The 57,671-nt window shown below is 61.7% G+C and carries 51 protein-coding genes (1 of these 51 running past the window's edge); 20 read left to right on the top strand and 31 right to left on the bottom strand.

Annotated features, from left to right (window positions below):
• Positions 1–105 precede the first annotated feature (105 nt).
• Positions 106–1,539, top strand: a complete 1,434-nt coding sequence (locus tag ASD00_RS37980) for an FAD-binding oxidoreductase (RefSeq protein ID WP_025426132.1) — start codon at positions 106–108, stop codon at positions 1,537–1,539.
• Positions 1,540–1,548: 9 nt separating this feature from the next.
• Here ASD00_RS37980 and ASD00_RS37975 read toward each other — a convergent pair whose 3' ends face one another.
• The gene (locus ASD00_RS37975) at positions 1,549–3,999 is read right to left on the bottom strand and encodes a DUF1217 domain-containing protein (protein WP_025426131.1); all 2,451 of its coding nucleotides are present in this window, start codon (positions 3,997–3,999) and stop codon (positions 1,549–1,551) included.
• Positions 4,000–4,326: 327 nt separating this feature from the next.
• Here ASD00_RS37975 and ASD00_RS37970 point away from each other — a divergent pair, with 327 nt between their 5' ends.
• Positions 4,327–4,893, top strand: coding sequence for a DUF6101 family protein (locus ASD00_RS37970; protein WP_025426130.1), 567 nt, complete (start codon positions 4,327–4,329; stop codon positions 4,891–4,893).
• 433 nt (positions 4,894–5,326) lie between these two features.
• Here ASD00_RS37970 and ubiA read toward each other — a convergent pair whose 3' ends face one another.
• The 3 genes from ubiA to ASD00_RS37955 form a co-directional block, all read right to left on the bottom strand.
• Positions 5,327–6,286: a 4-hydroxybenzoate octaprenyltransferase gene (gene ubiA, locus ASD00_RS37965; protein ID WP_025426129.1), complete on the bottom strand. Its 960-nt coding sequence runs from the start codon at positions 6,284–6,286 to the stop codon at positions 5,327–5,329.
• Positions 6,287–6,362: 76 nt separating this feature from the next.
• Positions 6,363–7,130 carry a MipA/OmpV family protein gene (locus ASD00_RS37960; RefSeq protein ID WP_225906245.1) on the bottom strand — a complete coding sequence of 256 codons (768 nt, stop codon included), beginning with the start codon at positions 7,128–7,130 and terminating at the stop codon, positions 6,363–6,365.
• Between the two features lie 205 nt (positions 7,131–7,335).
• Complete coding sequence (locus ASD00_RS37955) at positions 7,336–8,151, bottom strand: helix-turn-helix transcriptional regulator (protein WP_057211586.1); 816 nt, start codon at positions 8,149–8,151, stop codon at positions 7,336–7,338.
• A gap of 108 nt (positions 8,152–8,259) precedes the next feature.
• Between ASD00_RS37955 and ASD00_RS37950 the strand changes: the two genes are divergently transcribed.
• The 5 genes from ASD00_RS37950 (at position 8,260) to ASD00_RS37930 (ending at position 15,187) form a co-directional block, all read left to right on the top strand.
• Complete coding sequence (locus tag ASD00_RS37950) at positions 8,260–9,459, top strand: MFS transporter (protein ID WP_057211584.1); 1,200 nt, start codon at positions 8,260–8,262, stop codon at positions 9,457–9,459.
• Between the two features lie 170 nt (positions 9,460–9,629).
• Positions 9,630–10,670, top strand: coding sequence for a spermidine/putrescine ABC transporter substrate-binding protein (locus ASD00_RS37945; protein ID WP_057211582.1), 1,041 nt, complete (start codon positions 9,630–9,632; stop codon positions 10,668–10,670).
• A complete protein-coding gene (locus ASD00_RS37940) occupies positions 10,667–13,030 on the top strand; it encodes a bifunctional diguanylate cyclase/phosphodiesterase (protein WP_025426124.1) in 2,364 nt (787 codons plus the stop codon). The genes ASD00_RS37945 and ASD00_RS37940 overlap by 4 nt, the downstream gene beginning before the upstream one ends.
• Before the next feature lie 148 nt (positions 13,031–13,178).
• A complete protein-coding gene (gene purD / locus ASD00_RS37935) occupies positions 13,179–14,450 on the top strand; it encodes a phosphoribosylamine--glycine ligase (protein ID WP_025426123.1) in 1,272 nt (423 codons plus the stop codon).
• 209 nt (positions 14,451–14,659) lie between these two features.
• Complete coding sequence (locus ASD00_RS37930) at positions 14,660–15,187, top strand: plant virulence effector HPE1-like domain-containing protein (protein ID WP_025426122.1); 528 nt, start codon at positions 14,660–14,662, stop codon at positions 15,185–15,187.
• Positions 15,188–15,320: 133 nt separating this feature from the next.
• On the opposite strand, the gene ASD00_RS37925 is transcribed toward ASD00_RS37930, so the two are convergent.
• The 5 genes from ASD00_RS37925 to ASD00_RS37905 all read right to left on the bottom strand — a co-directional run bounded on the left by ASD00_RS37925 (position 15,321) and on the right by ASD00_RS37905 (position 22,077).
• Positions 15,321–15,824: a DUF523 domain-containing protein gene (locus ASD00_RS37925; protein WP_025426121.1), complete on the bottom strand. Its 504-nt coding sequence runs from the start codon at positions 15,822–15,824 to the stop codon at positions 15,321–15,323.
• A 14-nt stretch (positions 15,825–15,838) separates the two neighbouring features.
• On the bottom strand, positions 15,839–18,004 hold the full coding sequence (glyS, locus tag ASD00_RS37920; RefSeq protein ID WP_025426120.1) for a glycine--tRNA ligase subunit beta: 2,166 nt from the start codon (positions 18,002–18,004) through the stop codon (positions 15,839–15,841).
• A gap of 113 nt (positions 18,005–18,117) precedes the next feature.
• Positions 18,118–20,058 (bottom strand): DUF2207 domain-containing protein, encoded by a 1,941-nt coding sequence (locus ASD00_RS37915; protein WP_025426119.1) that lies wholly within the window; start codon positions 20,056–20,058, stop codon positions 18,118–18,120.
• A 108-nt stretch (positions 20,059–20,166) separates the two neighbouring features.
• A complete protein-coding gene (gene aroA / locus ASD00_RS37910; RefSeq protein WP_025426118.1) occupies positions 20,167–21,435 on the bottom strand; it encodes a 3-phosphoshikimate 1-carboxyvinyltransferase in 1,269 nt (422 codons plus the stop codon).
• Positions 21,436–21,528: 93 nt separating this feature from the next.
• Positions 21,529–22,077, bottom strand: a complete 549-nt coding sequence (locus ASD00_RS37905; protein ID WP_025426117.1) for a LemA family protein — start codon at positions 22,075–22,077, stop codon at positions 21,529–21,531.
• Positions 22,078–22,325: 248 nt separating this feature from the next.
• Here ASD00_RS37905 and ASD00_RS37900 point away from each other — a divergent pair, with 248 nt between their 5' ends.
• Entirely contained in the window at positions 22,326–22,523 is a 198-nt protein-coding gene (locus ASD00_RS37900) for a hypothetical protein (protein ID WP_025426116.1), read from the top strand.
• Between the two features lie 87 nt (positions 22,524–22,610).
• Here ASD00_RS37900 and ASD00_RS37895 read toward each other — a convergent pair whose 3' ends face one another.
• From ASD00_RS37895 to ASD00_RS37870, 6 genes are all read right to left on the bottom strand, one after another.
• Positions 22,611–23,180, bottom strand: a complete 570-nt coding sequence (locus ASD00_RS37895; RefSeq protein WP_025426115.1) for an AAA family ATPase — start codon at positions 23,178–23,180, stop codon at positions 22,611–22,613.
• Positions 23,177–24,139 (bottom strand): glycine--tRNA ligase subunit alpha, encoded by a 963-nt coding sequence (locus ASD00_RS37890; RefSeq protein WP_025426114.1) that lies wholly within the window; start codon positions 24,137–24,139, stop codon positions 23,177–23,179. Before ASD00_RS37890 ends, ASD00_RS37895 begins: the two co-directional genes overlap by 4 nt.
• A gap of 110 nt (positions 24,140–24,249) precedes the next feature.
• Entirely contained in the window at positions 24,250–24,441 is a 192-nt protein-coding gene (locus ASD00_RS37885) for a membrane protein (RefSeq protein ID WP_025426113.1), read from the bottom strand.
• A 141-nt stretch (positions 24,442–24,582) separates the two neighbouring features.
• Positions 24,583–25,449, bottom strand: a complete 867-nt coding sequence (locus ASD00_RS37880; protein WP_025426112.1) for a S49 family peptidase — start codon at positions 25,447–25,449, stop codon at positions 24,583–24,585.
• 76 nt (positions 25,450–25,525) lie between these two features.
• Positions 25,526–26,302, bottom strand: a complete 777-nt coding sequence (locus ASD00_RS37875; protein ID WP_025426111.1) for a methyltransferase — start codon at positions 26,300–26,302, stop codon at positions 25,526–25,528.
• A gap of 52 nt (positions 26,303–26,354) precedes the next feature.
• Positions 26,355–26,576, bottom strand: a complete 222-nt coding sequence (locus ASD00_RS37870; RefSeq protein ID WP_025426110.1) for a DUF2007 domain-containing protein — start codon at positions 26,574–26,576, stop codon at positions 26,355–26,357.
• Positions 26,577–26,684: 108 nt separating this feature from the next.
• Here ASD00_RS37870 and ASD00_RS37865 point away from each other — a divergent pair, with 108 nt between their 5' ends.
• From ASD00_RS37865 to moaB, 4 genes are all read left to right on the top strand, one after another.
• Complete coding sequence (locus ASD00_RS37865) at positions 26,685–27,701, top strand: polyprenyl synthetase family protein (protein WP_025426109.1); 1,017 nt, start codon at positions 26,685–26,687, stop codon at positions 27,699–27,701.
• Between the two features lie 164 nt (positions 27,702–27,865).
• Complete coding sequence (locus tag ASD00_RS37860; RefSeq protein WP_057211580.1) at positions 27,866–29,698, top strand: tetratricopeptide repeat protein; 1,833 nt, start codon at positions 27,866–27,868, stop codon at positions 29,696–29,698.
• Positions 29,699–29,705: 7 nt separating this feature from the next.
• The gene (locus tag ASD00_RS37855; RefSeq protein WP_025426107.1) at positions 29,706–30,617 is read left to right on the top strand and encodes a 4-(cytidine 5'-diphospho)-2-C-methyl-D-erythritol kinase; all 912 of its coding nucleotides are present in this window, start codon (positions 29,706–29,708) and stop codon (positions 30,615–30,617) included.
• 1 nt (position 30,618) lies between these two features.
• Positions 30,619–31,161: a molybdenum cofactor biosynthesis protein B gene (moaB, locus tag ASD00_RS37850; RefSeq protein ID WP_025426106.1), complete on the top strand. Its 543-nt coding sequence runs from the start codon at positions 30,619–30,621 to the stop codon at positions 31,159–31,161.
• Positions 31,162–31,469: 308 nt separating this feature from the next.
• On the opposite strand, the gene ASD00_RS37845 is transcribed toward moaB, so the two are convergent.
• On the bottom strand, positions 31,470–31,997 hold the full coding sequence (locus tag ASD00_RS37845; protein ID WP_025426105.1) for a glycosyl transferase: 528 nt from the start codon (positions 31,995–31,997) through the stop codon (positions 31,470–31,472).
• Between the two features lie 199 nt (positions 31,998–32,196).
• Here ASD00_RS37845 and ASD00_RS37840 point away from each other — a divergent pair, with 199 nt between their 5' ends.
• Positions 32,197–33,354 carry a PA0069 family radical SAM protein gene (locus ASD00_RS37840; protein ID WP_025426104.1) on the top strand — a complete coding sequence of 386 codons (1,158 nt, stop codon included), beginning with the start codon at positions 32,197–32,199 and terminating at the stop codon, positions 33,352–33,354.
• Between the two features lie 450 nt (positions 33,355–33,804).
• The gene (locus ASD00_RS37835) at positions 33,805–34,455 is read left to right on the top strand and encodes a ribonuclease HII (RefSeq protein WP_025426103.1); all 651 of its coding nucleotides are present in this window, start codon (positions 33,805–33,807) and stop codon (positions 34,453–34,455) included.
• Positions 34,456–34,830: 375 nt separating this feature from the next.
• Here ASD00_RS37835 and ASD00_RS37830 read toward each other — a convergent pair whose 3' ends face one another.
• From ASD00_RS37830 to ASD00_RS37770, 12 genes are all read right to left on the bottom strand, one after another.
• Entirely contained in the window at positions 34,831–35,316 is a 486-nt protein-coding gene (locus tag ASD00_RS37830; protein ID WP_025426102.1) for a F0F1 ATP synthase subunit B, read from the bottom strand.
• A gap of 13 nt (positions 35,317–35,329) precedes the next feature.
• The gene (locus ASD00_RS37825) at positions 35,330–35,947 is read right to left on the bottom strand and encodes a F0F1 ATP synthase subunit B (RefSeq protein WP_025426101.1); all 618 of its coding nucleotides are present in this window, start codon (positions 35,945–35,947) and stop codon (positions 35,330–35,332) included.
• Between the two features lie 76 nt (positions 35,948–36,023).
• Positions 36,024–36,251, bottom strand: a complete 228-nt coding sequence (locus ASD00_RS37820; protein ID WP_025426100.1) for a F0F1 ATP synthase subunit C — start codon at positions 36,249–36,251, stop codon at positions 36,024–36,026.
• 81 nt (positions 36,252–36,332) lie between these two features.
• Positions 36,333–37,085: a F0F1 ATP synthase subunit A gene (locus ASD00_RS37815; protein WP_025426099.1), complete on the bottom strand. Its 753-nt coding sequence runs from the start codon at positions 37,083–37,085 to the stop codon at positions 36,333–36,335.
• Between the two features lie 60 nt (positions 37,086–37,145).
• Positions 37,146–37,505 carry an AtpZ/AtpI family protein gene (locus tag ASD00_RS37810; RefSeq protein WP_025426098.1) on the bottom strand — a complete coding sequence of 120 codons (360 nt, stop codon included), beginning with the start codon at positions 37,503–37,505 and terminating at the stop codon, positions 37,146–37,148.
• 297 nt (positions 37,506–37,802) lie between these two features.
• On the bottom strand, positions 37,803–38,978 hold the full coding sequence (locus ASD00_RS37805; protein ID WP_025426097.1) for a cell wall hydrolase: 1,176 nt from the start codon (positions 38,976–38,978) through the stop codon (positions 37,803–37,805).
• Between the two features lie 237 nt (positions 38,979–39,215).
• A complete protein-coding gene (locus tag ASD00_RS37800) occupies positions 39,216–41,117 on the bottom strand; it encodes a potassium transporter Kup (RefSeq protein WP_025426096.1) in 1,902 nt (633 codons plus the stop codon).
• 17 nt (positions 41,118–41,134) lie between these two features.
• Positions 41,135–42,112, bottom strand: a complete 978-nt coding sequence (locus ASD00_RS37795) for a magnesium transporter CorA family protein (protein WP_025426095.1) — start codon at positions 42,110–42,112, stop codon at positions 41,135–41,137.
• A gap of 423 nt (positions 42,113–42,535) precedes the next feature.
• On the bottom strand, positions 42,536–43,696 hold the full coding sequence (apbC, locus tag ASD00_RS37785; protein WP_025426093.1) for an iron-sulfur cluster carrier protein ApbC: 1,161 nt from the start codon (positions 43,694–43,696) through the stop codon (positions 42,536–42,538).
• A 449-nt stretch (positions 43,697–44,145) separates the two neighbouring features.
• Positions 44,146–44,901 carry a LuxR family transcriptional regulator gene (locus ASD00_RS37780; RefSeq protein WP_025426092.1) on the bottom strand — a complete coding sequence of 252 codons (756 nt, stop codon included), beginning with the start codon at positions 44,899–44,901 and terminating at the stop codon, positions 44,146–44,148.
• A 169-nt stretch (positions 44,902–45,070) separates the two neighbouring features.
• Positions 45,071–45,811: an autoinducer binding domain-containing protein gene (locus ASD00_RS37775; RefSeq protein WP_025426091.1), complete on the bottom strand. Its 741-nt coding sequence runs from the start codon at positions 45,809–45,811 to the stop codon at positions 45,071–45,073.
• A 193-nt stretch (positions 45,812–46,004) separates the two neighbouring features.
• The gene (locus ASD00_RS37770; protein ID WP_025426090.1) at positions 46,005–46,817 is read right to left on the bottom strand and encodes an IclR family transcriptional regulator; all 813 of its coding nucleotides are present in this window, start codon (positions 46,815–46,817) and stop codon (positions 46,005–46,007) included.
• 167 nt (positions 46,818–46,984) lie between these two features.
• On the opposite strand from ASD00_RS37770, the gene ASD00_RS37765 reads away from it, so the two are divergent.
• From ASD00_RS37765 to ASD00_RS37745, 5 genes are all read left to right on the top strand, one after another.
• The gene (locus ASD00_RS37765; RefSeq protein WP_057211578.1) at positions 46,985–47,755 is read left to right on the top strand and encodes an SDR family oxidoreductase; all 771 of its coding nucleotides are present in this window, start codon (positions 46,985–46,987) and stop codon (positions 47,753–47,755) included.
• The gene (locus ASD00_RS37760) at positions 47,752–48,672 is read left to right on the top strand and encodes a 2-dehydro-3-deoxygalactonokinase (protein WP_025426088.1); all 921 of its coding nucleotides are present in this window, start codon (positions 47,752–47,754) and stop codon (positions 48,670–48,672) included. Before ASD00_RS37765 ends, ASD00_RS37760 begins: the two co-directional genes overlap by 4 nt.
• Before the next feature lie 16 nt (positions 48,673–48,688).
• On the top strand, positions 48,689–49,324 hold the full coding sequence (locus tag ASD00_RS37755; RefSeq protein WP_025426087.1) for a 2-dehydro-3-deoxy-6-phosphogalactonate aldolase: 636 nt from the start codon (positions 48,689–48,691) through the stop codon (positions 49,322–49,324).
• Positions 49,324–50,208, top strand: coding sequence for an SMP-30/gluconolactonase/LRE family protein (locus ASD00_RS37750; RefSeq protein ID WP_025426086.1), 885 nt, complete (start codon positions 49,324–49,326; stop codon positions 50,206–50,208). The genes ASD00_RS37755 and ASD00_RS37750 overlap by 1 nt, the downstream gene beginning before the upstream one ends.
• 183 nt (positions 50,209–50,391) lie before the next feature.
• The gene (locus ASD00_RS37745; RefSeq protein WP_025426085.1) at positions 50,392–52,116 is read left to right on the top strand and encodes an IlvD/Edd family dehydratase; all 1,725 of its coding nucleotides are present in this window, start codon (positions 50,392–50,394) and stop codon (positions 52,114–52,116) included.
• Between the two features lie 61 nt (positions 52,117–52,177).
• Here ASD00_RS37745 and ASD00_RS37740 read toward each other — a convergent pair whose 3' ends face one another.
• Positions 52,178–53,275, bottom strand: coding sequence for a hypothetical protein (locus tag ASD00_RS37740; protein ID WP_057211576.1), 1,098 nt, complete (start codon positions 53,273–53,275; stop codon positions 52,178–52,180).
• A gap of 365 nt (positions 53,276–53,640) precedes the next feature.
• Between ASD00_RS37740 and ASD00_RS37735 the strand changes: the two genes are divergently transcribed.
• On the top strand, positions 53,641–54,282 hold the full coding sequence (locus ASD00_RS37735; protein ID WP_025426083.1) for a PRC-barrel domain-containing protein: 642 nt from the start codon (positions 53,641–53,643) through the stop codon (positions 54,280–54,282).
• 60 nt (positions 54,283–54,342) lie between these two features.
• On the opposite strand, the gene ASD00_RS37730 is transcribed toward ASD00_RS37735, so the two are convergent.
• Complete coding sequence (locus ASD00_RS37730) at positions 54,343–56,391, bottom strand: NADH:flavin oxidoreductase (RefSeq protein WP_025426082.1); 2,049 nt, start codon at positions 56,389–56,391, stop codon at positions 54,343–54,345.
• Positions 56,392–56,486: 95 nt separating this feature from the next.
• Positions 56,487–57,671, bottom strand: the 3' portion of a protein-coding gene (locus ASD00_RS37725) for a trimethylamine methyltransferase family protein (RefSeq protein ID WP_025426081.1). Its footprint extends 366 nt past the window's final position; the window shows 1,185 of its 1,551 coding nt (coding positions 367–1,551); its start codon lies off the right edge, out of view — the gene reads right to left on this strand; it ends in the stop codon at positions 56,487–56,489.

Here is a 57,671-nt window from a genome sequence, read left to right as displayed (position 1 = left end):
GACGCTGTAACGCTCTAAACCCGCTGCATAATTTTGTCCTTAATTCGATTCCGATTTAAGGAATTATGCAGTAGCGCCGTCGGGCGCATTTGCGAAGGCAGGGCCATGACGACGACGCTCCCCTCTCCCGAACTGATCGCCTCCTTCATCGACATCGTCGGCAGCGCCAATGCCTTGACGAACCCGGCGGACCTCGCGCCCTACCTCATCGAATCCCGCGGGCTCTACAAGGGCACCACCCCGATGGTGCTTCGCCCCGGTTCGGTCGAGGAGGTGTCGCGCATCATGAAGCTTGCAAGCGCGACCCGAACGGCAATCGTTCCGCAAGGCGGTAACACCGGCCATGTGGCGGGTCAGATCCCGCGCGAGGGCAAGGCCGATATCGTCCTGTCGCTGCAGAGGCTGAACCGGATTCGCGACATCGACCCCGTCGGCAATGTCATCGTTGCCGACGCCGGCTGCATCCTTGCCGATATCCAGAAGGCGGCCGATGATAACGATCGACTGTTTCCGCTGTCGCTCGGGTCGGAAGGCTCGGCCCGCATCGGCGGCAACCTCTCGACCAATGCCGGCGGCACCGCAGTGTTAGCCTATGGCAACATGCGCCAGCTTTGCCTCGGCCTCGAAGTGGTTCTGCCGACCGGCGAGATCTGGGACGGGCTGCGCCGGCTGAAGAAAGACAATACCGGCTACGACCTGCGCGACCTGTTCATCGGCGCCGAAGGTACGCTCGGCGTGATCACCGGCGCGGTGCTCAGGATGTTTCCGAAGCCCCTTGGCCATCAGGTGGCCTTTGCCGGCGTCGGCAGCGTCGAACATGCGCTGGCCCTCTTCGACAAGGCCTCGAGCCTCTGCGGCACTGCGCTCACCGGCTTCGAACTGATGCCGCGCCTCGGCGTCGAGTTCACGACAAAGCATATTCCAGGCGTGCGCGACCCGATGGAAACCGTTCACCCGTGGTATGTACTCATCGACATTTCCACCTCCGATTCCGCCGAGAGTGCCGAACGCATGGTGCACGAACTGCTGGAGCAGGGCATCGTCGCCGACCTGGTCGAGAACGCAGTGATTGCGACCAGCGAAGAACAGCGCAAGGCGCTGTGGCACATGCGCGAAAGCATGTCGCCAGCGCAGAAGCCCGAAGGCGGCTCGATCAAGCACGACGTTTCCGTCCCCGTATCGAGCATCCCCGCCTTCATGAAGGAGGCCGATACGGCCGTCATGCAGGCGATGCCGGGCGCACGCATCTGCTCATTCGGCCATATGGGCGATGGCAACATTCACTACAACATCTCGCAGCCCCTCGGCGCCGACAAACAGGCATTCCTCGACCGTTGGCGGGAAATGAACGCCATCGTTCATGGCATCGTGCTGAAGTACAACGGCTCGATCTCGGCCGAACACGGCATCGGGCAGTTGAAGCGCGACGAGCTCGCCGAGGTCCGCCCCGAGATCGAAATCGAGTTGATGCGCCGCATCAAGCACGCGTTCGACCCGGCGGGCATCATGAACCCTGACAAGGTGTTGCGGGCAGACTGACGACGCTTTTTACCGGCCGCCGGCTCTCAGCTGTGCAAGCGAGAACAATGCGTCGGCACTGATGCCGCCGCCGCTGCCGCCCGTCAGGATGGCAAGCCCCGGATTGACGTCGGTGTTGTTCTCGACGTCATAAAGCGCGGTAAAACGCTTCAGCAGCTTTTCGAGTTCCTCGGGATCCTGAAGGTCCTTGATATCCATGAGGCGCTCGATGTAAGCGGCCTGCATCTCGATCTTGGCGCTCGCGAGGCCCTCGGGCATGCTGTAGGCGGTCCGAACAACCTGCATCAGTGCGTTGTCGGCGAGCAGGTCGTAGGGTGTGGTGATTTCCGGCGCCTTGCGCTTGAAATAAAGCGCCAGCCGAACACCGGCATTGTCCTCGCCCTCGCTCTCCTCAAGCGTCTGGTTGAGGTAGAGGTCGAACGTCATAGTGAGCCCACGCCGCGTCTGTATCTGCCCGGCTTCGCCTGTAACTATCTTTCCGTCCTTGTCGAAATTGAAGGCGGAAACGATCTCGCGATACTTCAAGCCGTTCGGATCGGTGTTGATGAAGCTCTTGCGATCGTTGAGGTCGGAGGTGAACATCTGCTTGAGGTAGTCGGTTTTGACACCCTCCGGGTCAATGCCGGCGCCGATCAGCACGATATCGACGAGGCGCTTGTCCTTGAGGAAATCGTCAAGCGTCTCGATCTTCTGAATCTGCGTCGTGTAGTACTTGCTTTCCCCTTCCGCCTTCGCCTTGGCGGTCTTCTTTTCGTCCTCCGTGCCGAAGCGCGATTTCTCGACGATGTAGGCCTTGGCAGTATTGACGATGTCGGCCTCGTTCTGCGCCAGCTTGGGTGAGCCAAGCGTACCGTCCGCGTTGAAATTAAACGCTTTCACCAGCTTGATATAGCGTTCATCACGCAAGGAGTTGGCGTAGCTCGTCGGATTGTTGAGATCACTGGTCAGAATCTGCTTCAGCTTGCGCGGTGTCAGGTCTTCGTTTTCGAGGCCAAAGGCGCTGAGTACGAAGGACCGCAATTCGCTGTTGCCAACGAGACTATCGACGTTGCTCATGGTCTTGATCAGCAGCTTGTAGCGGCTGATCTTGCCCTCGTCCTCTGCATCGTCCGCGTCGTTGTAGTGGACCATATAGCCGCTGGTGGTGGTATTGGTCTGTTCGGCGGTCTGTGCCTTGGCGCCTGCCGGCAGCGTCCCGTCGGGCTGGAAATTGAACGCGGCATGCAGGGCCTTGTAGGCCTTGTTGTATTCACCGCCAAACTTGTTGACGTAGCTGTTCGGGTCGTTGATGTCGCTGGTGAGAATGTTCTCGATCGTCGCGCTCACGGTGGTGGTGGGCAAGCCGAAAGCCGTTCTGACGTAGTCCGCGATGCGCGGGTCGGCCACAAGCTCCGCAACGGTCGTGATCGAACCGATCTTCTGCTCGAAATAATCCCGGTTAAGGATGGCTCCCGATGGCGTCAGCCGAGGGCTGCTGAAGATATAGGCCTCATTCAGCATCTTCTTCTTTTCGTCGGTGATCGCCTTGCTGCCCGCGGCCACGCTACCATCGGCTTCGAAGTTGAAGGCGCCGTTCAATTGCCTGTAGGCATCGAGCATGCTGATCTGCCTATTCAGCATGTTCACTTCGGTCGAAAGTTGATTCATCAATGCGGTCGACTCGTTACCGACCGGCGGCAGCTTGGTGTTGAGATCGGCGACGATGGCGTTCTTGGCGTCGATCTGCGCCTGGATCCCAGGCTTGTCCGCCGCTGGCGCCTCTGCAAGCTGTGCCGTCAGCGTCGCGATGTCCTTCATCGCAGTTGCCCGCGTGTCAAAGTCAGTCAGCGTCTTCGTGGCTTCGGTAAGCCGGGTCTGCGCCGTGGTCTGGGAATTGGCAAGATCCGCCGGCTCGGCGGTCAACGCGTATCTGACCTGATCATAGGAGTAGTTGCGCGCATCGATGCCAAAGATGCCGAAGGCATAGGAACGCAAACGTTCATTTCCGAGGAACTGATCGACGTTGGTGACGAGATCCATAGCTGCGTTGAAATAGGCGTTGTCTCCTTTGAGAACAGTGTCGAGATTGGCGACCCGTTCATTATAGAGACCGATCAGTGCATCCTGTTGCGCCGTCGTCTGTGCCGCGGCTGACGATGTGCTGAAGCTGAACGCTTCGGCAAAGTTGCGATAGCGTTCGTCCGTGAGGCGGTTGGCAAAACTGTCCGTATCCTTCAGATCGCTTTCAAGCACCTTGCGCATGAAGGCCTTGGCATAGGTCATGTCTTCGAGACCGTGTGCCTTCATGGCGTAGGAATAGAGCCGGTAATCGTCGAGGAAATCGTCGACCGTTTTCACGTTGCCGATATTTTCCTTGTAGTACTGCGCTTCGCGCGCGACCAGCGGCCGGTCGGCAACACGATCGAGGCTGGTCCTCAAGTCGCTCGTGATCCGGCTGTAATTGAGATAGGTCGAAACCATGCCTGCTGCCCCGTCGCTTAACCCAGGGGCGGGTCACACCAATCCCCCGAAACAGAATTCTGACACGGCATGATTGCACGACAGGCTTGTGTGTGGCTTTTCGCCGGCCGCGACCAGGCCATTGCCAAGAATGCGAGCCACCGCGTTGACGAAACGGAAACCTTGGCTGCTCGGCTTTTGCTAACCATCGAAAAACGCAAAGTTTTCTTAACCGCGATTTTTAAGTCGGCCGGAAGGGGAGCCGCCTATTCTCCAGCCCATAGAGGACGAAAAGTCCCGAAGAGAAGACCGGAAATCGGCTCTCAAGGAAAAACAAGGGCGATTGAAATGCGCAATACACTCTCTCAACCCGCATGGGTCGAAAACACGCTCCGGCTCGATCCGAAGCGCTTTCCTCAGCAGGCAAGCTACGTCCTGCGTGGCCACACAGGCAATGTCACGATCAGCCTGGACGAGCGTGGCGCGGTTCTGCGCAAGGTGCTACCATCAAGCGGCCTGCCGCTTTCGATCGCACTGCCGGCGCGGGCATTCAAAGGGGTCGCGGCACGCGCGATCGACCACGGCGACGGAGACGTTACAGTGACGCTTGAACTTCATCATGACGATCCGGACCTTTGTGTTCCGCTGCTCGTTGCACATGATCTTTCCGACATTGCTGCCGATTGGCGCGCCTGGGCCGAAGCCTATCGCATTCCGATGCTGATGGTCGAAGCCGATGGCGTCGCTCGCGCCCTCGAAGAGCATCTCGGCGAGGTTCGCACCGCACCGCTCAAGCCGCGGCGCCGCCACTCCTTCTTTGCCGACCGCAGGCCGCGCTTCCTCGTGCGCCGCTCCACCGGCCGGCTTGGCGTCAACATGAAGATCGACGGGCGCGAAATCATCGCCCGCAGCTAGGGCTTAACCGAATACCTCCAGTGCAAAAGCCGGCCGTTCCCTGCGGCCGGTTTTTGTATGCAGCAAGTCTGAAGTGCTACAGCGTCCTTAGCGCGTCATACTTGACGCGCGGCGCTGTAACGCCAAAACGTTCACAGCCAAATCGCGGGTGTTCCTTCGGAAACAGCCGCCTCGCCTTCTTCGTGCCATATCCGACCCATAGCCAAGGTCACGAAAGAAGGAGATACCCGATGCGCAAGTCTCTTGCCGCCACCATTGACGCAATCGTTGCGATTTTCCGTGCGCGCACCGAGGCGAAGAAGCGCAAGGCTGCCAGCGCAATCAGCTGGGGCTGAGCGATCAGGCTCTCGCAGATCTCTCGGGAAAGTGCCGGCGGACGTGTATCAAACATTTCGGATAGACTGCAGGATCCTCCGCCAAAACGGGGGGTTTTTCATATCAGCCGAACGAAAAGGGCCGCGACCAGCCCGGCGAAAATGATCAATCCCACGACACCATTGAACTTGAACAATGCGAGGCATTGCGAAGGGTCGTGGATGTTCAGCACCAGGATCTGATAGATCAGCAACACGGCCGCGATCAGCAAACCGAGATAGGCAAACAGCCCGGCCCCTGCGGCGAGAAACGCCAGAAGCATCAGCGCGATGGCAAGTCCATAGAGCCCGATCAACCAAGGGCGTGGATTGTCGCCGAAGCGGCGAGCCGTCGACCGCACCCCGATAAGTTCGTCATCTTCCCTATCCTGGTAGGCGTAGATCGTGTCGTAGCCGATCGTCCAGGCGATCGCCGCGCCGTAGAGCAGCACGGGCGCAAACGAAAGCGTCCCGAACTCGGCCGACCAGCCCATGATCGCCCCCCAGGAAAACGCAAGGCCGAGGAAGAACTGCGGCCAGTCGGTAAACCGCTTGGCGAAGGGATAGATTGCGACAAGCCCCAGCGACAGGATACCGAGCCAAATGGTGACGGCATTGAATTGTAGCAGCACCACCAGCCCGACAAGTGCCTGCAGCACCATGAAGGCCTTTGCCTGAAAGCGGGAGACCCGGCCCGATGGCAAGGGGCGCGAGCGCGTTCGCGCCACTTCCATGTCGATGTCATGATCGACGATGTCGTTGAAGGTGCAGCCCGCGCCGCGCATGGCGATGGCGCCGGCGATGAAGAGGAAGCTATGAAAAACGAACCGGCCGAGCGAAAATTGCCCCGCTGCCGCCGCCGTGCCCGAGGCCAGAGCGACCGACCACAGACAGGGCCACATCAGCAATTGCCAGCCGATCGGGCGGTCCCAGCGAGCAAGTTGCGCATAGGGCCACAGCGCACGCGGCAGCACGCGGTAGACCCAGTTGTTCGACGGCGCGTCGTGGACGCGCCCGGAATCGGCGGAGGACGTGTTCATGCCTCCTGTTTGACGCTACGCGCCGGGGCGGTCAAGCGGTTCGATGCCGCACCGTCCCGCCGCTTGGCGCCACCGTTCAGGGAAGCGTGAAGTCGAAGCGATAGGTGGCCGACAGGCCAACGAGGAACTGGTTGCGGCTGCCGCGCTCGCGCACGAGGCTCGAGTCGGCCGCCGGGCCCATCAGGCGGCGATATTCGGCATAGGCACCGGTCTCAAGCTTTTCCGTTGCCTGCCAATTGATCGCCGCACCAACACCGACGGAATCAATGCCGCCATGCGGATTATAGGTGCTGAGGCCTGATGCTGCCGATTCGGCATCGTTCACGCCGTAATAGGCGCTGAAATAGTCGCTGGTGGCGGCCGTCATACGCGGACCGGCAGAAATGCGCACATTGCTGCTGATGTCGGTAAAGGCATCGGCGGTGACATCGGCGACGATACCGTGGTGGCTGCGAATGCCCTGTCGGACTTCCGCGCGCACGCGCAGCCAATCGGTCGGATAGACCTCGGCGAAGCCGCCGAGTTCTCCACCGAACTTGACGGGGGCGAGCCCCCTAAGGTCGCTGGAGGTATTCTCGTCGCGCTCGAAGATCAGCTTGCCGGCGACGCCGGCGCGGAACCCGCCCTGGTCCAGCAGCGCATAGGACATGTTGTCGTTGCGCGACGAGAAGCGAACGGTGCTGCCGGCCTTGCCGAGCGATATCAGCGGCGCGGCCTGGAACATGCGCTTGGAGGCGCCTTCGTATTTCGGGCCGAGAAAGCCGGTGGCGCCGACCTTCAAGTACCAGTCGCCCGACCAGAAATACTGGCCGTCAGCAGCCGAGGCGGTGCCTGCGGACAACAAAAGGGTTCCAGAAAGGAGAAGAAAAGAACGGATACGCAAGGAACAACTCCGGAAGAATCATTCGCCGGGGCGAAGTTTGAACGTGCCCTGCGCGCCGGCCATTGGCGCCATCTGAAAGGACACGGGGGCGACTTATTGCCCCTTGTTCCTACGATTCCGTTAACCAGGTCAATTCAACTCCCGTTTGCCATGCCGGCGACGATGCCTACCGGCCCTGGTACATTTTCAGGTAGTGACTGGGGGCGCTTCCAAGCATGCGGCGAAACATCGTGGTGAAGGCCGCAACGTTCTCGTAGCCGGCATCAAGCGCGACATTGGTGACGGATTCACCGTCCGCAAGGCGCGGCAACGATGCGAAGATGCAGGCCTGTTGGCGCCAGGTGACGAAACTGACCCCTGTCTCGTTGCGGAACATCCGCGTGAATGTCCGTCGGCTGAGACCCAGGCGATCGGCCCACTGGTCGATATGGGCGGTCGCCGACGGTGCCTCCAGGAACTGCCGGCAGAGAAGCGCCAGTTTCTGCTCACGCGGGAAAGGCAGGCCGAGCGGCCGCTCATGCAGAAGAGCGATCTCTTCGAGCAGGAGATCCATGATCAGCTGTTCCCGCCGTTCCGACATGGTCTCGCTCTCGACGCTGACAAGCGCATCGACCAGGCTGCCCGCAAGCGGGGTGATTTCCATTACCATCGGCCGTTCGGCGCGCAGCAGCGATGGGGTGAAATAGATCGAGTGCATGCGCACATCGCTGATCATCTCGGTCGAATGCTCGACCCCCGCGGGGATCAGTAAGGCGTGCCCCGGCGGGACGAGCCAACGTCCGTGGGCGGTACGCACAAGGACAACGCCTTGCCGCGCCCACCACAATTGCGTGCGGGTATGGCTGTGGAGTGGAACGGTCAGGCCCGCGCCATAATCGCGGCCGAGAGCGAGCACGGCGGAGTTTCCGGTCTCGATCCAGTCCAGGTTCCTGAAATGGTCGGCGTCGGGCAGTTCGGGCAAATTTATTCGATGGATCGGCATTGGCCCACTCGCGAAAGAACTCGACCACATCACAAAAGCAGGCCATGGGCAAGATCAGTAGAGATATCCGTCGCCGCACACAACCATCGAGACGGCAAGGAAACATCCATGGCAACGGTTACTTCAACGGGGAGCATAACCCCGGAAAAGACGGCATTCTCCGTCATCCTGGCAGTCAGCTTCTGCCACATGCTGAACGACATCATGCAGTCGCTGCTGACGGCGCTCTATCCCTTGCTCAAGGCGAACTATTCGCTCGATTTCGTGCAGATCGGGCTTCTGACCTTCACCTTCCAGTTGACAGCCTCGATGCTGCAGCCGGCCGTCGGCATCATCACCGACCGCTGGGCACTGCCCTATTCGCTGCCGGTAGCGATGCTTTCCACCTGCTCCGGCCTCATCCTGCTCGCCAACGCGCATGATTTCCCGATGCTGCTTCTGGCTGCAAGCATGATCGGCGTCGGCTCGGCGATCTTCCATCCGGAATCTTCGCGGATCGCTCGCCTCGCTTCGGGCGGGCGGCATGGCCTGGCGCAATCGCTGTTCCAGGTCGGCGGCAATGCCGGTAGCGCCATGGGGCCGCTGCTCGCAGCCTTCATCGTCATCCCCTTCGGCCAGGGCAGCCTCAGCTGGTTCTCGATCGTCGCGGTCATCGGATTCTTCGTGCTCACCTGGGTCAGCACCTGGTATGTGCGCCACCGTCGCTCGTCGATGAGCAAGCCGGCGCCGAGCCGCGCCTTGCCGCTGCCGAAGAACCGCGTGATCTGGGCCGTCGCCGTGCTGGTGCTGCTGACCGCCACCAAGAACGTCTACATGGCCAGCATCTCCAGCTATTTCACCTTCTTCGTCATCGAGAAGTTCAGCGTTACCGTTCAGCAAGCACAGCTGATGCTGTTCCTGTTCCTGGGCGCTGCCGCCGCCGGCACTTTCCTCGGCGGTCCGATCGGCGACCGTTACGGCGCGCGCTTCGTCATCTGGTTCTCGATCCTCGGCGTCATCCCCTTCGCGCTGATGCTGCCCTATGCGAACCTCTTCTGGACGGGCGTGCTGTCGATCATCATCGGCTTCATCTTCTCCTCGGCGTTTTCGGCGATCGTCGTTTTCGCGCAGGAACTAGTGCCGGGACGCGTGGGGCTGATTGCCGGTGTCTTCTTTGGTTTCGCCTTCGGCTTCGGCGGCATGGGTGCGGCTCTTCTCGGCATTTTTGCTGACCGGCAGGGCATCGAGTTCGTCTACACGGTCTGCTCGTATCTGCCGCTGCTCGGCATTCTGACGATCCTTCTGCCGAGGATGCCCGCGCGGCATTAGGCAGACATCCAGCAGCAGACTTTTCAACGGGCGCCGCCATGCGGCGCCCGTTCTGTTTTTCCGCCCGGCAACGCCTTGCTCCAACCATGCTATTTCCCGCAGCCCTGCGTAATCATTCATCAATTTTTGCGCGCTACGGTCGCTGGATGGGGCTTGGGCAGGGGTAGACAATGCGAGGGCGATCGGCGATTCCCGCCTTTTTGACGACGTTGCTCCTGGCAACGGCGGGGCAAGCCGAAACGCTCAACCTGCTGATCTGGGAATCCTATATCGATCAGGCGATCCTCGACCGCTGGACGGCAATAACCGGCGTAGGAATCCATCAGGTCTACTACGACAACGGCGATACCCGCGACGAGGTGTTGGCCGACCCGAACAGCATCGTCGATCTGGTGGTGACCGGCGAGAACGGCGCCGCGCTCTTTGGGCGCAGAGGCGTGCTCGAGGCTGTCGACGAGACCAATGTCGCCTCGCTCAGGGATTATGACGAAAGCTGGCGCAAGCGCTGCTCGAACCATGGCCTGCCCTATCTCTGGGGCACGATGGGCCTTCTCTACCGATCGGACATGCTGCCTGAAGCGCCCACGTCCTGGCGCGACCTGATGCAGCCGGCTCCGGCGCTGACCAAGCACGTCGCCATGTACGACGACCACAACGAGGCCTTTGTCGCCCCCCTCATGCTGCTCGGCGAGTCGATCAACACCAACGACCAGGCAACGCTCAAGACCGCCTTCAACCTGATGAAGCAACAGGCACCGGCGGTTCTGACCTATGAATACGTCATAAGCTCGATCCAGAACCAGGCCATCGGCAAGGACATCCATCTGGCGCTTGGCTATAGCGGCGATCAGCACGTCCTAAACGAAAAGGCCGGTACACCGGGCATCTGGCGCTATGTCGTGCCCAAGGAAGGCACGCTTTCCTGGCTCGATTGCATGTCGGTCGTCGCCAAGTCGCCGAACAAGGCACGGGCGCTCGCCTTCCTGGACTATATCGGCTCGCCCGGAAGTGCCGCCGCAAACGCACAGGCGCTCAATATGCCGACGCCGAGCAAAGCCGCCTTTGCGTTGTTGCCGGAGGCGATGCGCGCGGACCAGGCGATCTACCCGTCGCCAGACATTCTGGCCAAGAGTCAGTACCAGCAGGAACTGTCAACGACGTCGGTGCAGCTGCGCCGGCGCATCATCAGCACATTGGCGAATTTCCAGTGACCCTCGGCAAGCGCGCACTCATCCTGATCTTTCCCGTGGTGCTGGCCGGCTATCTGCTGGCGGCGATCTCGGTCCATGTCACCCAGAGCCGATCGATCCGGGCGCTGGAACATGCCAAGCTGTCCCAGCGGCTGGAACATGCCGCCGCCGTCTTCCAGAACGAGATCGGCCGCAGCAAGGGCTTTCTCAATGCGCTCCTGAACAGCAATTCGCTGCGCCAGTACATCTCTGAAACCGACAAGAACTACCGGGCCAATGCGCTCGGCGTCCGGCTGCAGGAAAGTGTCAAGTCGCTCTCCGACGACCCGACGGGCTACGTGTCCCTGTCGATCCTGACATCGAACCTGCAATCAGAATACTATTTCGAAAACAGCTGGGATCCCTTCGCCGAAATCGACGAGGCGCAGCTCAATCTGGCACGGCGACTGATACGCGAAGAAAAGCTTGTCGACTGGACCTACCTCTACGACGGCGGGCACAAGGCGCGGATCGTCTATTCCTACTTCCTCGATCCCGTTACCTTCACGCGACCGCTGCCGAGCAAGAAATCGGGCGCGCTGCTTATCCAGGTGGCGATCCAGCCGGATCGTTTCCTCGACATGCAGGAAACACTCAAGCAGGAATACGGCGCCGACGTCGTCCTTCAGCCGTGGCCGCTCGCGATTACCGACGACCTTTCGGCAAGCGTGCATCTCGGGCCATCGCTCTATGCGACGCTGACGGTTTCGAGCAATCATTTCGACCGGCTGATGGCCCAGCAGAAACTGCTGCTGGCATTTGGTGCCGTGGCGATGAGCCTGTTTTCGATCTGGCTGATCATCGTTCTCATCCGGCGGTTCATCACCGACCCGATCGCCAAGCTCGACGCCAACGTTATGGCCGTCATGGTCGGCGCCCATGACGAGATCCGCAACATGGAGGAGAAGGGCGAGATCGGGCGACTGACGGAAAACATCAGAGAGCTGCATCGCCAGTCCGAACAATCGCTCAAGCTGGTGCAGCGCAGCTCCTGGACCGACACGCTGACCGGCATCAGCAATCGCGGTCATTTCAACGCGGTTGCCGCCGGCATCGTGCGCGAGGCCATTGTCTCGGGTGAAAAATGCAGCCTGCTGTTCATCGACATCGACAACTTCAAATTCGTCAATGACAAGCATGGCCACGAGATCGGCGACGAACTCTTAAAGACCCTGGCAACGCGCATCGCCGAGAATGTCGAAGCGATCACCGAGCGACGCGGCCAGAAGCCGGCGATCCTGGCGCGGCTCTCAGGCGACGAATTCGCGGTGCTGGTCCGCTCCCGACCGGGCGACGGCACGGTCCGCGAAGTCGCTGCGGCCATCCTGGCGCTGTTCGAAGATGGCTTCGAAGTCTCCGGCAAGAGCTATCCGGTGACGGCCAGCATCGGCGCTGCCATCTGCCCGGATGACGCGACCAACCTTGCCGAGCTGATTTCAAATGCGGACGCGGCGATGTATCAGGCAAAGACTAGCGGCAAGAACCGCTCTTCCCGGTTCTCGCGCGCCCTGCACGACAAGCGCACCCGTCTGCGCCAGATCCAGGACGAGTTGCGCTCGCTCGATCCGGACGAGCAATTCCATCTGGTCTACATGCCGATCGTCGACACCGACGGTCGCGTGACCGGCTGCGAAGCGCTGCTGCGCTGGTATTCGCCGGTACTCGGTAACGTGACGCCGGACGAATTCGTGCCGATCGCCGAAAGCTCCGGCCTCTTCACCAAGATCGACTGGTGGGTGATCAACCAGGCCATGTCCGACTGCCGGCAGCTAAAGGCACTCTTCGGTCCCGATACGATCCTGGCGATCAACATTTCCTCGGCCGAACTGCATTCGAAGGCGATTGCCGACTATTTCTCCGATTGTATCAACCGCCATGGACTGCAGCCGCAATCGATCGAAATTGAGCTGACCGAGACTTTCGCGGTCAAGTTCAGCGACCAGCTCCGCCGCAACATCGACGAACTGCGCCAAAAGGGCTTCCGCCTGTCGATCGACGATTTCGGCGCCGGCTATACCTCTGTCCAGCAGATCATCGAATACACCGCCGATACGATCAAACTGGACCGGGCGCTCGTTTCTAACCTCACGGCATCGCAATCACTGCCGGTTCTGAGGGCGTTGATCGCGCTGTGCCACGCCAAGGACGTTGCCGTGGTCGGGGAAGGCGTCGACACGCCGGAGAAACTCTCGATGCTGACTGCTGCAGGGTGCGATCTCTTCCAGGGCTACCTTATCAGCAAGCCGCTACCACTTGAGGATCTCGGCATCTGGGCGCTGACGCGCACCGCCCGCTACGGCCAGGAGCAGGATGATCGCAAGAACCAGCAGGCAATCGCCTGAGCGCATGTCGGTCTACTCTCTCCCGTGACGCTCCGGACAAGGTGCACTCCGAGGCGGGAATCGTGCGCCATAGCCCCCTGCCCCCTTGACCTGACAGCCGCCTCGCCTTAACCGCAACGCAACAATTTCGGCATGTCGGGGGCAGGCAATGAAGGTTCTTCTGATCGGATCGGGTGGACGCGAACATGCGCTGGCATGGAAGATCGCGCAGTCGCCGAAATTGACCAAGCTCTATGCCGCGCCCGGCAATCCTGGCATTGCCGAGGAAGCAACGCTCGTTGCGCTCGACACCGACAATCATGCCGCCGTTGCGGACTTCTGCCTGAAAGAGGCGATCGATTTCGTCGTGGTCGGGCCGGAAGGCCCGCTCGTGGCCGGCCTTGCAGACGTGCTGCGCGCTGCCGGTGTCGCCGTCTTCGGCCCTTCCGCTTCCGCGGCCCAGCTTGAAGGTTCCAAGGGCTTCACCAAAGACCTCTGCGCCAGATACGATATCCCGACCGGCGCCTACGGTCGCTTCACCGACGCTGAATCCGCCAAGGCCTATGTGTGCGAGCAGGGCGCGCCGATCGTCATCAAGGCCGATGGACTCGCCGCCGGCAAGGGTGTGACCGTTGCCATGGAACTCGACGAAGCGCTCGCTGCTGTCGATGACTGCTTCGATGGCGCCTTCGGCGCGGCCGGCGCGGAAGTGGTGGTCGAAGCCTATCTCGACGGCGAGGAGGCAAGCTTCTTCTGCCTCAGCGACGGCAAGACCGCGCTCGCGCTTGCCTCGGCACAAGACCACAAGCGCGTCGGCGATGGCGACACCGGCCCGAATACCGGCGGCATGGGCGCCTATTCGCCAGCGCCTGTGATGACATCAGAAATGACCGAGCGCACGATGAAGGAGATCATCGAGCCGACCATGCGCGGCATGGCGGAGAGCGGACATCCCTTTTCCGGCGTGTTCTTCGCCGGGCTGATGATCACCGCCAAGGGGCCGGAGCTGATCGAGTACAATGTGCGTTTCGGCGACCCGGAATGCCAGGTGCTGATGATGCGCATGAAGAGCGACCTCTTGCCACTGCTTTATGCCGCGGCGACGGGCACGCTTGCGGGCATGGAAGCCGAATGGCGCGACGAAACGGCACTGACGGTGGTCATGGCGTCGAAGGGATATCCGGGCAGCTACGACAAGAACTCGCCCATTGCTGCGCTGCCCGAGGCCTCGCCTGAGACCAAGGTGTTTCACGCCGGCACAGCGATGAAGGACGGCAGCCTGGTTGCAACGGGCGGGCGGGTGCTGAACATCACGGCGATCGGCGAAAGCGCAAGCGCTGCCAAGGACCGCGCCTATTCGGCAGTCGACGGCGTTTCCTGGGACAACGGCTTCTATCGCCACGATATCGGCTGGCGCGCGGTTGCCCGCGAGAAGGCCTGACCGCCGCCGGTAAATGCGCCGGATCATTCAATTTTTACCAATTCTCCTGACGGGAAAGTAAGAGAGAACGCATATTCTTGCCGACTGCATGGTTCCTTAAATCGTAGCCGATTTCAGGACAAAACATGCAGCAATTCAAAGTGCTACAGCGACCTTTGCGCGTCTGATAAGACGCGCGGCGCTGTAGAACAAACTCGGAGAGAAGACCGATGCGCCTGTTGCTGATCACCACCGCCGTTGCGCTCGCCGCCGGCAGCGCCTGGGCACAGTCGATCGAAGCTGTCGTTTCCGGGGAGGCCGTCAATTCCAGCGTGGCCTCTGTCTCCTGCGCACAATGCCCGCCGCTGCAGATCAAGAAGAAGGTCACCTATGTGGTGCCTGAGATCGAGAATGGCAGCGAGAAGGTCGAGCTCAAGCAAATCAACGGTGAGATGCGGCTTGTGCGCACCGAAGCCTGGCTCGGCGGCTCGCCGGTTGTTTTCGTCAGCAAGCCTTCTGAGGAGGCTGTCAAAGCAGCCGCGAACGGAGCCGAACAGGCGGATACGGCGACCGCTGCGGCCGATATCGATATCGCGAACCCGGGCAATCATGACTTGGCTGCGTCTGTGATCGACGAGACCGCCAAAACTGCCGCGGTTCAGACCCTTACACAGGCAGAGCCGGCAGTCGCGGCATCTGTGGCCGCCGAAAGCTCACGGCAATTTGATCCGACCGGCCTCGAACTTCGGCTAAACTGAGGGCCTAAACGGGAAAGTTCCCTGCCCCGGCCAGCCTCCCCTGCATTCAAGGGCTGACGGGCAATTCGCTGAAACAGCGAGAGATTGCGCCCCTGAGAGAAGCAGGGGCGCAATCTTTTTATCTGGGCTCGTGTTATCTGGGTTGGCGTGGGCCATCGATCCGCTCGACCAAGGCTTCAATCTCCCTGTCGGAATAAACCTCGATACCGTTCCTTGCGAGCAGCGCGGCCGTAACCCCCTGCCCCGCGTGGCGTGCGCCGGAAAACGTGCCGTCGTAGACGAAACCCGATCCGCAGGACGGGCTGCCGTCGATCAACAGCGCGAAACGACAGTCCGTTTCGCGCGCGAGCGCCAGCGCATTCTCGGCGGCGTCCAGAAACTCACCGGTGATATCGCGGCCGGTATTCTCGACGACGGTTGCCCCGCCGTCGAGCACGTTGGTGCCGGACATGCCGGACGCGATCTCGGCCGGCGGACGCGGCACCGGCATGCCGGCCGACATTTCGGGACAGATGGTGACGAGCCGGCCCTCTAGGCGCCAGCGGTCGATGGCCGGATGGACGAGCGGCTTCGACGCGCCATCGTAGCGCACGGCATGGCCCATGAGGCAGGCGCTGACGAGGATCTTCGCCGTCATGCACACCTCCCCCGTCATCCCGCGATCTTGGAGAAATCGGCAACCGTGCCGGTCGCCGAGCGGATGAGACCGAGCAGTGCCAGGCGGTTTGCCCGAATCGACACGTCATCGTCATTGACGAGAACGTCGTTGAAGAACTGGTCGACCGGTTCGCGCAGCTTCGACAGGGCCTGCATGGCGGAGCGGAAGTCCTCCTTGACGATCGCCTCGCGTGCCTCGCCCGAGCCCAGCTGAACCGCAGCGTGCAGCGCCTTTTCGGCGTCGAGACGGAAGAGATCAGCGTCGACGGCGTCGGCCACGGCCGTACCTTTTTTCTCTTCGGCTGCGAGGATCTGCGTCGCGCGCTTGGTGCCGGCGAGCAGGTTCTTGCCCTCTTCGTCGGTGATGAAGGCGGTCAGCGCCTCGACGCGACGGGCGATCATCAGCAGATCGTCCGCATCCGACGTCAGCACCGCATCGATCAGGTCGTGACGGGCGCCGAGATCGCGCAGATAGACCTTGAGGCGATCGTGGAAGAAGGAGAGCAGGTCCGCCGACACATCGCTCGTCAGCGCCGGCTTCTGCGCCCGCAGGGCGGTCAGCGCGATCTCGAGGAACGGCGTGAGCGGCAGGCGCGCCTTGCCTTCAAGGATGAGGCGGATAACGCCGAGCGCGGCGCGGCGCAGGGCGTATGGATCCTTGGAGCCGGTCGGCTTTTCGTCGATCGCCCAGAAACCGACGAGCGTGTCGAGCTTGTCGGCCAGCGCCACGGTCACGGCGACGGCATCGGTCGGCGCGCGGTCCGAGGGGCCATTCGGCTTCCAATGATCTTCGATTGCCGTTGCGACGGAAGCGTCTTCGCCCTGGAGCAGCGCATATTTGCGACCCATGATGCCCTGAAGTTCGGGGAACTCGCCGACGGCTTCGGTGCGCAGGTCAGCCTTTGCCAGCACCACGGCACGATCGACCAACTTGGCGTCGGCGCCGGTTACCTTGGCAAGCTCGGCGGCAAGCGCACGGATGCGGGCAACACGTTCGCCCTGTGTGCCGAGCTTGGCATGGAAGGTGACGTTCAGCGCATCGAGTTTCGCCATGCGCTGGTCGAGCGGCTTGTGGAGATCGAGGTCGAATTTTTCAGCCGACGGCTTCAATGTTTCCAGGTCCGGCAGGTTGCCCTGGTCGCGGTGCCAGAAGTGGGCGGCGTCCGACAGGCGGGCGCGCACGACCTTGCCGTTGCCGTGAACGATCTCCTTGCCGCCGTCCTTCGCCTCGATGTTGGAAACGAGGATGAACTTGTTGGAGAGCGTTTCCGCACCCGGCGCGCGGGTCACGAAACACTTCTGGTTGGTCTTGATCGTCAGGCGGATGATTTCCGAGGGGATTTCGAGATAGCTCTCTTCAAAGCTTCCCATCAGCACCTGCGGCCATTCGACGAGGCCGGAAACCTCCTCGAGCAGGCCTTCGTCCTCGACGAGTTCGAGGCCGTTGGCAAAGGCGATATTATGTGCGTCAGCCGAGATCATCTGCTTGCGGCGTTCGCCGTCGAGCACGACCTTCGCCCGCTCCAGCTTCTCGGCATAGTCGGCAAAGCGGCGCACGGTGATCGCTTCGGGCGCGTGAAAGCGGTGGCCGTAGGTGACGTTGGAGGCGACGATGCCGTCGACCTCGAAGGGGATCACATGGGTTTCGTCGGTTTCCGAGCCGAAGGTGCAGACGATCGACTGCAGCGGACGGACCCAGCGCAGAGCGCCCGGCTTGGCCGAGGCAGCCCCGGAGCGCATCGGCTTCGGCCAGGGAAAGTTGCGGATGATCTCGGGCATCGCCTCAGCGACGATCTCTTCGGCCGGACGGCCCGGCTTGACGATATGGGCGACGTAAAAATCACCCTTCTTCGGATCGCTATGGACATGGGCCTCGCTGATCGAAGAAAGGCCGGCACCGCGCAGAAAGCCCTCGATCGCCTTTTCGTTGGCGTCGGTACGCGGACCCTTGCGGTCTTCGCGCACATCGGCGGAACGGGCATTGAGGCCGCGGATATCGAGCGTCAGCCGGCGTGGCGTCCAGTATTCACGCGCACCCTCATAGGTCAAACCCGCTTCCACCAGCGCATCGGTCAGCAGCTTCTTGAGGTCGCCGGCCGCCTTGCGCTGCAAGCGGGCAGGAATTTCCTCGGAGCGGAGTTCGATAAGAAGATCGGGCATGGGAGATGACTTTTTCTGTTCCGGACGGTTGGCGCCGACTTAGCAAGCTCTGGCGAAAATGTCACCAAGCCCGACGATGAATTTGATTTAGAGGCAGGAGGGTCGCGGTACGATCACCAGCCGCCGCCGCCGCCACCGCCGCCACCGCCGCCGGAAAAACCGCCGCCCGTGGAAAAGCCCGACGACGAGGATTTCGGCGGGGGCGGCAAGGAGGAGGTCATGGTGTCGGCCATCGAGCCGGCAAAGCCGCCGATCCGATCCCCGAACGAACTCGATCCGAAGCCATCGCCATGGTACCAGGCAGGCTGGTAGGCGGCAGTGGCAGCTGGCCCGGCAGCGGCAGCCAGCAGCCAGTGATCGAAGGTTTGCGTCCACGGCTTTTCCACCCCAAGCGCAACGGCATAGGGCAACAGGGTCTCGAAATGCCGGGGCGACATTTCGGGCGCACCTTGCATATTCATCCGATCCTTCTCGGCAAGCGTCATGTATTGCCTGAGGCCGTCGATGCCATCCATCATCCGGGTACCGAGCGGCGTCGGCGCGCCCATCAGGAAGAAGAACAGCACGTTGACAAGTACGATGCCGCCGATCGCAAACAGCAGCGGCAGCTCGTCGGTCTCGGAGGCGGAGTAGAAGACGACCGCAAGGATGCTTGAAAAGATGGTGAAGGCGACGAAGCCGATGAAGGCGATCACCACGATCGACATGATCCGGCTCATCAGGCTCTTTTCGCGCCGCAGGGATTTGCCGAAGGAAACGGCGAAGATGGAAACGAAAAAGGCGATGAAGACGGGGACGATCACCAGCGGGATGCTGTCCTCGCTCAAATCGCCGAACAGGAACACCGCGGCGATCGCAAGAACCGAAAGCAGCACCCCGGCAATGATGTAACCGGTGTTGGCCAGATAGTATTTGCCGCGGTGCTCGCGCTCCATGGCATTGCGGAAGTCGGCACCCGTCGCCTGCACCTTCGTGCCATTGGCCCTGTCGATCTTCAACTTGCCGCCGGCGGCATTGACGGCCTTCATCAGGCTCGCCTCGCCGGTCGGCAGCTTTTCGCTGCTGCCCTTGCCGGTCGCGGCAATGATGATGGCGCTCTTCAGATCTTCAAGGACGACATGGCCCTTCACCGCGAGGCTGAGCGCCGATGCCGACAGAGCCGTCCACCCCTCGCCGGAAAAGCCCCTGTTGTCGATATAGTTGACAAGCGCCGGCGAAATGCCCTCAGGCGCGTCCCAGCGCGGCACCATCACGCCGCGCGCCGGGTCCCGGCCCACCTTCAGCCAGGCGCGGCCATAGTAGAGCGCCACCACCACGAGACCTGCTCCAGCAATGACAAGCGCCATATGATCGCGCAGCCACCAGGTGTTTTCCTGGCTCGTGGTCGGCTGGTCGATGCTGCCCTTCGGCATCTTGACCGCGATCGTCAGACCCTCCTTCGGCTCGAGCCGCCGGGTGGTTGCAAAGAAGATTTCGCTGCCTTCCTCCGACGCCAGCGCGTCCTTGCCGGTTGCGCCATAACCGCCGGTGAAAACGTCGAGTGCCTCGGGCCGCACCCCTTCCGGCAGATTGACGGTTGCGCTCGCCTCGTCGATCGGGAACGCCCATTCGGTGCCGGTCACGTTCCAGTAGAGTTCGTCATGATCGTCGAAGAAGCGGATCTGCCGGCTGGTCTCATAGGTGAACTGGAACGTATGCTCGCCGTGTGGCAGAAAGACCTCGGCAGAGCCGGTGTAGATGCGGATGCCGCCCGAGATCGATTCGGTGCGGTAGGGCTCCTCCTCGCCGTCGCGTTCGACCGAAAGCAGCTTGAAATCCACCTTGCTGCGGCGGCCCTTGGCATCGGTGAAGGTCAGCGGCAGGTCACGAAAGATGCCCCGCCGGATCTGGTTTCCCTCGACATTGGCGGTGATCGTCTCGGTGACCGTCAGCGTTCCGTTCTCGGCGACATCGATCACCGAATGATAGGACGAAAACACCTCGTCCGCCCGGCCGACACCCGCTGTCGCCAGCAGGAAGAAGAAGATGCCAAGCAGGGCGACGAAACGGGTCATGCGGTCTCAGACCTTTCGATCGATCTTGAGGAGCGGTTTCATGGTTTTTCGCGTCTCATGGCGGAAAACCGCTTCGCACTCTTCCTGGAAAAGCTTTGAGGCGCGAGATCAAGGACGATCACCGGTGAAGGTAACGCCAAGCGATGCAAGCGCATCCCAATAGGCAGGATAGGTCTTGGCGACGCAGCCGGGGTCCTCGATGGCAATGCCGTGGATCTTGAGCCCGGCAAGGGCGAAGCTCATGGCGATGCGATGGTCGGCAAAGGTGTCGATCGACGCCGGCAATGTCTGGCCGGCGAGCGCCGGATCGGAGGAGACGATGAGATCGTCGCCCTCTTCGTGGGCAAGCCCCGGACGGATCGCGGTCAGGCCGAGCGACAAGGCACGGACACGGTCGCATTCCTTCACGCGCAGATTGGTGAGCCCGACGAAGCGCACGGGCGTCTCGTTGAAGGCGGCAAGAACGGCGATCGTCGGTATCGCGTCCTGCATCTGCGATCCGTCGATGACGGCGGGAAGATGCGGGAAGCTGGAAATGACGGCGTGGGCGCGTGCGTCAGGCTGCGAGAACACCGAGGCAGGAACGCCGAGATCGATGGCCCCTCCGGTCAATACTTCCGCGGCCCAGAGATAGGTCGCGGCCGACGCGTCAGGCTCGATCACGAAGTCGGCGGCGCGATAGCCCGTCGGCGCGACCTGCCAGATGGATGGGCTCAACTGCTCGACCTCGGCGCCGAACGCACGCATCGCCGCAACCGTCAGATCGATGTAGCCGCGCGCGCCGATTTCGTCGCCGGCAAGCTCGATGCGGACAGGGCCCTTGGCGCCAGGGGCAGCCATCAGCAGAGCCGATACGTATTGGCTGGAAAGGCCAGCGTCGATTTCGATCCGTCCGGCGGGAAAGCCGCCCTTGCCATTGACGGTGACCGGCGGGCATCCGGTTTCGGACGTCACCTCGACGCCGAGCGTGCGAAGCGCGTCGACGAGCGGCTTGATCGGCCGCTTGCGCATGTGCTGGTCACCATCGACGACAACCGGGCCGTCGACCAGAGCGGCGGCGGCTGTCAGGAAGCGCGTCGCAGTTCCCGCATTGCCGAGGAACAGGGGCGCGGACGGCGACGCAAGCCGGCCGGTTCCGGTAACGACGAATGTCGTGTCGTCCGGTTCGCTGACCTCAACGCCCATCGCCCGCAAGGCATCGGCCATATAGCGCGTGTCGTCGCTCTTCAGCGCACCCGTCAGCCGGCTCGTGCCCTTGGCCAGACCCGCGAGAAGCAGCGCCCGATTGGTGATCGACTTCGAACCCGGCGGGCGAACGTGGCCGCGCAGGGGGTGGTCGGTCGGCAGGATGGTCAGCTTCTTCACGGTATCACTCATGCTCGGGTCTCTTTATGCAAGTAGCGCCGAGGCTGTCGGCCTCGGCAGGCGTGTCTCTTATCAGCAGGTGGCGTAATCGGGTAACGTCCCCGATCAGAATTTGACTTGCGGCACCGCGCGATCCGCCTCGTTGGCGATCTCGAAATAGCCGGCCTTCACGAAGCGGAAGGCGTTGGCGATGAGGTTCGACGGGAAGCTCTCGACCTTGACGTTCAAGTCGCGTGCCGCTCCGTTGTAGTAGCGGCGCGACATCTGGATCTCGCCCTCGATCGTCTCCAGCGAGCGCTGCAGTTCCGCGAAGTTCTCGTTGGCCTTGAGATCCGGATAGGCTTCGGCGAGGGCAAAGAGCTTGCCGAGCGCTTGCGACAGGGCGCCTTCAGCGGCTGCCCGCCCCTCGACATCACCTGCTGGAACGGCCTGAGCGCGATTGCGCATCGCGATCACCTCTTCGAGCGTCGACTTCTCGTGCGCTGCGTATCCTTTAACCGTCTCGATCAGGTTGGGGATGAGGTCGGCGCGTCGCTTGAGCTGCACGTCGATACCCGACCAGGCTTCCTCGGCGATCTGCCGTGCCTTGACGAGGCCGTTGTAGACGAAAACGAGATACAGGATCACGGCGACGCCGATGGCCAGACCAATCATGGGATACCTCCAAAAAACTCGGCAGAGATTAGCACCGGCTTTCCAGCTTCAAAGACCTTTCTGCAGCATTCGGGCGGAGAAACGCACTCCTCCCCAAATGCAAGCCGAAGGCGCTGAACACACTGTTCACCGCTACGGCCTATCCCCAGACCAAAACACCTCGATTCCTGTTCCATCGGGAACCGCAGGGATCCGGACGATGGGCGATAGTCGCGCCATCGAACAACCCCGGATACGAAGTGAAGACCATGAAAACGCTCGCAACCCTCATCAACGTGATCGCCTTTTCGGCGCTCTTCGTTGCCTATGCGAGCGTCGGTTCGGCCGAAAGACCGACTGGTGTCCGCCGGGCGCTGCAGACCTACTCCGGTCAGGTTTACACCGGCACCTACCCCACGCTGAAGCCCGTCTGGAAGATCAGCGTCGACGCCAGCGACACGATCTGAGATCTACAACGTCGCGCGTCTTATTAGACGCGCGACGCTGCAGCACTTTGAATGGCTGCATGTTTTTATCCTTAAATCGAATAGGATTTAAGGAAACATGCAGTAGCCTCGAGCTATCCGCGTCGCAATCGCGTCGGCAGCTTCATCTGCGCCGAGATTGGTGACGTCGAGCTCGATGAGCTGGTCGCATTTTCCTTTCAACAGAGCGTGCCGGCCTCTGAGATCGATCAGCACCTGCGGATCGGTCAGTTTGTGGACCTTGGAGCGGCCGGCGCGCGTCAGCCGCTTCAGGTTTTCCTCTATCGAACAGTCGAGAACGACCGCGACGAAACGGGCGCTGCGCTCGCTAGCCAGCGCCACATAGTCTTCGAACGCCCGGCTGTCGAATGCGTCATCCGACAGCGCATCGGTGAAGAGGAAGGATTGACCGGCATCGGCCTGGCGCACATGGTCGAGCACCGCCGTTCTGATCGTCGCCCGCAGCGACCAATAGAGCGGCGTGCCCCTGGTAAACAGTGCCTCGGCCGGATTGATCAGCGTATGGTTGTCGGCAAGCCTCGCGCCGAGATGATCGGCGAGATGGCGTGCGATGGTCAGCTTTCCGGTGCCCGGCCAGCCATTGATATGAACGATGAGGCTGGCTGGCTCGGCGATCAAGCGGCGTCCCGGTTGAGGTTCGCGCCGCCGGCATCGGTCAGCAGGAACGCCTCGCCACAGGCCTTTGCCAATGTGCGGACGCGCAGAATGTAGCTTTGCCGCTCGGTGACCGAAATCACCCCGCGCGCATCGAGCAGGTTGAAGACGTGGCTCGCCTTGATGCACTGGTCGTAGGCGGGGAAGACACACTTGTGCAGGTGGTTGTTTGTGCCGTTGCCCGGCGCGCCGGCCGCCAGCAGAGCCTGGCACTCTACCTCGGCATCGATGAAGTGCTGATGCAGCATGGCGGTGTTGGCGTATTCGAAGTTGTACCGCGAATATTCCTGCTCCGCCTGCAGGAACACGTCGCCATAGCTGATCTTCTCGTCGCCTTCGCGGCCGTTGAAGTTCAGATCATAGACGTTGTCGACGCCCTGGACATACATCGCCAGACGCTCGAGACCGTAGGTCAGTTCACCAGCAACCGGAGAGCATTCGATGCCGCAGACCTGCTGGAAATAGGTGAACTGCGACACTTCCATGCCGTCGCACCAGCATTCCCAGCCAAGGCCCCAGGCGCCCAGCGTCGGGCTTTCCCAGTCGTCCTCGACGAAGCGGATATCGTGCAGCAACGGGTCGAGGCCGATCGCCTCCAGCGAGCCAAGATAAAGCTCCTGCAGGTTGGACGGGTTCGGCTTCAGGATCACCTGATATTGATAATAGTGCTGAAGACGGTTCGGGTTCTCGCCATAGCGGCCGTCGGTCGGGCGACGGGACGGCTGGACATAGGCTGCGCGCCACGGACGGGGACCGAGCGCACGCAGCGTCGTTGCCGGATGAAACGTACCGGCACCGACTTCCATGTCGTAGGGCTGCAGCACCGCGCAACCCTTGTCGGCCCAATAGTTGTGCAGCGTCAGGATCAGAGCCTGGAACGAGCGCTTGGGGTTCATGTGGTCGGGCAGCGAGGCGGTGGTCATGGGGAACGTCCGAATTCTTCACGAAATGAGAGCCGGACAGGTGCCACGCCGGGCGACAGGGGTCAAGCGCTGAGGCGGCTCTCCGTGCACGCAAAGGTGCACGAAAAATCTCAGTCGTCTTCGCGCTTGAGCCGGTATTCGCCGGTCTCGGGATCCTTGACGAGGGTTCCGCTCGCGCCGGTCTGCTGCTCGCGGCGCGTCTGGTCGCGCTGACGCGTCAGCTTCTGGGCATCCGCAATGAACTTGCGGTAGCCGATCCATAGAACGAAGCCTGCGATCAGGAGCAGGATAAGCTGCGGCATCTTTCCTCCCTACTGCATATTTTTATCCTTAAATCGAAGTCGATTTAAGGATAAAAATATGCAGCCATTCAAAGTGCTACAGCGACATTTGCGCGTCTAATAAGACGCGCGGCGCTGTAGGCTCGTCGCACCGGTCGCGGCTCAAAGCCCGAAACGCGCCCACAATGCCCTTTCCTCTACTGCTTCGGCAAGACCCGCCATCGCAGAAGCCGCGATCGGTGCAGCGATATCGCCGGCAATCGATGCGCCGGTCTGGCGCCGCCCGAAAAGGCTGCGCGCCGGCTGGATCAGTTCGAGCCGCGCCTTCTCGCCATAGCGCTTCTTCACCTCGCCGCGCAGATCGCCGAGGCCGTCGATCAGACCCAGTTCCAATCCGCGCCGCCCAGTCCAGAAAAGCCCGGAAAAAACGTCGGGATGGTCGGCCAGCAGCTGTCCGCGGCGGGCCTTCACCATCTGGATGAAGGTGTCGTGGATATCGAGCTGCAGGCTCTTCAGGAACTCGATGTCGCGTTCTTTCTCTGGCTGGAACGGGTCGAGCATGACCTTGTTCTCGCCGGCGGTATAGACGCGCCGCTCGACACCGATCTTCTTCAACAGTTCCGGAAAGCCGAAGCCGCCGGAGACGACACCGATGGAACCGACGATCGACGTCGGATCGGCGATGATCTCGTCGCCGGCAAGCGCGATCATGTAACCGCCGGAAGCGGCCACGTCCTCGACGAAGACGAGCACGCGCTTCTTCTTTTCCTGGGCGAGATCGCGGATGCGCTGGTAGATCAGTCGCGACTGCACCGGCGAACCGCCGGGAGAGTTGATCGAAATCGCAACGGCCGGAGCCTCCTTCACCGCGAAGGCCTTCTCCAGCAGCGGCGCGACTGAGGCCAGATTGAGTGCCGGACGAAACTGGCCACCACCGGCCATGATTGCGCCGTGAAGCCGCACGACGGGGATGGCAATGCCATCCCGCCGAAAACGCCTCGGCATCAGCCTTTTGAAGAACCCGGCCATTTCAACTCCTGCAATACGAACACTTGTTCCTGCATGTATGCACTGGTCGTCCAAACGCAATGCCGGATACGGTAAATCAACGGCGCCGATAGGCAGCGCGTCCGTTGTTGAGATCGTCGACATCGCCGGCAAAGCGATGGGCGCCCTCCTCGTGCACCATCAGCGGCGCTCGCAGCACCAGCCGCTTGCGGCTCTGCTTGATCGCGGTCACGAGGATGCGCACGGCATTCTCGCCGGTGCGCGGATGCAGCGGCGTAATCTCGATACCGCCGAAGCGGCGGCCACAGGCGGCAATGATATCCGCGATCGATTCCGGCCGGGCGATCAGCGACAATTGTCCGCCCGGCTTCATGATCGCACCCGCCGTCTTGATCCAGATCTCGAACAGGCCGTCGCTCATCGCATGCGCCTCTGCCTTGAGGCTGTCCGGCGTGCGGCGGTCGGAAGCATCGTTGAAAGGGGGGTTCATGATCACGTGATCGAAGGCATCGTCGGGCAAGCCGGCGGCACGGCGCGCCCTGCCGGTAAGCGCAACGTCCGCCTCGATCACCGACACCCGCTCGGCGAAACGCCCGTTTTCGGGAAGCGCGAGGCTTCGGCGTGCAAACGCCGCCATGGTCGGCGAACGCTCCACCAGCACGACCTCGGCCAGATCGAGCCGCGAGGCGACCGCCATGCCGGCCGCACCCGCTCCGGCGCCAAGGTCGGCCACACGGCAGGCGCGGTCAGAAGCAACCAGCGAAGCGAGCAACATCGCATCCATGCCGGAGCGATGTCCCTGCCCCAGCGGCTGCACGACATGGAACCTGCCGCGGTGGAATGCATCGACCGTCTCAGACTCGACAAGCGTCATAGGTCCTTCGCTCATGGCCGATCGTCACACATAGGCGCCGACGAACCGCTGATCATGCCCGCAACTCCGCTTCCAACCCCGCTTCGACGAGGATGCGGCGCGCGGCATCGGCATCGTCGTCCGGCACGAGGAAACGGCGCGGCAGCAGGCCCAGCGATCCCTCCAGAATGCTCATGCCCTGATCGGCGATCAGGCTGTTGATACCGGCGTCCTTCATCAAGCTCTCGGCAAAAGAGAGCAGAACGACGTCGTTGGTGCGGATCAATTCCTTCATCCAGCGGTTTTTCCTGTCCTATTTCAGCAAGCGGGACAATTCGCCTCTTGCCGCACGTGCCCCCCCTTCCTATTGTCGAAAGCGACAATGAAAACAGGAGTCCCGGTGTTGGGCGTAGTGATACCGCTGGAAGACAGCAAAAACAAACTGGCGTCCGTGAAACCGCTCGTTGACTTGACGTCTCCCGACATGGAACGCGTCAACCAGCTCATCCTGTCGAGGGCCGGGTCCGACGTCCAGATGATTCCTGAGGTCGCCAACCACCTGATTTCCTCCGGTGGAAAGCGCCTGCGACCGATGCTGACGCTCGCCTCCGCCGCGATGTTCGGTTACGAGGGCGACGCTCACGTCAAGCTCGCCACCAGCGTCGAGTTCATGCATACGGCAACGCTGCTGCATGACGATGTCGTGGACGAAAGCGACCTGCGCCGCGGCAAATCCACCGCTCGGACGATCTGGGGCAACCAGGCAAGCGTGCTCGTCGGCGACTTCCTGCTCGGCCAGGCCTTCCGCATGATGGTCGATGTCGGCTCGCTCGATGCGCTCGACGTGCTGTCGACCGCTGCGTCGGTGATCGCCGAGGGCGAGGTGCTGCAGCTTTCCGTCGCCAAGAACATGGAGACGACCGAGGACGACTATCTCCAGGTCATCCGCGCCAAGACCGCAGCGCTGTTCGCCGCGGCCGCAGAAGTCGGGCCGATCGTCGCCCAGACCAGCAAATCCGACCGCAATGCGCTCAAATCCTACGGCATGAATCTCGGCCTCGCCTTCCAGCTCGTCGACGACGTGCTCGACTATGGCGGTTCTGCCAGCGATCTCGGCAAGAATGTCGGCGACGATTTCCGCGAAGGCAAGATCACCCTTCCGGTGATCCTGTCCTATCGTCGCGGCACACCGGAGGACCGCGCCTTCTGGCGTCAGGCGATCGAAGGCGGCGACAGCAGCGATGCCAACCTTGAAAAGGCGCTCGGCCTGATCAAGCGATATGGGGGCTTAAGCGATACCATCGCCCGTGCCCAGCACTATGGCACGATCGCGCGCGATGCCTTGGCACCGCTCCCGGTTTCGCCGTGGAAATCGGCGCTGGTCGAGGTCATCGACTTCTGCATCGACCGGGTCAGCTGACGCGCGCGCCCGGCCGAACCTGGACATCCAAGAGGAATTTCTTGCCGCGTTGCGCCAAAAAAGCCATTCTGTTCCTCAAGAGTTGTGCCAGGCAACACGTGGCTGATTCCAAAACAACCCTCAGTCGTGCGCAAGGCCGAGAGATCGGCAATGAAAGGTTTGACATGCGGCAAAAGACGATCCTCCGCCTTCTCAGCGGCGCTGCACTGATGGCTCTTGCCTCGGTCAGCGGCAGCTACCAGGCTTTCGCCGAGGAAAAGGCCGCCGTCGAAGAGACCGAGCCTTTCGACATCACGTCCGTCAACACCTTTGCAGGTGCGTTCCTGGCTGCCCGCACGGCCGACACGGACCGTGACTTTGCCGCAGCCAACGAGCTTTACCGCATCGCCCTGCAGTTCGAGCCGAACAACAACGAAGTCAAGCAGCGGCTGATGATCACCCTGCTGATGGCCGGCAAGTTCGACGATGGCGCCAAGATCGCCGAGCAGTTGAAATCCGATCCCGCTGTCGAGCGCATCACCACCGTCATCCGTGCGATCGAGGCGATCCGCAAGCGCGAATACCGCAACGCGCAGAAGCTCTTGAACTATGATGGCCCGAACGACCTCGACCGGCTGATGAACGGCCTGCTTTCGGCCTGGGCCAAATTCGGCCAGGGCAAGCCCAAAGAGGCGCTGGCGCAGGTCAACGGTCTCGAAGGACCGGACTGGTTCCGCGTATTCAAGAATTATCATGCCGGCGCGATCGCCATCGCTTCCGGTGACAAGGCCACCGCTCGCGCCAAGCTCAACGACGCGATCCTCGATCGCGAAGGCGGCAGTGCTGCGCCTGACACGTTCATGCGGGCGGTCGAGGCATTGGCGCGCTTCGAGGCGCGCGAAGGCAACAAACAGAAGGCGCTCGACACGGTCGCCGTCGGCGAGAACATGGTCAACAACTACACCCCGCTCGAGGCACTTCGGAAAAACATCGAGACCGGCCTACCCCAGGAGCAGCAGGTTAAGAACGCATCGCAGGGTGCGGCAGCCGTGCTGTTTTCCATCGGCGGCGCGCTCAACCGTGAAGGCGCCGAAGACATCGTCTCGCTCTATCTGCAGACGGCGCGTCGTCTCGACCCTGACAGCGCCGACATTCTCGTGATGCTTGCCGGCATCGCCGAGAACCTGAAAAAGCCGAAGGAAGCGATCGAGCTTTACCAGAGCGTGCCCGAGGCTTCGCCGATGCGCCGCCTGTCCGAGCTGCAGCTTGGCCTCAGCCTTGCCAGCATCGGCAAGGTGGATGAAGCCAAGAAGCACTTGAAGGCGCTGATCGACGTCGACCCGAAGAATATCCGCAACTATCTCGCCTATGGCAGCGTGCTTTCCGATGCCAAGGACTACAAGGAGATGGGCGAGCTTTACGACCGCGCCGTCGACGCGATCGGCCCTGTGCCGAAGCGCAGCGACTGGACCGTGTTCTTCCAGCGCGGCATCGCCTATGAGCGCCAGAAACTCTGGGACAAGGCCGAGCCGAGCTTCCGCAAGGCCCTGGAACTCAACCCGGATCAGCCGCAGGTGCTGAATTATCTCGGCTATTCCTGGGTCGACATGAACATCAATCTGGAACAAGGGCTCGACATGATCCGCAAGGCGGTCGAGTTGAAGCCGGACGACGGCTACATCGTCGATTCGCTCGGCTGGGCCTATTTCCGCATGAACCGCTTCGACGATGCGGTGGTCGAGCTTGAAAAGGCAGCCGAGCTGATGGCCGGCGACCCGACCATCAACGACCATCTCGGCGATGCCTATTGGCGCGTCGGCCGCAAGCTGGAAGCCGTGTTCCAATGGACCCAGACGCTTGAGCTGAAGCCCGAAGAGGAAGAGATCCCGAAGATCAAGGCCAAGATCGAAAACGGCCTGCCGGCGCTTAAGGAAGTGGTTCCGGCCTCTGCCGACGCCAAGGAAACAGCGCCGAAGAAGGTCACCCCGGAGGCGCCTGCGCCGGACAAGAAGTCCTGATCACAGCATGCTTCAAGGCGAGATTGCGGGCTTCGCGCTGACACGGGCGGCGCCCGCCAAGATCAACCTGGCACTGCATGTCGTCGGCCAACGGGCCGACGGCCACCATCTTCTCGAAAGTCTCGTCACCTTTGCCGATCGCGGCGACCGGATCGGCCTGACTCCGTCGGAGCAGGACCGTTTCACTCTGTCCGGGCCATTCGCCGCCGAATTGTCGACGACGGGTGACGACCAGGATGGCAATCTCGTGCTCAAGGCGCGGGACCTGCTGCGCCAGGCTCTGGCATCGCAGGGCGTCGACACCGGCCCGGTCCACATTCATCTCGAAAAGAACCTGCCCATCGCCTCGGGCATCGGCGGCGGGTCCGCCGATGCGGCCGCAACGCTTCGCGGCCTTCTCGACCTCTGGAAGACCGGCATCGAACCGGCGTTGCTCGCCGCCTTGGCGCTGAAACTCGGCGCCGACGTGCCAATGTGCCTAGACGGCAGGTCGCTTATTGCCAGTGGCATCGGCGAAGAGATCACCCCTGCCATTGAGCTTCCCTCCTTCCCGATCGTGCTGGTCAATCCTCTGGTCGCGGTCTCGACGCCGGTGATCTTCCGGACGCTGGAAAAGAAGAACAACCCACCGCTTGTGATCCCGGATGGCCTCGGCTCCCCTGCGGCCTGGCTTTCGGCCATGGCGGCGATGCGCAACGACCTGGAGCCGCCGGCGCGCCGGCTGCAGCCGGTAATCGCCGACGTCTCCGGCGCGCTGGCAACAACCGGAGCCGCGCTGGTGCGGATGTCCGGTTCAGGCGCCACCTGCTTCGGCCTGTTCGACAGCGACGAAAGCGCGCAGCGCGCCGCCTACACTCTTTCTGCCGCCCATCCTGAATGGTACGTTCTCGCCGGCAGAACCGTGGGCAGAGGGAAATAGAATGGCCGGGATCAATGACAATCGCCCTTTCGTCCCCGTCGGCATCGCCATACTGACAGTGTCCGACACGCGCACGCTGGCCGACGACAAATCCGGCGACACGCTTGAGGCGCGGGTGCGCGACGCCGGTCATCGTCTGGAGGCACGCGCAATCGTGCCGGACGATCGGCAAAGGATCCGCGATCAGGTGGAGGCCTGGACGCTCGACGAGACAATCGACGTGGTGATCACCACCGGCGGAACAGGCTTCACCGGCCGCGACGTCACGCCGGAGGCGCTCGAACCGCTGTTCGAGAAACGCATGGATGGCTTCTCCGAAGTTTTTCACCGGATTTCCTACGAGAAGATCGGCACCTCGACGATTCAGTCGCGCGCGACAGGCGGTGTCGCCAACGCCACCTTCATCTTCGTCCTGCCGGGGTCCCCCGGGGCCTGCAAGGATGCCTGGGACGGCATTCTCAAGCAACAACTCGACTACCGGCACATGCCGTGCAACTTCGTCGAGATCATGCCGCGGCTCGACGAGCATCTGAAACGGGGCTGACGCCTCAATCGGCGACCCAATTGTGCCGCGAGACAAGCCTGTTCCCTGGGGAACTGCGAAACCCGCAACCGCCTGCTACAGCTTCCAACGTCAGCTCGTATTGAGGGATCGCAACGAGATCCGAGCAAATCCTTCGACCGGAGCAAAGACGGCCCATCGCCGATGTCCCCCCAAGCGATGGGAACAAAAACATACGACGCGCGGCTCGCCCGGTCGCTCGGACAAGACTTTGCTAGCAAGGAAATTTGGTAGCCGCTTGGAGGTGCCGTCCGCAGGACAGGCACCTTTTTTGTTGGAGCGAATTTACTCTAGGCGCTCTGCCTGCTGTCAACGGCGACCCAGGCGGGGACAAGCTCCGTCGCAAGCTTTCGAACGGCGCGGATATTCGTCATTTCGCCCAGCGGCATCTTCCCGCGCGCGATCGCCAAGGCGTCGCGCTTGTGCACGAGGAAGCCCGCCTCCAGCGGCTTTACGCGCCGCGCGAGACGATGCAGCAACGGCTTGCGGTGCATTCGCGATGGCGAGAAACGGGCCGGCCCCTTGTGAAGCGACACATACTCGACGAGCTCATCCACCCAGCGCCCTATCGGCCGAGCACCGGGCTCAAGCAGCATCAGCCACTCGCCGCGCGCGGAGCGCACGATTTCGCCCAGATCCCAATCGACGCAGAAACGGCAGCCGGCGGCATCTGCCACGCGCACCGACCCGTCCTTCGAGCCATGATCGAGGATGATGACATCGCTGACCAAACCTTCGACGGCGCCTGCCACGAGCACGGACAGCGTCTGTGCCAGTTCCGCCTCGTTGTCACGTGTTTCCATGATGATCGTCAGCATAGCTGTTCCTACCGCATTGCAGCGTAAAATGCTACATCCGCGTGGCATGACCGCGCCCGCGATTTGTCCGATCGCCAAGTCATGCCGGTCGCTCTCGTTTCAGCACGCGCGATTTTTGTTCTTGAATTGTTCTTGTTTTCGCGATAGGAAAATAATCAGAACAAAACGGGATCAAACGGGTGATCCCTCGGAGATTCCGATGAAAGAGCTGTCTCAGATCAGGCAGGGTGCGCTTGCACCCGCCAACACGGCAGAGGTTGCCGAAGCATTGATGAGCGGGACCGGTCTCAGGATCGAGAATGACCGTCGCCGCGGGCGGGGTGCCGGACTGAACATGTCGGGCCGCTTTGAGCCGCAGGCGCGCGAGGTCTTCGACGACGGTTGGGAGAGCCTTGAGGACCTGCCTCCCTTCAAGACCGAGGTGCAGGTGGAAAAGCCGCGCTCGGTGATCAGCCGCAACGATTCTCCCGACATTTCCTTCGATCGCTCGATCAACCCTTATCGCGGCTGCGAGCATGGATGCATTTATTGTTTTGCCCGTCCGACACATGCCTATATGGGGCTTTCGGCCGGCCTCGATTTCGAGGCGAAGCTCTTTGCCAAGCCCGACGCCCCACGCCTGCTGGAGCGCGAGCTCGCCCGCACGGACTACAAGGTGAGGCCGATTGCGATCGGCACCAACACCGATCCCTACCAGCCGATTGAGAAGGAATGGCGGATCATGCGCCAGATCCTCGAAGTGCTGCAGGCCGCCAACCATCCTGTCATGATCGTGACGAAGTCGGCGATGGTGACGCGCGACATCGATCTGCTTGCACCGATGGCAGAAAAGGGACTTGCACGGGTCGGCATTTCGGTGACGACGCTCGACCGAAAGCTGGCGCGTACGATGGAGCCACGTGCTTCGACCCCTTCCAAACGACTGGAAGCGATGCGCGCCCTCACCGAAGCCGGCATTCCGACCGGCGTGCTGGTGTCGCCGATCATCCCGGCCCTCAACGATCATGAGATCGAACGGGTTTTGGAAGCCTCCCGATCGGCAGGAGCGCTGGAAGCGACCTATGTGCTGCTGCGCCTGCCGCTGGAGGTCAGCCCGCTCTTTCGCGACTGGCTGCTGCGGAACTATCCGGACCGCTATCGGCACGTCATGTCGCTTATCCGCTCGATGCGTGGCGGCAAGGATTATGACGCCGAGTTCGGCAAGCGCATGAAGGGCGCCGGTCCCTATGCCTGGCAGATCGGCCGCCGGTTTGAACTTGCGGCCAAACGCCTCGGTCTCAACCTCAATCGTCGACAGTTGCGCGACGACATTTTCGTGCCGCCACTCGGAACCGGCGTCCAGCTATCGCTGCTCTAGAGCATTTCCAGGAAAAGTGCGAAGCGGTTTTCCGTCAGGAAATGCGTAAAAACAAGGAGATAGAGCGTTCCGCGATTCCGTCTAAATCGGAACGCCCTAGCGGCAATCGGTATTGCGTATGTCGCTGGAGAAGTGGAGTTTTCGACCGCTCAGGTCAGGAATGCGAGGTGTGGCCTGAAGGCAAAATAACCTCAATGGTTGGCCGGAATGGGCAGGCATCGGTCTTGAGACGCCCGGTTCCCTGGATCGGCTGCGATTTGGGAAGCAGGTCACGGCGCAAGTTCATGCGAGCAGCGTCCCTCGCGCGTCATATCTGGCGCGCGGCGACAGAATTGAATTCCGGCGTCTCCTCCGTGCCTCATCAGGATGACGCTGGCATACCCCCCGGCTGCCGCCGCACTCAGATCGGGGGACTTGAAGAGAATCGGTCGATCATGCGAGTTTCGCCGCATGTCACATCGCAGATCGACCGATTCTCCCCTTTTCCCGGATATTATCCTTGCGCCCGATTTCAGCTTTGAACTGGCTGCCAGAAGGGACGGCGCCTGGCCGGTCGCTGGCGCCGACGAGGCCGGCCGAGGGCCGCTTGCCGGACCCGTCGTTGCCGCCGCGGTCATCCTCGACCCGGATGCCATCCCCGAAGGCCTGAACGACAGCAAAAAATTGAGCGCCGCTGAGCGCGAACGGCTGTTCGATGAGATCCTGGCAACCGCCACCGTTTCCATCGCCTCTTCCTCGGCCACCACGATCGATACCATCGATATCCGCAAGGCAAGCCTCGAGGCGATGCGACGGGCCGTCGACGGCCTGTCCCTGACCGCGCGTTTCGTGCTGGTCGATGGCCGCGATGTTCCGCCCGGTCTTGGCTGTCACGCCAAGGCGGTGGTCAAGGGCGACGCCCGCTCGCTCTCGATCGCCGCGGCATCGATCGTCGCCAAGGTGACGCGCGACCGGATGATGGAACGGGCCGATGTCGCTCACCCCGGCTACGGCTTTGCGGCTCATGCCGGCTACGCGACAGTGGTGCATCGCAAGGCAATCGATGCCAAGGGCCCCTGCCCGCTGCATCGCATGAGCTTCCGTCCGCTGCGCAAGGATTGACGTTCGGCATCGTTGAAACCTCGCCGTCTGGATCGACACAAACCGATGCCGATGGCGGCCCCCCCGGAAGGTGCGCTTGACGGCGCAGCGCGTCATAGACGGAGACAGACGAGCGGTGACGCGGCAGGCTTTGCTGTAGCCATGTCTCCGCCCCCTGCCGAGCCGCTCCGGTCACCGCATCTGCGGTAATCCGCCGCCCGCCCCTGACCATCGGCCGGCGTTCCGCGGGGTTTCCCCCCTTATCGAGCCCAAACAGGTTCCGGACGTCACGGAAGACATCCCGAACTGGCGCTCGCACGCATCACCCAAGGCTATCCCAAAAACAAAAAGCCCCGCACGTGGCGGGGCCTTTAAATCGTATCTTGCAGCCGAGGCTTAGTTCAGGCGCGACTTGACTTCGCCAAGTGCCTTCTTGAACAGCTCGCTCTGGGCGCCGGCGTCAGCCTTGGCAGCAACAATCTTTTCGGCAGCGCTGATGGCCAGATCGACGGCAGCCGAACGAACGGCGTTGATCGCGTCGCTTTCGGCCTGCTTGATCTTCTGTTCCGACAGCGCGGTCCGGCGGGTGACGAATTCTTCCGTCTTCTGCTTGGCTTCGGCGGTCAGCATTTCTGCTTCGCGCTGGGCAGCGGCAACGATACCGGCAGCTTCCGCTTCGGCATCCTTGCGCTTGCGCTGGTATTCGGCAACGAGGGCCTGGGCTTCTTCGCGCAGGCGCTTGGCTTCCGCCAGTTCGTTGCCGATCTTGTCGGCGCGTCCGTCGAGCGCCTTGCCGATCATGCCCGGAACCTTGAGGTAGGCAATCAGGACGAAGAACAGGATCAAGCCGACGAGGGCATAGAAGGTCGCATCAAGATGCATGGTTCAGTGCTCCTCAGTTAACGGCCGATGCCTTGACGGCAGCGACGATCTCAGCCTTGGTGACGGTGCCACCAATGAGCTGCTTGACGACGGCCGTTGCAGTTTCCTCGGCGATAGCGCCGACGTCTGCGAGTGCCTTGGCCTTGATGTCGGCGATGCGGTCTTCCGCAGCGGCGATCTTCTTGGAAAGATCGGCTTCGACAGCGTTGCGGTCGGCGACAGCCTTGGACTTGGCAGCTTCGCGCGCGCCGTCTGCAATCTGATGACCCTTGGCCTTGGCAGTTGCCAAATCCTGCTCATAGGATGCGATGGCAGCGTCAGCTTCGCCCTTCAGGCGCGACGCTTCGTCGAGATCCTGAGCGATGCGGTCGTGACGGGTTTCAAGAATTCCGCCGATGCGCGGAATGATGACCTTCGACATCAAGAGATAGAAGAGGCCAAACGTGATCGCGAGCCAGAGCAGCTGCGATGCGAAATGGGTCGAATCAAAGGGCGGGAACACGCCGGAGCCAGCCTCGCCTTCGTGGGCCACACCCGTTTCGGTGTGCACCTCACCGGCCGCAGCGGCATCGTGTGCTTCGGCGCCTTCAGTGGTGGTTGACTGCTGGGCATAGGCCGCGGTCACAAACATGCTCACCTCCAGGTGCACTCAAGAATATGCGCGGCCGCGACCCTTTGACAGGTCGCGGCCGAAACTCCAGCCGTTATTAGACGGCGAAGAGGAGGAGCAGGGCTACGAGCAGCGAGAAGATGCCCAGAGCTTCCGTAACGGCGAAGCCGAATACGAGGCGGCCGAACTGGCCGTCAGCAGCCGACGGGTTGCGCAGCGCGCCAGAGAGGTAGCTGCCGAAGATGTTGCCGAGGCCGAGAGCCGTGCCGGCCATACCGAGGCAAGCCAGACCTGCGCCGATGTACTTTGCTGCTTCCGCTTCCATGATTGAACTCCTTCGAATGGTGTTGCGGCTTAGGATTGCGCTTCCGACGGAGGACCGGCCGGAAGCAAGCGACTGTATTCCTTAGTGGCTTCCGGGATGGACAGCGTCGTTGAGGTACATGCAGGTCAGTACCGCGAAGACATAGGCCTGGAGGAAGCAGACGAGGAATTCAAGACCGGTGATAGCGACGGTCATGATGAGCGGCAGGATCGCACCACCGATGCCGAGCGCGCCAAGGGCGCTCAGGGAGGTGACGAAGCCAGCGAAAACCTTCAGCGTGATGTGGCCGGCCAACATGTTGGCGAAGAGACGGACCGAAAGGCTGATGGGACGGGAAAGGAACGAGATGATTTCGATCGACACGACCAGCGGCAACAGGATGCCCGGCACGCCGTGAGGCACGAAGAGCTTCAGGAAGCCGAAGCCATGCTTGTAGAAACCATAAAACAGCACCGTGCCGATGACGAACAGCGCCAAGGCGAAGGTGACGATGATCTGGCTGGTGATGGTGAAGAAGTAAGGGAACATGCCGAGCAGGTTCGCCGTCAGGATGAACATGAACAGCGAGAAAACCATCGGGAAGAACTTCATGCCGCCGCTGCCAGCGCCTTCGCGCAGCATCGAAGCGATGAATTCATAGGACATTTCCGAAACCGACTGCATGCGCGTCGGGATCAGCCCGCGCTGCGATGTGGTCAGATAAAGGAAACCGGCAGCGGCACCCACGGTCGCAACCATGAACAGCGACGCATTGGTGAAGGAAAAGTCAATTCCGCCAATTTCGATCGGGACAATCTTGTTGACCAGGAACTGGTGGGTCGGATCGTTTGACACCGCGCTTCTCTTTCGTTCTGCCCGCCTTTAGAGCGGATACCGTGTTTTCCGGGCGACGCCTCAGGCGTCATCTCCGTCCGTCTTGTCATTCCCAGAACTGCGCTTGACCGAGTCGAGTGTCGCCACCATCCCCGCCGAACGCAGTACATTCAACACACCGGCGCAAAAGCCAAGGAGCAGGAAAATGATCATGCCCCACGGCCCTGTACCCGCAAAGTGGTCCAAAAGATAGCCCAGAAACGCCCCAACCACGATGCCAGCGATGAACTCGCTGGAGAGCTTCATTGCCGCCGCATAGCCTTTGCGGCTTTCAGCGGCTCGGGCTTCAGCACCATCCGGCTCACTGGGTCGCTTGGACTCAATCTTTTCGCCGAGCTGCTTCAGCCTTGCTTCCAGACTTTCTTCGGGTTTCTCCGTCACGTGGCTCTCCCCTTGTTGTCCCACACGGTCACGACCATGATTTCGGCCACACAAAAGGCTGCTGTTCAAGCCACGTTTCAGCCCCATTTGAAGTCGCGCGCAACATAGTTTTAGGCTTCCGCATAGTCAAGGCGTGCAAAGCGCTTCGGCGTGGACAATATTTTTCAATGATTTCATCCACTTGATAGCATTCGACGCCATCATACTGACAGACAAGGCCGGGAATCGGCAGATCGCGAGCCAGAATCTCCGGCCCGCGATCGGTGCTTGTGCGCAAGGGGTCGGCAGCTGAACTGGTCAGCTCCAGCCGCCGCCGTAGGTCCGGTAGAAGACGTGCAGGCCGATCTTGCCGACACGCTTCATCGTCTTTGCCCAGGCCGGGTTTACATAGGTTGCGTGATAATGTGTTGCTGAGCCGACTTCGGGCAGCCAGATCTTGCCGGCGGTGACCGCCATGGCAACTTCCTTTGCTTCCTTCCAGTGCGAGCGGGAATAGATCAAATCGCGGATCATGTCGCAGGCGAATGAGAACTGGCAGCGATTGCGCCATGCCTTGTTCTGATAGACGACGCCGCAGATCGTCTTCGGATAGGTCGGATTGCGCACCCGGTTGAGAATCACCTGTGCGACGGCCGCCTGGCCTTTCAGCGGTTCGCTGCGCGCTTCGAAGTAGATGCCTTCGGCGAGGCATGTCTGCTCTTCCTTGCTGAAGACGCCCGCCGGTAGCGGGGTCGCGGCCCAGGCGTGGTCCTCGGGAGAGATATCGGGAATGAAACGTCCGGCATTCTTGTCCTCGCGCAGGATCGAATCGAAGGGCGATTCACGCGCATAGTCCGGCTCGGGCCGGACATAGGCAGTCGCAAGAATGTCGGGCTTGTCGTTGGTGACAAGCTTGGCCAGCATCGGCGAGACGCCGGGATCCGTCTTCGGCGGCTTCTTCTTGTAGAAGGCCGTGGCGATCTCGATCTCCTTGCCTTTGATCTTCGGATTGGCGAAGACCATTTTTTCGGCGCCCTCGAAGCCGGGCTCCATCAGCGAACTCGTGCGCTGCAGGATCGAACCGGCGGTAAAATCCTTGGGTGGGGTGACAGGGGTGACGGCGACGATACGGCCCTTCTTGCCCTTGCGGTTGACGCGGTCTTCATCCGGCGTGCCGGCGTGCTTGCTTTCTGCGGTCAGAGCGACGCGGCTGCCATCGGGAAGATCGATACCGGCGCCGCCATCGAGCGCGCCCGTCGTGATCGGATCGGCAAAGACCATCTCGACTTCGTGGATCGATCCCGCTGGCGACGGCGTCATGTACATCCGCCAGCGCTCACCGCCACGATTGATACCGGACAGGAAGGTCGCAAGGTCGGAATAGGCCGCGACCGTGGGGAAACCGATATACACCGCAAGGCCAATGAGTGCCGGAGCCAGCCAGGCGGAGAAGTTAACACGAGATTCGCGACGCAGTTTGCTACTCTTACGCACCAACCGACTCCACGCAACGCTGATCGAAGGCACGGCTCTGCCCTCGCCGGCGATGAGCCAGCGGACAGGTTCCGCGCAGGACGCTAGGACAATGAAGCCGCCGGACGCTGTGCCGACGATGCTTCGTTCGAGCCTTGAAAATGAAGCATTAACCTTGATGTTTGGTTAATGCGTCTTCACTGAAAGGCCGGAAGAGCGGGCCTTGCGGCCCGCCGGCCGTCTTTGCAGCCGGTATCGTCAGATGATGACGTGCGAGCCGAGTTCGACGACGCGGTTGGTCGGCAGGCGGAAGTAGTCGGAAGGGTCGATCGCGGCATTGGCGAGCGCGATGAACAGGCGGTCCTGCCAATGCGGCATGCCGGACTGGGCGTCCGGTACCAGCTTGCGCCGTCCGAGATAGAACGACGTCGACATGATGTCGAACTTCAGCCCCGACTTGCGGAAGAGCCCCAGCGCCTGCGAGACGTTTTGCGTCTCCATGAAACCGAAGCGCATTTCGAGCAGGGTGAAGCGTTCGGAAAGCGGCTGCACGCTGACGCGTTCGGCCTTTGGCACTTTCGGCGTATTGGCGGTGCGGATCGTCAGGATGAAATTCTGCTGATGCAGCACGTGATTGTGCTTGATGTTGTGCAGCAGGGCCGCGGGCGTCGATTCCGGGTCGCTCGTCAGGAACACCGCTGTGCCGGGCACCGAAACCGGCGCATGTTCGCTCTTGCGCTCGATCGACTTGACGAAGCTTGCCAGCGGAATGTCGATATGGCGGGTCTTGGCATGGAGAATTTCCGTGCCGCGTTTCCAGGTCCACATGATCACGATGAAGGTCGCGGCGATCAGCACCGGCACGTAGCCGCCGTCATGGATCTTCAGCATGTTGGCGCCGAGGAAGACGAATTCCAGCGCGAACAGCGGCAGCAGCACGGCGCCGGCCCAGAGCGCCGACCAGTTCCAGCGCGCACGCAGGAACTCGAAGGAGAGAACTGTCGTGACCACCATCGCGCCGGTGACCGAGATGCCATAGGCGGTGGCGAGCGATTCCGACGAGCCGAAGACGAAGACCAGCGCCATGACGCCGAACATCAGCAGCGTGTTGACGTTGGGCAGATAGATCTGCCCCGTGTGTGTCTCCGACGTGTGGAAGATCGCCATGCGCGGCAGGAAGCCGAGGTGGATCGCCTGCCGCGTCAATGAGAATGCGCCCGTTATCACCGCCTGGCTGGCAATGATCGTCGCGAACGTCGCCAGGATGACCACCGGCAGCAGCGCCCATTTCGGGAACATCAGGAAGAACGGGTCCGACATCGCCTCGGGGTTCTTCAGGATGAACGCGCCCTGGCCGAGATAGTTGAGCGTCAGCGCCGGAAAGACGACCAGGAACCATGCCCACTGGATGGGCCGGCGGCCGAAATGGCCAAGGTCCGCATAGAGCGCCTCTGCGCCGGTCACCGTCAGGAACACGGCGCCGAGCACGATGATGCCGACATAGCCCTCATTGAACATGAAGCTGACGGCATAATAAGGATTGAAAGCCTTGAAGATCGACAGGTCGTCGGAAATGTGGACAAGGCCGATGCCACCCATGACCAGGAACCAGACGAGCGTGATCGGGCCGAAGAAGTTGGAGACCGCGGCCGTGCCCTTGGACTGCACGGCAAACATCAAGAGCAGGATGACCACGGCAATGGGAACGACATAGTCCGACAGCGCCGGGGTCACGAGTTTCAAGCCCTCGACGGCCGAAAGCACTGACAGAGCCGGCGTGATCATCGCATCGCCGATGAACAGCGCGGCACCGGCAATGCCCATGAAGAACAGGATGGCCGTGTGGCCATTCCCCGTTTTCATCAGCAGCGCCAGCAGCGAGAGCGTGCCGCCCTCCCCCTGGTTGTCGGCGCGCAGCAGAAACAGCACATATTTGATCGTGACGATGATCGTCAGCGTCCAGATCATCAGCGAGATCAGGCCGATGATTTCGACATCGGTGACGCCGTCGTGGGACACCGGGCGCAGCGCTTCGCGAAACGCGTAGAGCGGGCTGGTGCCGATATCGCCATAGACGACGCCGATGGAGCCGAGGCCGAGGACGAGCAGCCGGCGCAGGTCTTTCGACCCTTGTGTGGAAGGGGCATGCGATTGGGTCATGCGTGTCCTACAGGCTGTTACAGCCAGCCTTTCCAGCGAAAGAAGAAAAACGGTATCACGGCGGATATGACCATGGCAGCCAGCGCCCAGGGATAGCCGAGCGGCCATTCGAGTTCCGGCATGACGCGAAAGTTCATGCCGTAGACGGAAGCGACCAGCGTCGGCGGCAACAATACCACCGAAGCGATCGAGAAAATCTTGATGATGGCATTCTGCTCGACATTGATGAGGCCGAGAGAGGCGTCGAGCAGGAAGGTGATGTTGCCGGAGATGAACGACGCATGTTCCGACAATGTCTGGATGTCGCGCGAGATCGAGCGGCAAAGTTCGCGGCTGTCCTTGTCCGCCTGGACCTCGGGAACGGTGTAGACGAAGGTCAACAGGCGCGAGAGCGACGCGAGGCTATCGCGGGTCTTGGCGACCAGCCGGTGATGGCCGGCGACATCGCGCAGGCGCGCTTCCAGAAAATGCGGCGGACGACGTTTGACGACTGCCTTGTCGCCAAAGACCTGCAGCGACAGATCGTCGATCTTGCCCACGGCCTGCTCGAGAATTTCGGCAGTGCGGTCGGCAATCGTTTCGAGCAACCGGGTCAGCATCACCACACCGTTCGGACAGCCGCCCGGAATCCGATGCATTGCCGCCTTGAAGAGGGCGAAGGCACGCGGTTCGGCGTAGCGAATGGTCACAAGACGCCCGCCATGCAGGATGAAGGCAACGTCGGTGAGATCGGGAATATCGGTTTCCGAACGATAGACCAGCGACGCCGTCATGAACACGGCATCGGCCTCGGTATAGAGCCGGCTCGACGGCTCGATGTCCTTCAGGTCGTCGCGTGTCGGGATCGAGATGCCCAGAAGCTTCTCCATCATCAGATCCTCGGCCTTGCTCGGCTCGACGAGGTCGACCCAAACGATATCTGGCCGCAGGGCAACGAGCTCATCCGCCACCGACAGGGTGACAGTCTCACCGTTGGAGCAATAGCCCGTGATCATTCAGGCGCCCTTCCCGCAGCTGCGGCCCTGGGCAGAGGTGCGAACCCGAGCGAAAGTGAGCAACCGCATCGGCGCCACAGTATTCCCACAATCGAATTCCATCGGATGAAGCGTTCCGCCAGTCAGGACAAAATCCTCAACTCGGTCGTCGCGGGAGGACAAGATCTCCAGCGAGAGGGCGCTAAGTTGGGCACCTTCGCAAGTGCGGCACGGCATATGGCGCAATACAGACGCAAAATCAATGCCCCCTCGATACATGACACAGGCGCCGTCTACTGTTCCGGCGTCACCCTACTGCATGTTTCGCCGAATCGAAATCGGGGCGCGGACAAAATTGTGCCGCTATTCCAGGGGGCTGCAGCAGGCGACCGCCAAGTCGGGCTGCCACCGCAACGATGGCGTCCGACGAAGCTGGATGAAGGCCTATTCGAAGACGATGCTCGGCATTGCACGGCTCTTGTCGTCGCGGGCAGCCAAAACCTCAGCCCAGACCTTGGTCGCGATGTCGCGATAGATGCGGGCGATCTCGCCGTCTGCATCGGAAACGACCAGAGGCGTGCCCGCATCGGATGTTTCGCGGATGCCCATGGTCAACGGCACTTCGCCGAGGAAGGGTACGCCGATGCGCTCGGCCTCCTTGCGCGCGCCGCCATGGCCGAAAATGTCGTAGCGCTTGCCGGTGTCCGGCGCGACGAAATAGCTCATGTTCTCGATGATGCCGAGCACCGGCACTTCAACCTTGCGGAACATCGCCAGCCCTTTTCGGGCATCGATGAGCGCCAGGTCCTGCGGCGTCGAGACGATCACCGCGCCGGCGAGTGGAACTTGCTGTGCCATGGTCAATTGCGCGTCGCCGGTGCCTGGCGGCATATCGACAACCAGCACATCGAGATCACCCCAGGCGACTTCGCGCAGCATCTGCAACAGCGCCGACTGGATCATCGGGCCGCGCCAGATCATCGCCACTTCCTCGTCAACGAGGAAGCCCATGGACATGACCTTGAGGCCGTAGTTTTCCATCGGGCGGATCATCCGGCCCTCGATCTGCTGCGGCCGGCCGGAAATCTTCAGGAGGCGCGGCATCGACGGGCCATAGATGTCGGCGTCGAGCAGGCCGACTTTCAGGCCGTTGGCCTTCAGCGCCAGCGCCAGATTGACCGATGTGGTGGATTTGCCGACGCCGCCCTTGCCGGAGGCGACGGCGATGATTGCGCCAACGCCGGGAATGCCTGCCTTGGCGGGCGCGCCGCCGGCCGGACGCTGGCCATGGGCATGACCGGCATGGGCGCCGGCCGGTTGCGGACGCTGTACCGGGGCTGCCGCTGGTGCTGCCTTGCGGTCGGCCGTCAGAGCGACCATCGCCGCGCTGATTCCCGGGATTTCCCGCACCACGCGCTCTGCGGCTGCGCGCATCGGCTCCAGTTCCTTGGCCCGATCGGCCGGAACGGTGATCGAGAAATAGGCCTTGCCATCCGAAATGAAGACATCCGACACGAGCCCAAGCTCGACGATGTTGCCTTCCATGTCCGGTCCGCGGACCGTTCGCAGCTTATCAAGAACCACGTCTCTGGTGACTTCCGGCATCGCGCCCTCTCATTCTCTGCTATCTCTTGGATAACGTTTGTTATCCCTTAGATAATCGAGGCAGGGCGCTTCGCCAATGCGACATAACGGAAAAAGCAGGGCCGCCACTCACCCTGGTGTCCGTACATCCGGAATCACAAGCGTGATCCAGGGATCACACGGGGTTGGGTGGCGGCCCTTTTTGTCGCGACCTTCTTGGGCGCTGTCTTGTTTTTAGTCCCCTCTGGACATGCATCTAGCAATGCAGGATGCGTGCCAGATTCGAGGAAGAACAAAAAAGCGAATATTTTCAGTGGATTAGATGCGGCGTTGGTTGCCCGAGACCCCGAGAGCATCTGCCCAGTTTATGGGCAATGGTCTCAAATCCGCACAGGATCGGTGCATCTTTCAGCTGTGACCCACGCGGAAGACGGGGCGAAAGGCTTCGGGCCCGTCGCGCCGAACGACGGCTAGCTGATGTAGCCCTTCTTCATCGCCTTGACGACGGCCTGCGTCCGGTTCACCGCGTCGAGCTTCTTGGTGACGTGGTTGAGGTAGTGGTTCACCGTGTGCTCGGAGAGGCCGAGAATGCCGGCAATCTCGGCGCTGGTCTTTCCCGCCGCCGTCCAGCTCAGGCACTGGATCTCGCGCTCGGACAGCGACGCACTGCTGTTCTTCCACACGGAACCGATCTCGGCCAACCGGTTGTAGACATGGATCGCGATCATCTGCAGTTCCATGATCACCGTCATCGGCAGTTCGGCTTCCGGCCCCATCAGGATGACGGCGCCACGGCCGCCTTCGGCGTCATGCACCGGGAAGTAGCTGGCCTGGAAGATGGCGTTCTCGCGCAGCATCGCAATGTATTCCCGGGCTGAATCGGGCTTGCCGCCCTCGCCTTCCCAGGCATCGAGCGTCACCTGGAACGGCGTCGTCGTTTCCCGCAGCCGCTTGACGCCGGTGCTGAAGCGCAGCATCGACAGGCTGTCATATTTGTTGAGCAGCTCTGCCGGCATATTGGAAATGACCGTGGTTGCCGCCAGGCGCTCGACATCAATGGAAGGGATCGAACAGATGAGAAAGGTTTTGAAGCCGAACATCTGCGTGATCCGCCGCATATAGCGGATGATGTCGAACTGGGTCTCCAGTTTTGCGATCTCGGACGCGAAATCACCGCCCCGGGGCAGATCTGCGTCAGTCGTCCCGGTGGTCATCGTATCCTGCATTCGCGCGTTCCATGGCATTCATCAACTATCAAATAGACCGACCTGCAGGCCAATGCCAACAGATGATCGAGATTCCCTGCCCTACGCGCCCAAAAGCCTGTGTATTTCCCTACAAGCGACCTGCGCCATGCCGCAGCATCCAGCTTTGATGTGCAGGATGTGCCAATTCTCAGTTGATCAAACCGGCACGCATGGCCTTGACGACCGTTTGCACGCGATTGACCGAATCCAGCTTTCGCGTCGCCCGGTTGAGATAGTGGTTCACCGTATACTCCGATAGCGCCAGGATGCGCGCCATCTCGCTCGTGGTCTTGCCGGCGGCGGCCCAGCGCAGGCATTCGACCTCGCGGCGCGACAGGCTTCCCGAGCCGCGTCGCCCGCGCTCACGCACCTCGGCCAGCTTGCTGAACAGAATACCGGCCCACAGATTGAGTTCCTGCATCTCGTCGTTCGACACCACAGGGCGGTCGCCGCCAAAGGCAATCGCAGCCCGGTGGCCGCCAGCGTCGTGCACCGGCAGATAGATGCCGCGCGGCATGCCCGCCTGCTCAAAGACGCAGATGGCCGCGTCGCCCTTGCCATCGGCGCGGCGGCGCGCCAGTTGATGGGCATCATAGGTAAACGGTATGGTGCTGCGGCGCAGACGCTGGATCACAGGGCTGCCATTGATCAGGCCAGCGCTGTCGTAGCCTTTCAGGAACTCGACCGGATAGGTCGTCATGATGGCGTTGTCCTCAAGGCTGTTACAGCCGGTATCCGGAACGGCGAGCACAAGGAAACCACGGAAGCCGTAGGCCTCCGCAACCTGGCCGATCACCCGTCTGATATCGTCCTCGCAACAAATCGGCCCCCTCACGGACCGTCCGTCAGGAAGCATCAATGACGCCATATTCGCGCTGAAATCGATCATCTTCCGCCCTTCTCCACATCCAGCTCCGGGGAGGAGCACGGCCGCTGACGCCGCATGAAGATCACGTCAAAATTTCTATCAATGTCATAATCAACTCTGTCCGCGGGAACCGCGAAGCGAGTCTGATATATTAACGTTATCGAGCTTGGAACACTACGTCCAGTCGAAGTTTCTAATTTACCGTAAAGTGAACTCAAGGTCCACCGCGGCCCGGACCGAGGCGAATCGCGGCCTCCTCCCCGATCGCCGCCGCCGCCGTCCGTACCGCCCCCGACCAGGCGGCCAGTTGCTCCATGCTCACCCGATAGGCCGGTCCCGTAACCGAGATTCCAGCCGTCAGATCGCTACCCGAAACACGGATCGGCGCAGCCACGCAACGGATCTCTATCTCATGTTCTTCCCGATCGAAAGCGTGTCCGTCGCGGCGAATGTCCGCAATCTCCGCCAGCAACGTTTCGGCCGAGCGATGCGTATGCGGGGTGAACGCGTGGAACGCCATTTTTGCAACAAGCCGCTCCAGTTCCGGTTGCGGCAACAGCGACAGCGCCGCCTTGCCGATGCCGGTGCAATAGACGGGAGAGGCCTTGCCGATCTGCGAACTCATGCGCACCGTCTGCCGGCTTTCGACCTTGTCGACATAGACGATCTCGGTTTCCCTGAGGATGCCGAGATGCACAGTCTCACCCGTCAACTCGTGCAGGCTGCGAAGATGCGGTTCAGCAACGTCGCGGAAGCGATTGCTGGACCAGGAGCGATAGGCAAGTGTGAGCAGGCGCAGGCCCGGCTCGTAGCAGAGATCGCGCCGCTGCACGAGCAGCCCTTCCTCGACGAGATGGCTGAGCAGCCGATGCAAGGTTCCGCGCGGCTGGCCGGATCGGGCAAGGATGTCGGTGAAACGCTGCGGCCCATCCGCCATCACAACGGCCTCAAGAACGGCCATGGCCTTGCCGAGCGTGCCGGTACCCGCCACCTCACCATCCGCAAACACTGCCAGGTCTTCGCTCATGTCGCTCGCATCATTCCGGTCCCATCAAGGTCCAAGGTCCGCCATCCTATCTTGACAAGATAACCGCCGTCGCCCGATAATTCCATATAATAAAATCACGTTCCACATATTGGAACAAAGAAACCTGCAAGCGTGCCGGGACGGCGCGAATGGGGAGTGCCCGACCGATGCCGTTGCCTGCGGCCCAATTTCACGACCTGAGGGATCGCTGTATCCTTGTCACCGGCGGTGGCGCCGGCATCGGTGCGGCACTCGTCGAAGGTTTCGTTCGTCAAGGGGCGCACGTCGCCTTCGTCGACATCGACGAGGCGGCAAGCCGGGAGCTCGCCGACAGGCTTTCTGTCGAGGCCGGATATAGGCCGCTCTTCATTCATGCCGACCTGCGCGATATCGAGGCATTGAGGACAGCCGCCGAAACGGCCGCGGCGACACTTGGCGCGATCCACGTGCTCGTCAACAATGCCGCACGCGACGACCGGCAGCCGCTCGAAAGCGTCACCGAAGAGAGCTGGGACGAAAGCCAGGCCGTCAATCTCAGGCACCTGTTCTTCATGAGCCAGGCGATAGCGCCGCATATGCGCCGGGCCGGCGGCGGATCGATCGTCAACTTCTCGTCGATCGCCTTCCTGCTCAACATGGCGGAAATCCCCGCCTATGCGACGGCCAAGGCGGGCATCATCGGATTGACGAAGTCGCTTGCCGGCAAGCTTGGCCCCGACAATATCCGCGTCAATGCGATCCTACCCGGCATGATCGTTACCGAGCGCCAAAAGAAACTCTGGCTCGACGAAACGGCGATTGCAGCGATGCTGGAGAAACAATGCCTGAAGCGAAGCCTGACCGCCGAGGACCTCGTCGGCCCATGCCTTTACCTGGCGTCCAACAGTTCCATGGGCATGACGGCCCAAACGATGATCATTGACGGAGGCGCACTTTGATGACCGCAGCCTATTATGCCGCAGTCGACTGGGGAACCACGAGCTTTCGGCTCTGGATCATTGCCGAAGACGGCGCGGTGCTTGCAGAGCGGCGAAGCGGCGAAGGCATGACCACGGCCGCCAAGACCGGCTTTTCAACCGTGCTGGAAGCACATCTGGCGGCGGTGGCCGCACCGACGCACCTGCCCGTCATCATCTGCGGCATGGCGGGCGCCAAGCAGGGCTGGCTGGAGGCCGGCTACCTCGATACGCCCGCCGTCCTCTCGAGAATTGCGGCAAGCGCCGTCGCGGTGCCCGATGTCGGCCGCGACATCCGCATTCTGCCGGGTCTTGCCCAGCGCGATCAGCAGCATCCCGACGTCATGCGTGGCGAAGAGACCCAGCTGCTCGGCGCTGCAGCCAGGCTTGGCGACGGCCGGCACCTCGTCTGCATGCCCGGAACCCACAGCAAATGGGTGCGGCTCGACGGCGGCAAGGTCACCGGTTTCTCGACCTTCATGACCGGCGAATTGTTCGACGTGATCGCCAGGCATTCCATTCTCAGCCATTCGGTCGCGGATGCGCAGGTTTTTTCCCGCGACCATCCCGCGTTCCTCGCCGCCGTCGCGGCGGCCTACGCCGACCCGGCGCTCGCCACCAACCTGCCGTTCGGCGTGCGGGCCGGGCAATTGCTGCACGGCACGACGGCGACGGACGCCAAGGCGACGCTGTCGGGTACGCTGATCGGGCTTGAGATCGCCGGCGCCCTGGCAGCGGCCGGAACCGTCGATAGCGTCTGCCTCGTCGCCTCCGGCTCTCTCGGTGCGCTCTATCGCGAAGCACTTGCAAGCCTCAATCTTAGCCCCCGGATCGTCGACGCCGACGAGGCCGTGCGCGCCGGCCTTTCGACTGCCGCACAGGCAATCTGGCCCCTCTGACCGAAAGACTGCTGATATGAACCGTATCCCCTTTCCGCCGATGAAATACCCGCTGGTCGCCATCCTGCGCGGCCTCAAGCCCGAGGAAACCGAAGGCGTCGTCGGCACGCTGATCGAGGCGGGCTTCACCGCGATCGAGATCCCGCTCAATTCGCCGGACCCGTTCCGGTCGATCGAAACCGCGGTAAAGATGGCGCCGCAGGGCTGCCTGATCGGCGCCGGCACGGTGCTGACGACCGCGCAGGTCGAACAGCTTGCCGATGTCGGCGGACGGCTGATGGTCAGCCCCAATGTCGAGCCGGCAGTGATCCGGCTGGCGGCGCAAAAGGGCATGGTGACCATGCCCGGCGTCTTCACCCCGACGGAGGCGCTCGCGGCCGCTGCGGCAGGCGCAACCGGCCTCAAATTCTTCCCGGCAAGCGTGCTCGGCCCTTCCGGGATCGCCGCGATCCGCACCGTGCTGCCGACCGATGTCGAAGTGGCAGCCGTCGGCGGCGTGTCGGAGGAGAATTTCGCCGACTATGCCAAGATCGGCATCAGAAGCTTCGGGCTCGGATCGAGCCTCTACAAGCCCGGAATGAGTGCCTCCGACGTCGGCAAGCGCGCCGTCGCGACAGTCAAGGCCTACGACGCCGTCTACGGAGCACGATGATGAGCGATAGTATTCCTTTTGCCGGCAGCATCCTTTGCGGAGCGACCTCGATCCTCGGGGAAGGCCCAACCTACGACCCCGGCAGCGGCACCGCCTGGTGGTTCAACATCAAGGGCCAGGAACTGCACGAACTGCACCTCGAAACCGGCCGCAAGGCCGTGCATGCGCTTCCGTTCCTCGGCAGCGTCCTTGCCGTCATCGATCCGCTCCGGCAACTGATCGTTTCCGACCAGGGGCTGTTCCTGAGAGATACGCAGACGGGCGCGTTCAGCCTCGTGACGACGCTGGAGGACAAGCCCGGCAACCGCTCGAACGACGGCCGCGTTCATGCGTCCGGTTCGCTGTGGATCGGCACCATGGGGCGCAGCGCCGAAAAGGGAGCGGGCGCGATCTATCACGTCGCCGGCACGCAGGTGACTAGGCTCTATGACCGGATCACCATTCCCAACAGCATCTGCTTTTCGCCTGACGGAACCGTTGCCTATTTCGTCGACACCGATGTCAACCACCTGATGCGCGTCGACATCGATGCCGAGACGGGATTGCCAACGGGCGAGCCCAGCCTGCTCGTCGACAGCAGCGGCGAGGCCGGCGGCATCGATGGCTCGGTCTGCGACGCCGACGGCTTGATCTGGAATGCCCGCTGGGGCAGCGGCACGGTCGACGTCTATAGGCCCGACGGCGTGCGTCTCACGCGCTATGCGATGCCGACGACGCAGCCGAGCTGCACGGCCTTCATCGGGGCGAAGGCCGACCGCATGCTGGTGACGTCGGCCTGGCAGGATCTGGACGAAGCGGCGCGCGCAGCTGATCCGCATGCCGGCAAGACCTTCGAACTCGGCGTCAGCGTCAACGGCCGGTTCGAGCCGTCCTTCCGCCTCTGATCGGAAACCCTACAGCACCGCGCGTCTTATTAGACGCGCAAAGGTCGCTGTAGCACTTTGAAGTGCTGCATGTTTTTTCCTTAAATCGAATGGGATTTTAAAGAAACATGCAGTAGCGAAGCGCCAATAAAAAGTCATACAATTCATCCACGCGATCAATCGCATGGTGAGGAGGAAGCTTGAATGAGCGACAAGAAGAAAGAACTGCGCAGTCGGCACTGGTATGGCGGCACCCACAAGGATGGTTTCATCCATCGCTCCTGGATGAAGAACCAGGGATTTCCGGACCATGTCTTCGACGGGCGCCCGATCATCGGCATCTGCAACACCTGGTCGGAACTGACCCCATGCAACAGCCACCTGCGCATTCTGGCTGAGGGCGTCAAGCGCGGCGTCTGGGAGGCCGGCGGCTTTCCGGTCGAGTTTCCGGTGTCCTCGCTTGGCGAAACGCAGATGCGGCCGACGGCGATGTTGTTTCGCAACCTGCTCGCCATGGACGTCGAGGAGGCAATCCGCGCCTATGGCATCGACGGCGTCGTGCTGCTTGGCGGCTGCGACAAGACGACACCCGGCCAGCTGATGGGCGCGGCTTCGGTGGACCTGCCGACGATCGTCGTTTCCTCCGGGCCGATGCTGAACGGCAAATGGAAGGGCAAGGACATCGGCTCCGGCACCGACGTCTGGAAATTTTCAGAAGCGGTGCGCGCCGGCGAGATGAGCGTTCAGGAGTTCATGGCGGCCGAGAGCGGCATGTCGCGTTCGCCCGGCGTCTGCATGACCATGGGCACGGCCACCACCATGGCGTCGATCGTCGAGGCGATGGGCCTGTCGCTGCCGATGAATGCCGCACTCCCCGCCGTCGATGCGCGCCGAATGGCGCTGTCGCACATGACGGGCAAGCGCATCGTCGAGATGGTGCATGAGGATCTGCGCCTGTCGAAGATCCTGACCAAGAAGAATTTCGAAAACGGGATCATTGCCAACGCCGCCGTCGGCGGATCGACCAATGCGGTCGTGCATATGCTGGCGATCGCCGGCCGTGCCGGCGTCGATCTCTGTCTCGAGGACTTCGACCGCGTCGGCGGTCAGGTGCCGTGCATCGTCAACTGCATGCCTTCAGGCAAGTATCTGATCGAGGATCTCGCCTATGCCGGCGGCCTGCCAGCCGTCATGAACCGCATCCAGCATCTGCTGCATGCGGATGCGCCAACGGTCTTCGGCATGCCGATCAGCCGATATTGGGAAGACGCCGAGGTCTTCAACGACGACGTCATCCGCCCACTCGACAATCCGCTGCGTGCGGCAGCCGGCATTCGCGTGCTCAAAGGCAACCTTGCGCCGAACGGCGCGGTCATCAAGCCGTCTGCCGCCAGCGAACATCTGCTGGCGCATGAGGGCCCGGCCTATGTCTTCGAGACGATCGAGGACCTGAAGGCCAAGATCGACGATCCGGATCTGCCGGTGACCGAAGACACCATCCTGGTGCTCAAGGGCTGCGGTCCCAAGGGGTATCCCGGCATGGCGGAAGTCGGCAACATGCCGATCCCGCGCCGGCTGGTCGAAAAGGGCGTGCGCGACATGGTGCGCGTTTCGGACGCCCGCATGTCGGGTACGGCGTTTGGAACCGTCGTGCTGCATGTCAGCCCGGAATCGAACGCCGGCGGGCCGTTGGCGATCGTCAGAACCGGTGACCGCATCCGGCTCGACGCGATGAAGGGCGAACTCAACCTGATGATCAGCGAGGAAGAGTTTGCAGCCCGCATGGCCGCCTGGCAGCCGCCGGAGCAGAAATGGACACGCGGCTACTACAAGCTCTATCAGGATACGGTGCTGCAGGCGGACAAGGGCGCCGACCTGGATTTCCTCGTTGGCGGAAGCGGCAGCGAGGTTCTGCGCGAAAGCCATTGAGGATAGCTGTTGCGCCAAGCGACACGGCAGTGGAACCCCGCCCCTTCGGCGGGGTTTTCGTTTATCCGGCCGTCGATCGGCGACCGACCAGCAACTCGGTGGCCGGCGCCAACGAGCGCAGCCGCCACCAGGTCTCATAGCCATAGATGGCGAGACCAACCGCAATGAAGAGTTCCTTGTATTCGGTCGGATCCCAGATGCGCACGAGTTCCTGCGCCTGCAGCACGAACAGTTCCTGGATCGCGACGATCAGGATCGCGCCGGCGGTGAGCACTGTGAATTCCCGCCATAAGCCGCCCCGCAGTGCGAGATCGGCGATCACCAGCAGGATGATTATCGTCATCATCACCATCATCTGGGTCGGCAGCATGCTCCAGTTGTCGCTGTTGAACGCCGCCATCGGTGCGCTTGCCGCCAACACCAAAACGCTCGGCGTGAATGCTTCGAACCGCCCGAGCGCGAAACCCTTGCGAAGGTAGAGCCAGACAAAGGGCGCTAACGTCAAAAGCACGAAGCTGCCGGTATAATAGAGCAGCTCGGTGAAACCGGTTGAGATGTTGTGCAGGTTCAGTTCCTGCTGCTTGTTGAGGCCCAGCAACGCGTCGGGCGTGGAAATGCCGAACACGCGTTGCATCCAGGATATCTCTTCCATGCCGACGATGAACAGAACAAGGCTGAAGGATGCCGCGGCACCGGCCGCCAGCCATGCGACGCGATCGGCCTCACCCCGCGCCGCGCGCAATTGACCCATGGCCGCCAGCGCGAAGAACACGCTTGAGGCAAAGATCAACAGGGCGGAAAGCCACTCGAAGATGTTGTCCTCGCGGGCCAGGGCGCTGAAGATCGCGGCATCGACGCTGAAAAGAAGGGCCGCCGCGGCTGCAAAGACCGGCATTGCGATGCAGATCCACAGTTCGCGGCGTGAGGCCATCCGAAGCGCGGGTGCGCCGAGCCAGGACGCATCGCGCGTGAACCCCTGAATAGCCGCAAGCGACAGACTGAGCGACACCCATGCATGCCAAAGATTGTAGGGTTCGATCTCAGGCATCCGCTCCGAAAAATAGCGCACGCCGAACAGGCTGCGCTCGATCCCGACAAGGCAGACCATCACCAAAACGGAAAGCAGGGAAACGGAGAGAAATCGCCGTGGCAGAAACATGGGGAACCGTCCAGATCAACAGGATGGAATATCCACGAAGAATGCTCCATCCCGTCTTCAGCAAGTATAGGCAAGAACACTCAATATTGTATGAATGTAAAGCAGAACTCAATAAACCACTAAAATACATAGCCGGAGTGATGACGCTCCGATATCTGCCGAAAGGTGAGCGACGACCACCGGCGATATTGATCTGCGACCATAGAAGTTTGGCGCATGACTGCCAGAATTCCGGCGCGATCAGTCGAATTTTTCTGGAACCGTTTCTGCCGCCAGGCGTTGCTTTGGTATCACCGGTGCGGTGGAAACCTGGCGACGATCAGGACCGCGCCTTGATCGACAACGTCAAGGAAAGGCAGTTTGAGATGACCAAGAAACTTGTATCTTCCGTTGCGGCCGGTGCGCTTATCGCGAGTGTTGCGTTCGCGCCGATGACCTTCGCTCAGGACGCCACCCAGCCTAAGCCGGCCGAGCCGCAGACGATGGAAATTCAGCCGGCTCCGGGTGCCGAAGCACCTGCAGACCAGGCGCAGACGACACCGCCGGCAACCACCGAAGCACCGGCTGTCACGGCCCAGTCTGACGGAACGTACCTGACCGAACAGGCCAGTGACCAGATCGCGACCAGCACCTATGTCGGCCAGACCGTCTATAATGCCGGCGACGAAAATGTCGGTGAGATTAACGACCTGATCATCAAGAAGGATGGCGGCGTTGTAGCTGCTGTGATCGGTGTCGGCGGCTTCCTGGGCCTCGGTGAGAAGAACGTTGCGGTCCCGTTCGATCGCATTCAGATCTCCGAACAGGCCAATACGGATGCCTTGAAGCTGACGACGACGGAAACCGCCGAAACCTTGAAGGCGGCTCCCGAGTTCAAGACCAAGGCGCAGCAGGTCGCCGAACAGCTCGCCAACCAGCCGGTTGACACGTCGACGACCTCCTCGACCACCGGAACGGCACCGGCTACCCCGATGCAGCCGGCACCGGCTGAGGGTACCCAGCAGTAAGCTGGATCGTTAGACGACCAGAAGATGGAGCGGCGGTGCTTTCACCGCCGCTCGTTTTGTTCAGAAAAGCACGCCGTAGCGCAGCGCATCATAGATGCCGGCATGGATGTTGCGGCTGGCGACGGCATCGCCGATGCGGAACATGTCGAAGCCGGCGCCCGGGTTGCGCAGTGGGATCGGGTTTTCGCCGCGAAGCAGCGCCTTGTAGTCGACGGCGCCCAGATTGCGAGAAATCGGCTTCAATTCGCGGTAGAGATCGTCCATCGGCACGGTGCCGTGCTCGACCACCACCTGCGCCACCCGGCGTTCGCTCGATGCCGTGTCAGAAAAATCGGAACCGAGCGTCGCCACCAGCCCATTGCCTTCCCGCCGAACCGACCGGAGGCGGGTGTTGATCGTCACACGCACATTGTGATCTGCAAACGCCCTGGCGTAAGGCACATGGTTCATGCCGCCGACTTCGGGCGCGAACATGCGCTCGGGCGAGATGATCTCGAGCTCGACGCCAGCGCGCGCAATCAATTCGGCCGCAGTCATGCCGCTATGGGCGCCGTTGTCGTCATAGAGCAGCACGGGTCCCTCCGGCTTCACCGCACCGGCGATGATATCCCAGCTTGAGACAACCAGTTCGTCCCCCGCCTCCAGAGCCGGGTTTTGGGCGATGCCGCCGGTAGCAACGACGACAAGATCGGGCGACCGCTCCAGAACATCGTCGACGCCGGCAAAGACGTTGTAGTGGATCGGCACGCCAAGCCTCTCCAGCTCCGACAGCCGCCAGTCGACGATGCCGATCAGTTCCTTGCGCCGCGGATTGCGCTGGGCAAGCAGAATCTGCCCGCCCGCCTCGCCGGTAGCCTCGATGATCTCGACCACATGGCCGCGCTCGGCAAGCACACGCGCCGCCTCAAGGCCGGCCGGACCGGCACCGACGACGACGGCCTTTCGCTTCGGCCCTTCGCTTCTGGAGATGACGTGTGGCACGATCGCCTCGCGCCCAGTCGCCGCATTGTGAATGCAGAGTGCGCCGCCACCCTCGTAGATACGATCGAGACAGTAGGTCGCGCCGACGCAGGGGCGTATCTGGGCTTCCCGGCCCTCTTCGATTTTCCGGACGATATGCGGGTCGGCGATATGGGCACGGGTCATGCCGACCATGTCGAGTTTGCCCTCGGCTATCGCGTGGCGTGCGGTGGCGACATCGGCGATGCGGGCCGCATGGAAAACCGGAAATTTGGTCGCCGCCCTGATTTCGCCGGCAAAATCGAGATGCGGCGAGGCGGCCATGCCCTGGATCGGGATGACCTTGGTCAACGGCGCATCATGGTCGATGTGTCCGCGGATGATGTTGAGGAAATCGACCTTGCCGGAGTTTGCCAGGCGGCGGGCGATCTCGATGCCTTCTTCCTTCGAAAGCCCCTTCTCCCAATCCTCGTCTGCCACCATGCGCATGCCGACGATGAAATCCGGCCCGACGGACTTGCGGATGGCGTCGAGCACCATGTGGGTAAAGCGCAGGCGGTTGTCGAGCGAGCCGCCGAAGTCGTCGTCGCGCTGGTTGGTGGCAGGCGACCAGAAGCCGTCCATCAGATGGCCGTAGGCCTCAAGCTCTATACCATCAAGGCCGGCGGCCTGCATGCGGGCGGCGGCTGTCGCATAGTCGCCGACGATGCGCTCGATATCCCAGTCTTCGATCTCCTTTGGAAACGACCGATGCGCGGCCTCGCGCACCGGCGAGGCTGAGAGAACCGGCAGCCAGTCGCCCTTGTTCCAGCCGGTGCGGCGGCCGAGATGGGTGAGCTGGATCATCACCGCGGTGTCGTGCTCATGACAGTCGTCGGCGATCTTCTTCAGCCAGGGCACGATCTCGTCGGAATAGGCGTGGAGATTGCCGAAGGCAGGCGGAGAATCCTCCGAAACGATGGCGGAACCCGCCGTCATGGTCAGCGCCATGCCGCCCTTGGCCTTCTCAAGATGATAGAGGCGGTAGCGATCCTTCGGCATGCCGTCTTCGGAATAGGCCGGCTCATGGGACGTCGACATGATCCGGTTCTTGAGCGTCAGATGCTTGAGGCGGTAAGGCTGGAGCAGTGGGTCTTTCGGCAGCGTCATTTCTGTTCCCTTGAGCACCGCCTGTCCGCTGAGCTGGACCGGTGGCACGGCATCATTCTTGTTATGCGCATTCTCAAAGAAGGCTCGGCGTCGGCTCAGTACCAGGCGTCCGCCATGCCGTTCTTGCGGCGAGAAACATAGTCCGTCAAAGCGTCGTCGATCACCACGTCCAGCGGCGGCGCTTCGTATTCGGCCAGCGTCTTCTTCCAACTCCTGTTGGCGCGCGCCGCCATGTCGGTTCCGCCCTCCTCTGTCCATTTTTCAAAAGGCTCGTTGTCGGACAGGGCCGAATCCCAGAAGGCGGTCTGGTAATTGCGCATGGTGTGATCGCATCCGAGGAAATGGCTGCCTGGCCCAACCTGCAGAAAGGCGTCCATGGCCAGCGTGTTGTCATCGACGACAACGCCGGCGAGGTAGGAATGCAGCGCGCCGCAGAAATCCGTGTCCATGACGAACTTTTCGTAGGACATCGCGAGCAGCCCATCGACGAAGCCGGCCGAGTGCAGGATGAAATTGGCGCCGCAATGCACCGCCGACAGCATCGACATGACGCCCTCCTGCATCGCTTGCGCGTCTGGCAGCTTGGAATTGGAAAAATTGCCGGCGCAGCGCAGCGGCAGGCCGAGGCGCCGTGCCAGTTGGCCGATCACCATGCTGCCGATCGCCGGCTCCGGCGTGCCGAAGGTCGGCGACCCCGAACGCAGCGACATGGACGACAGGAAGTTGCCGAAGATAACAGGCGCGCCCTTGCGCTCCAGCTGGGTCAAGGCGCAGCCGGCCAGCGTCTCGGCATAGGATTGCGCGATCGCTCCGGCATTGGTGACCGGACCCATGGCGCCGCCGAGAATGAAGGGCACGATGACAGCCGCCTGGTTTGCCCGCGCATAGGCGCGCAATGACTTCGTCATCGTTCCGTCCCAGACGAGCGGTGAATTGACGTTGACGTTGCCAAGAATGACGCAGTTGGCGTCGACGAAATCGTGCCCGAAGACAATGCGCGCCATCTCGATCGAGTCTTCGGCGCGATCCTCGGCGGTGATCGAGCCCATGAAGGCTCGGTCGGAATATTTGATGTGGCAATAGACCATGTCGAGATGGCGCTTGTTCACCGGAACATCGACCGGCTCACAGATGGTGCCGCCGGAATGGTGCAGCCAGGGGCTCGACTGCGCCAGCTTTATCAGATTGCGGAAGTCTTCGATCGTGCCGTAACGCCGGCCGTTGTCGAGATCGGTGACGAAAGGAGAGCCGTAGGCTGGCGAGAACACGACATTGTTGCC

The organism is Ensifer sp. Root31, assembly GCF_001424825.1.
In the GTDB taxonomy this organism is placed as follows: Bacteria; Pseudomonadota; Alphaproteobacteria; order Rhizobiales; family Rhizobiaceae; genus Ensifer; species Ensifer canadensis.
Note: the sequence above shows the minus strand (reverse complement) of the source record. Positions and strands in the feature narration are given on the sequence as shown.

Excerpts from the sequence above, each read along its gene's own strand:
- ASD00_RS37915 (WP_025426119.1), bottom strand. The coding sequence starts at position 20,058 with ATGACCCGTTTCGTCGCCCTGCTTGGCATCTTCTTCTTCCTGCTGGCG.
- ASD00_RS37905 (WP_025426117.1), bottom strand. The coding sequence starts at position 22,077 with ATGATTGGTCTGGCCATCGGCGTCGCCGTGATCCTGTATCTCGTTTTC.
- ASD00_RS37900 (WP_025426116.1), top strand. The coding sequence starts at position 22,326 with ATGAAAACGCTCGCAACCCTCATCAACGTGATCGCCTTTTCGGCGCTC.
- ASD00_RS37820 (WP_025426100.1), bottom strand. The coding sequence starts at position 36,251 with ATGGAAGCGGAAGCAGCAAAGTACATCGGCGCAGGTCTGGCTTGCCTC.
- ASD00_RS37855 (WP_025426107.1), top strand. The coding sequence starts at position 29,706 with ATGCTTCAAGGCGAGATTGCGGGCTTCGCGCTGACACGGGCGGCGCCC.
- ASD00_RS37795 (WP_025426095.1), bottom strand. The coding sequence starts at position 42,112 with ATGATCACGGGCTATTGCTCCAACGGTGAGACTGTCACCCTGTCGGTG.
- ASD00_RS37925 (WP_025426121.1), bottom strand. The coding sequence starts at position 15,824 with ATGACGGCGAAGATCCTCGTCAGCGCCTGCCTCATGGGCCATGCCGTG.
- ASD00_RS37755 (WP_025426087.1), top strand. The coding sequence starts at position 48,689 with ATGAACCGTATCCCCTTTCCGCCGATGAAATACCCGCTGGTCGCCATC.
- ASD00_RS37860 (WP_057211580.1), top strand. The coding sequence starts at position 27,866 with ATGCGGCAAAAGACGATCCTCCGCCTTCTCAGCGGCGCTGCACTGATG.
- ASD00_RS37880 (WP_025426112.1), bottom strand. The coding sequence starts at position 25,449 with ATGGCCGGGTTCTTCAAAAGGCTGATGCCGAGGCGTTTTCGGCGGGAT.
- ASD00_RS37980 (WP_025426132.1), top strand. The coding sequence starts at position 106 with ATGACGACGACGCTCCCCTCTCCCGAACTGATCGCCTCCTTCATCGAC.
- ASD00_RS37890 (WP_025426114.1), bottom strand. The coding sequence starts at position 24,139 with ATGACCACCGCCTCGCTGCCCGACCACATGAACCCCAAGCGCTCGTTC.
- ASD00_RS37770 (WP_025426090.1), bottom strand. The coding sequence starts at position 46,817 with ATGAGCGAAGACCTGGCAGTGTTTGCGGATGGTGAGGTGGCGGGTACC.
- ASD00_RS37800 (WP_025426096.1), bottom strand. The coding sequence starts at position 41,117 with ATGACCCAATCGCATGCCCCTTCCACACAAGGGTCGAAAGACCTGCGC.
- ASD00_RS37840 (WP_025426104.1), top strand. The coding sequence starts at position 32,197 with ATGAAAGAGCTGTCTCAGATCAGGCAGGGTGCGCTTGCACCCGCCAAC.
- ASD00_RS37875 (WP_025426111.1), bottom strand. The coding sequence starts at position 26,302 with ATGACGCTTGTCGAGTCTGAGACGGTCGATGCATTCCACCGCGGCAGG.
- ASD00_RS37870 (WP_025426110.1), bottom strand. The coding sequence starts at position 26,576 with ATGAAGGAATTGATCCGCACCAACGACGTCGTTCTGCTCTCTTTTGCC.
- ASD00_RS37775 (WP_025426091.1), bottom strand. The coding sequence starts at position 45,811 with ATGATCGATTTCAGCGCGAATATGGCGTCATTGATGCTTCCTGACGGA.
- ASD00_RS37955 (WP_057211586.1), bottom strand. The coding sequence starts at position 8,151 with ATGCCGATCCATCGAATAAATTTGCCCGAACTGCCCGACGCCGACCAT.
- ASD00_RS37845 (WP_025426105.1), bottom strand. The coding sequence starts at position 31,997 with ATGCTGACGATCATCATGGAAACACGTGACAACGAGGCGGAACTGGCA.
- glyS (WP_025426120.1), bottom strand. The coding sequence starts at position 18,004 with ATGCCCGATCTTCTTATCGAACTCCGCTCCGAGGAAATTCCTGCCCGC.
- ubiA (WP_025426129.1), bottom strand. The coding sequence starts at position 6,286 with ATGAACACGTCCTCCGCCGATTCCGGGCGCGTCCACGACGCGCCGTCG.
- ASD00_RS37765 (WP_057211578.1), top strand. The coding sequence starts at position 46,985 with ATGCCGTTGCCTGCGGCCCAATTTCACGACCTGAGGGATCGCTGTATC.
- ASD00_RS37835 (WP_025426103.1), top strand. The coding sequence starts at position 33,805 with ATGTCACATCGCAGATCGACCGATTCTCCCCTTTTCCCGGATATTATC.
- ASD00_RS37825 (WP_025426101.1), bottom strand. The coding sequence starts at position 35,947 with ATGTTTGTGACCGCGGCCTATGCCCAGCAGTCAACCACCACTGAAGGC.
- ASD00_RS37735 (WP_025426083.1), top strand. The coding sequence starts at position 53,641 with ATGACCAAGAAACTTGTATCTTCCGTTGCGGCCGGTGCGCTTATCGCG.
- ASD00_RS37970 (WP_025426130.1), top strand. The coding sequence starts at position 4,327 with ATGCGCAATACACTCTCTCAACCCGCATGGGTCGAAAACACGCTCCGG.
- ASD00_RS37730 (WP_025426082.1), bottom strand. The coding sequence starts at position 56,391 with ATGACGCTGCCGAAAGACCCACTGCTCCAGCCTTACCGCCTCAAGCAT.
- apbC (WP_025426093.1), bottom strand. The coding sequence starts at position 43,696 with ATGCCGGAAGTCACCAGAGACGTGGTTCTTGATAAGCTGCGAACGGTC.
- purD (WP_025426123.1), top strand. The coding sequence starts at position 13,179 with ATGAAGGTTCTTCTGATCGGATCGGGTGGACGCGAACATGCGCTGGCA.
- ASD00_RS37830 (WP_025426102.1), bottom strand. The coding sequence starts at position 35,316 with ATGCATCTTGATGCGACCTTCTATGCCCTCGTCGGCTTGATCCTGTTC.
- moaB (WP_025426106.1), top strand. The coding sequence starts at position 30,619 with ATGGCCGGGATCAATGACAATCGCCCTTTCGTCCCCGTCGGCATCGCC.
- ASD00_RS37780 (WP_025426092.1), bottom strand. The coding sequence starts at position 44,901 with ATGCAGGATACGATGACCACCGGGACGACTGACGCAGATCTGCCCCGG.
- ASD00_RS37885 (WP_025426113.1), bottom strand. The coding sequence starts at position 24,441 with ATGCCGCAGCTTATCCTGCTCCTGATCGCAGGCTTCGTTCTATGGATC.
- ASD00_RS37975 (WP_025426131.1), bottom strand. The coding sequence starts at position 3,999 with ATGGTTTCGACCTATCTCAATTACAGCCGGATCACGAGCGACTTGAGG.
- ASD00_RS37950 (WP_057211584.1), top strand. The coding sequence starts at position 8,260 with ATGGCAACGGTTACTTCAACGGGGAGCATAACCCCGGAAAAGACGGCA.
- ASD00_RS37740 (WP_057211576.1), bottom strand. The coding sequence starts at position 53,275 with ATGTTTCTGCCACGGCGATTTCTCTCCGTTTCCCTGCTTTCCGTTTTG.
- ASD00_RS37750 (WP_025426086.1), top strand. The coding sequence starts at position 49,324 with ATGAGCGATAGTATTCCTTTTGCCGGCAGCATCCTTTGCGGAGCGACC.
- ASD00_RS37930 (WP_025426122.1), top strand. The coding sequence starts at position 14,660 with ATGCGCCTGTTGCTGATCACCACCGCCGTTGCGCTCGCCGCCGGCAGC.
- ASD00_RS37745 (WP_025426085.1), top strand. The coding sequence starts at position 50,392 with ATGAGCGACAAGAAGAAAGAACTGCGCAGTCGGCACTGGTATGGCGGC.
- aroA (WP_025426118.1), bottom strand. The coding sequence starts at position 21,435 with ATGAGTGATACCGTGAAGAAGCTGACCATCCTGCCGACCGACCACCCC.
- ASD00_RS37945 (WP_057211582.1), top strand. The coding sequence starts at position 9,630 with ATGCGAGGGCGATCGGCGATTCCCGCCTTTTTGACGACGTTGCTCCTG.